Source organism: Streptomyces sp. SYSU D01066-1 (assembly GCF_054956795.1).
The window spans coordinates 1-57,671 of sequence record NZ_JBUDHV010000009.1; the positions used below are offsets into that span (position 1 = coordinate 1).

Consider the following 57,671-nt stretch of genomic DNA (forward strand, 5'->3'; position numbering starts at 1 on the left):
CGCCGAAGCGGCCCTCGCGGCGGCGGCCGGCCAGGTCCGCGCCGCCGCGCGCACCGCGGTGGCCCGGGCGGCCCGGACCGTCCGGGAGGAGGCCGCGCTGACGCGCGCGTGGGGCATCGGCCCCGGCGAACTGGAGCGGCTGCCGTTCGACCAGCGGGCCCGGCTCGCCGAACGGCTGCGCACCGGCCGGCTCGCCCGGTGGGCCGAACTGATCGGCCGCTTCCGGCAGATGGCCGGCGCCGAACGCGCCCGCAAGGTGGAGCACACCACCGGCGAACTGGTCGGCGTCACCCTCGGCGACGACCTCTCCCGCGTCATCCCCTCCGAACTGGCCCACCTCGGCCTGCCCGGCCCGCGCGCGGTCTTCGCCGCCCGCTACGCCGCCGGCGAACTGATGCTCTACGACAGCCAGGGCGAGCAGGACACCGGCCGGGGCGCCGTCATCGCGTGCGTCGACACCTCGCACTCCATGTACGCGCAAGGGCCCGGCGGCATCACCCGGGAAGCGTGGTCCAAGGCCTGTGCCCTGGCGCTGCTGGACCAGGCCCGCGCCGCGCGGCGCGACTTCGTCGGCATCCTGTTCTCCGCCGCCGACCAGCTCCGCGTCTTCCGCTTCCCGGCCGACCGGCCCGCCGAGGCCGCCGAGGTCGTCGAGTTCGCGGAGACCTTCCTCGGCGGCGGAACCGACTTCCAGCGGCCGCTGTCGGCCGCCGTCGACATCCTGGCGGCGGAGTTCGACGACGCGGCGCGCGGGCGCGGTGACATCGTGCTGATCACCGACGACGCGTGCGAGGTCACCGAGGCGTGGACCCGCGGCTGGAACGAGGCCAGACGCCGACTGGGCTTCCGCCTCTTCGGCGTGGCCATCGGCGTCCCGGACGCGACCGGGACCGGGTCGGTCCTGGAGGCCCTGTGCGACAACCTCCGCACCGTCGACGACCTCACGGACACGCACGCCGCCGCCGACCTCTTCCGGGTCATCTGACGCCGCGGTCCGGCCCGGGGGCCGCCCCTCAGATCACCTTCAGCCGCACCAGCGCCCCCAGCGTCAGCGCCCCCGGCAGCAACGGCAGCCAGACGGTGATGATCCGGTAGGCCAGCACCACCGCCGTCGCCACGGCCGCCGGTCCGCCCGCCGCCACCAGCGCCACCACCAGCGCGGCCTCGACCGACCCCAGACCGCCCGGCGTGGGCACCAGCGCGACCGCGACCGTCGCCGCCAGGTACGCCAGCGCCATGTGCGCGGCCGGCACCGGCAGCCCGAGGGCCCGTCCCGTCAGCGCCAGCGCGGTCGCCTGCAGCGCGGGGAAGGCCAGCGAACCGCCCCACAGCGCCAGCGCCCGCGCCGGGCGCGCGTGCACCGAACGGGCCTCGCCGAGCGCGGTGCGCAGAAAGCCGGTCACGGCCGTGCGCACCCGCCGCACCAGCGCCAGCACGCCCGCCGCCACCACCAGCACCGCCACCGTGCCGAGCAGCAGCGGGCCGGCGAACCCCTCGGGCAGCAGTGTCCCGAGCCGCAGCGCGCCGGGGAAGGCGAGCAGCAGCGCCCCGAGCAGGGCCACCCGGCCGACGCTCTCGGCCAGCAGGTACAGGGCGAGCGCGGCCGAGGAACGGGCCGGCGGCAGCCCGCACACCGTCATGAACCGCAGGTTGACCGCGCCGGCGCCCAGGCCGCTGGGCAGCAGGTGGTTGGCGGCGCCGGCCGCGAACTGGGTGGCCAGCAGCCGTCCACCGGGCAGCCGCTGCACCACCGCGCCCTGCCGGGTGCAGGCGGCGGCGACCCAGGTCAGACAGGTGGTGGCGACGGCGGCCAGCAGCCAGGGCCGACTGGCCGTGGCGAGGTGCCCGACGCCCTCGGCGAGCACCGACCGCTGCCGCACGGCGACCACGGCGACGAGGACGAGCGGGAGCAGGCACAGGACCTGGCGGATCCGGTGGGCCGGGACGCGGCGCAGACGCCGGGGGATCCGTCCCGGAGGAGCTTCGGGGAGGTGTACGGCTGTCACACCGGCGAAGCGTTCCCGCGCCGCGTCAACTCCCGGTGGCAGCAGCGGGGACGGCGGCTTACGGGCGGGCAGCCGCCCGCTGTCGGCCTCGGGACCGCCCGAGGGTCCGGCGTCCGCGGCATGACCGGGGAGACCACCGCCCCGACCCGGTCGCGCGGCGTCCCCGGCGCCGGGCGGGGCCGCCGCCCGCCTCGACGACACCTCGGAGGCGGCCGTCCACGAGACGCTCACCGAGACCCTGGCGGACCGGACCGCCGCCGCCGTCGCCCATCGCCCACCGCCCGTCCACGGCCCGCGCCGCCGGCCGGATCCTGGTGACCGGGGCAGGCCGTGTCGTGGAACGCGGTACTCGTGACGGTCTCCGCGCCGCCGGCCCGATGCCGGTGACCGGAGCCGGCCGTGTCGTGGAGCACGGCACCCACGACGCTCTGCCCACCACCGGCGGCCGGTACGCCGAGCTGTGCCGCGGCCGGTCCGGGAACCGGCGGGGCGAGGCTGTCCTCAGGGCCTCGTGAGGGTCCGGAACTCGGTGGGCGTCATCCCGGTGCGCTGCCGGAAGAACGCGCTGAAGGCGGTCGGATAGCCGAACCCGATCCGCTCCCCGATGGTGGCCGGCGCCAGCGTGGTGTGGATGAGCAGGCGTTTCGCCTCCAGCAGCACCCGGTCGTCGATGAAGCGCTTGGCGCCGACACCGAGCGCCGCCCGGGTGGCCCGGGTGAGCGTGCGCGGGCTGTAGCCCAGCCGGGCGGCGTAGTCCTCCACCCGGTGGGTCCGTCCGAAGTCCTCCTCGACCGCCCGCCGGAACCGGTGGAAGGGCTCGCCGCCGCCGGTGCGGGGCCGGCGGCGCGGGTCGGCGAGGTGGACCAGCCGCACGAGGATCACCGAGAGCAGGCCGCGCAGCGTCTCGACGTACGCCTCCAGCGCCAGGTCGCCGAGCCCGGCGTGCTCCTCGACCAGGGCGTCGAGCAGCCGCAGCAGCGCCGCCTGCCGCGCCGGGTCCGGGGTGATCAGCCGGTACGGGGCGTGCTCGCCGTCCCTGATCAGGGCGTCCGTCGCGGCGCTCGGGAAGCCGGAGGGGAACACCAGCGCGGTGGCGTCGGCCGTCCCGGGACCGTCCGGGAACTGGAGCACCTGCCCCGGCCACACCCACAGCCAGTCGCCCGCGCCCAGCGTGTACGAGGTGAAGTCCACCGCGCACGCCAGCCGCCCGCCCCGTACCGCGACGACCAGGTGGAAGGCCGGGCGCACGGGCGTGGTGAGCGGACGCTCCCGCTGGTCGGCACGGGCGGCGAGGCCCGGCAGGTCGAGCACCTCCAGCCCCGGTGGACGGCCCGGTGTCGGGCGGTAGGACACCGTCGGAACGCCGCCCGTCGGACGGCCGCCCGCGAACTGTCCGTTTTTCTTCATCGCGTGGCCGAGTGTATGCCGACCACCCGCCGGGGCCGGTTCTAGGTTGGCGGGAGCCGTCCGAGCCGCAGGAAGGACCGACCCCCCATGACCATCGAGTTCGCCACCCGCTACCGCCAGCGCTCCCACATCCCCCCGGAGCCGGGCAAGCCGTACTTCATCGAGAAGGGCATGGGCGACCGCGCCCACCTCTTCACCGACCTGATCACCGTCTACGCGGGCGGCGAGCAGACCGAGAACACCTTCAACTTCTTCACGGTCGAGGGACCCAGGAACGAGACGATCCCCGCGCACTCGCACGCGGACACCTACGAGGTCTTCTACATCACCGACGGCGCGGCCCGCCTGTTCGTGGAGGACCTGGAGGGCGAGCAGCACGAAAAGCTCCTGACCGAGGGCGACTTCGGCTTCGTCCCGAAGAACTGCGTGCACGCCTACCGCATCGAACGCCACCACACCCGCATCGTCGGCGTCGCCGCCGGACCGAACGGCACCTTCGAGCGGTTCTTCGAGAACCTCGGCACGCCCGCGGAGGAACTCGGCCTGCCGCAGCGCCCGTACGTGCCCGAGCCGCACAAGTTCGGCACCGTGCCGCAGAAGTACGACGTGAACTTCCTGCCCGACCACAAGTGGCGCACGGAAAAGTGAGGAGCGGTACATGAGCACCCCCGGATACCTCGATGTCCACGCCCACTTCGTCACCGACTCCTACGTCCGCCAGGCCCGCGCGGCCGGCCACGAACTGCCCGACGGCGTGCCCGCCTGGCCCACCTGGTCGGCGAAGGCCCACCTGGAGCTGATGGACCGCTGCTCCATCGAGACCTCGATGCTGTCGGTCTCCTCCCCGGGCGTCCACTTCGGCGACGACACCGCCGCCCGTCGGCTGGCCCGAGAGGTCAACGAGGACGGCGCGGAGACCGTACGCGCCCACCCCGGCCGCTTCGGTCTGTTCGCCTCCCTGCCGCTGCCGGACGTCGACGGCTCGCTGGAGGAGATCACGTACGCCTGCGACACCCTCGGCGCCGACGGCGTGGTCCTGGAGACCAACACCCACGGCACCTACCTCGGCAACCCGGACCTGGAGCCGGTCTGGGCCGAGCTGGACCGGCGCGGCGCGGTCGTCTTCCTGCACCCCACCTCGCCCGTGTGCTGGGAGCAGTCCGCCCTCGGCCGCCCCCGCCCGATGGTCGAGTTCATCTTCGACACCGCCCGCACCGTCACCGACCTGCTGATGGCCGGCACCCTCGACCGGTACCGGAACCTCACGGTGATCGTGCCGCACTGCGGCGGCGCCCTGCCGGTCCTCGCCGACCGGATCAACGGGTTCATGAAGATGTTCATGCCGGCCGGCACCGACGCCCCGGACGCCGTCGGACAGCTCCGCCGCCTCTACTACGACCTGGCCGGCCCCGCCCTGCCCCGCCAGCTCCCCGCGCTGCTGAACCTGGTCGGCCCCGACCGCCTCCTGTACGGCAGCGACCACTGCTGGACCCCGGCCGCCGGCGTGGAGGCGCACGTCGCGGGCCTGGACGCGGCCCCCGCCCCCGAGGGCCACGCCGACTGGCGCACGCTCACCACCGCCAACGCCCGCCGCGTCCTGCCGTCCCGCACGGCCCACTGAAGGACGGAGCCACACCGTGCCGTTCTCCCTCCACCTGCTGGCCCCGCCCGATCCGGCCGCCCTGCCGCTGCCGCACCCGGCCCGCCCCGCCGACGGCGTGACACTGCTGCGCGGCGCGGTGTACGCCCTCCCCGAAGGCAGCCGCCCGCTCACCGCCGACCTGTGGCTGCCCGAGGACGCCACCGGCCCGGTGCCGGTCGTCGTCTTCGTCCACGGCGGCGGCTGGCGGGCGGGGCTGCGCGACGACCTCGGCCCGCGCTTTCGCGACTGGACGCCGGGCCCCTTCGCCCGGCTCGCCCGGGCCGGGTTCGCCGTCGTCTGCCCCGACTACCGGCTCAGCGGCGAGGCCCCGCACCCCGCCCAGCAGGGCGACCTGGCCGCCGTACTGGCCTGGCTGCGCGCCCGCGCGGGCGACCTCGGCCTCGACCCCGCGCGCACCGTCCTGTGGGGCGAGTCGGCCGGCGGACACCTCGCCGCGCTGACCGCCCTGACCCAGCCGCCGGGCACCGTCGCCGGGTGCGTCACCTGGTACGCCCCCACCGACCTGCCCGGCCTCGCCGAGGACCGCCCCGAGGGCGCGTACGACGCCCACGACCCGTCCTCCTTCGAGGCGCTGCTGCTCGGCGGGCCCCCAGCCGACCGGTCCGGGGCGGCCCGCGACGCCAGTCCGGTCACCCACGTGGGGCCCGACGCGCCGCCCTTCCTCCTCCTGCACGGCACCGACGACTCCCTGGTCCCGGCCCGGCAGTCCGTCCGCCTCGCCGAGGCCCTGCGCGCCGCCGGACACCACCCCGACCTGCGCCTGGTCACCGGGGGCGACCACCTCTGGATGGGGCTGTCCGACGCGGACGCCGAGGAGTGCTACGCCCGCACCCTCGCCTTCGCCCGCCGCTGCGCGGGCGTCTGAGGGAGCCGCAGGGGCGGGTCAGGGGCGCGTCAGGGACGGGACTGGCGGGACTCCAGGTCGAGGAGGAGGGTGCGCAGGTCACCGGCGAGCCGGTGGCGCCCCCCGACGTCCAGGGCGCGCAGCAGGTCGGACTCGAAGGCGTAGTGGCCCTCCAGGTCCCGGTCCAGGTCCGCCACGCCCTCCGGGGTGAGGCTCACCAGGGAGGAGCGCCCGTCGTCCGGGGAGGCCGTACGGGCGATCCACCCCTCCTTCTCCAGCCGCTTCAGCCGGCCGCTCAGCCCGGCGCCGGAGACCAGCATGGCCTCCCGCAGCCGCGTCGGGGTCAGGGCGTACGGCGGACCGGCCCGCCGCAGGGCCCGCAGGACGTCGAAGTCACCGAGGTTGTTGACGACCATGCCCGGACGCCGGCGCAGCCGCCGGCTCTGCGCCTCCTCGATCAGCTGAGCGAGGCGCTGGACGCGGGCGAGCACCTCGCCCGGCGAGACGTCCAGGCGCGGGCAGGCCGCCGCCCACTCCTGGGTCGCGGTGTCGACGGCGTCGGCTGTCGTCATGTTTTGTTCGCTTCCTTTCCGACGGCTCTCCCGTCAGCCTACTCGCCGCCACAACTGGCCCTCGGCTCGATATTTGGTTCGCTCGCGAACTACCTATACGCTCGGTGACATGCGTAGTGAGAGCTCTTCCGGCCCGGCGCCGGCCGCGCCCGACACGGCCGCCCGCGACGTCCTGGCCCCCCGGCGCCGCTCGCCGGGCACCGTGCTGGCCAGCACCAGCCTGGGCACCCTGCTGGTGATCCTGCTGACCTCCGGCCTCAACATCGCCTCCCCCGAGATCCGCTCCGCCTTCGACGCGGGGGACACGGCCATCGGCTGGGTGCTCTCCGGCTACACCCTGGCCTTCGCCATGCTGTCGCTGACCGGCGGCGCGCTGACCGACCGGTTCGGCGCGCGGCGGATCTTCCTGGTGGGACTGGGGGTCTTCACCGTCTTCAGCCTCGTGGCCGCCGCCGCCCCCACCGTGGGCCTCGTGGTCGTCGGCACCTTCGGCGAAGGGGTGGGGGCGGCGCTCGTCCTGCCGTCCGCGCTGGCGCTGATCCAGTCCGTGTACCAGGACGTCCCCGGACGCCTGTCCTGGGCCATCGGCATCTGGGCCGGCGCCAACGCCCTGGGGGCCGCTCTGGGGCCGGTGCTGTGCGGGGCCCTGGTGTCGGTCTCGTCCTGGCGTGCCATGTTCCTGGCCGTCGCCGTCCTGGCCGTCGTCTTCGCCCTGGTGGGACGGCCCGTACTGCCGCCGCTGCGCGGCGGCGGGGCCCGGCTGGACCTGCCCGGCCTGCTGGTCATGGTGGTGCTGCTCGGCCTCGTGGCCTTCCTCGCGCACGACTGGCGGGCGCTGCCGCCCGCCGTACTGGCCGCCGGCGTCGTCCTCGCCTGCGCGGCGGTCTGGGTCTTCGGCCGGGTGGAGCGGCGCGCGCCCGCGCCGATGCTGCCGCTGAGCCAGTTGCGGGACGTGCCCTTCAGCGCCAACGCCGTCGTCACGGTGGTGGGCACCGCCGCCTTCTTCGGCACCCTCTACATCACCAGCATGGGCCTCCAGGACGAGCTGGGCATGGCGCCCTTCGTCGCCGGCGTGGCGCTCCTGCCACTGGCCGGCGGCAACATCGTCACCGCGCTCGCGGCCGGCCGGATCATCGGCCGCCTCGGCGTCCGGGGCGCGATGATCCTCGGATCGGGCCTGCTGATCGCCGCCCTGGCCGTCATCCCGCTGGTCTTCGACCACTACGGCGCGCTGGTCGCCCCGCTCGTCCTGATGGGCGCCGGCTGGGGCCTTCTGGTCCCCACCACCTCCGCGGCCGGACTGGCCCGCGCCCAGCGGGGCAAGGAGGGCGTCGCCTCCGGCGTCACCGCGGGCGGCCGGGAGCTGGGCGCCGCGCTCGCCGCCGCCGTGCTCCTGCCGCTCGGGGTACGGGCGGGCGTCTGGAGCGCGGCGGCGGTCGGCACCGTCTCACTGGCCGTGGTGCTCCTCGGCGTCCGCCTGCGCGACCGCACCGGCGCCTGAGCGGGTGGCCGACGGGGCCGACGGCGGCCGTCCCGCGGACGTGAGCCGCCGCCCCGCGGTGAAGGGCCAGGCCCGCCCGCCCCGCCCGGCCGTGGTCGGAGCCGGGCGGGGCGGCCGGCTCAGGCGGTGTGGATCTCCAGGGCGGTCCGCACGGCGGACTCCACGGCCCCCTCGATCCACGCCGGCTTGACGGACGTGTGGTCCCCGGCGAAGTGCAACGGACCCTCGGCCACGGGGATGGCGGGCAGCAGTTCCGTGTGCTGCCCGGGCAGGAGCACGGACGCCTCCCCGTAGGCGTACGGGTCGCGCAGCCAGCTCTGGGTGCGGCCCGCGCCGGTGTAGAAGACCTCGATGCGCTGGCCGTAGACCTGCTGGAGGCCGCACAGGGCATGCGGGTACCGCGCCTCGTCGTCCAGGGAGTCCCAGCGCAGCGCGTCGTCCGCCCAGCTGTAGGAGGCCAGGACCACGCCCCCCGCGCTGCCCGGGACCGGGTGGGAGGGGTGGAACATGAACCGGTTGGCGTTGTCCGACACCGAGCCGCCGCCCACGACGTCGACCGCCTCCGGCTGGTCGCGCGCGACCGCGCGGTTGGCGGCGTAGTGGGTGCGCTGACCCGCCGTGATGTGCCCGCCGGGCACGGAAGGGTGGGCGCCGAGCAGACTGCCGTCGGCGGCGGCCCGGCCGGTGCGGTAGGCGTCGTACAGACCCGGGTCGACGGCGTGCAGTTCCCGCTTCCAGTCGGCCTCGTCGAATTCCCACCAGCGGCGGCTGAACTCCAGCAGCACCTTGGTCGCGCAGTCGTAGTGCAGCTCGCAGACCGCCCGGCGCTTGCGGTACGACAGGGGCGGGGTGATCTGGACGTGGCGCAGCCCGGAGAACGGCACCGTGACCGCGGCGACGTCCGCGGTGAACTGCTCCCGTACGACGGGGCCGTCGCGGCCCTCCGAGACGGTGTCCACCCACACGTGCGGACCCTTGTCCCGGACGTGCTCGGTGTCCGTCGAGGGCCGGTCGGGGTGGTGGTACTGGATGCGCGTGACCCGGCGGTCGAACCGCACCTCCTCGCGCACGCGTTCCAGCAGGGCGTCCGGCAGTACGGCGGTGCCGCCCTCCAGCTCGTAGAAGGGCGTGTCGGGGCTGATGAGGGAGGAGCCGATGAAGCTGTGGATGAAGGACAGCGGGAGGCGTGAGGTGAGGTTCTCCAGGGTGCCGATCAGGTCGACGGTCCGTTCGTCGAGGCCGGCGTGCTCGGTGAGGAAGCGGAACATCGACCAGTCACCGAACCGCTCCACCACCCGGGCCCAGCCCTTCAGCCGCTCCGGAAGCGGCTTGTCGACCCGCTTGCCGTCGCTGCCGACGCGACTGAACTCGTCGCGCACCGGGTCCAGCACGGAGCGCAGGATGGCGGCGGCGGGGGTGTCCCAGTGGGCCCGGGGGACGCCGAACGACCGGTTCACGCGCCGGGGCGCGCGGGCGTAGTCCGCACGCCGCACACGGATACCGTTGACGTGGATCCAGGTGCGGTTGGCCGGACGCCCCTCGCCGTCGACGTCGACGTAGTGGAAGCGCCGCTTCTTCAGGCCGAACTGGTCGATCAGCTCCATCACCAGGGGATGGCTGCCCGGGATGCGCATCGCGCCGGCTTCGGCGTACTGGCGGGGATCGGTGAAGGGCTGTTCGGCGCGCTCGTGGCCACCGTTGCGGAAGGTCTTGACGCGTCCGCCCGCCCGGTTGCCGTTGGCCTCCAGCACCGTCACCCGGTGCCCCGCCCGCTTCAGCAGCCAGGCGGCCACGAGACCGGCCGGGCCGGCGCCGATGACCAGGACGTCCTTGGGCCGTGCCCGGCGCTGGGCCGGCAGGCCCTTCTGGAGGACGTTGTGGTAACGCGGTACGAGGGGACGGTCGTCGGAGTCCAGTACGAGCAGGGCGCGGGCGACGGCCAGGCTCCGGCCGGAGCCGGTGCCGCGGCCGGCGGCCGGGGCGGTCGGCGTGGGCAGCGCCGCGGCGGCACCGGGGGTCAGGGCCGTGGCCACCGTGGCCGTGCCGACCGCCGCCGCGAAACCCCTGCGGGAGAAACCGCCGTCTGAGCGCACCACCGCGTGATCTTCAGTCATGGCGGACTTTGTACCGACGGCCGGGACCGGGCGTCCGCCTTTCGCTCCGGCGTTGACTCGAAGGAGCTAATACGACGACCAGCCCTGACGGTACGGCGGACGCGCCGAGGGGAACGGCTCGGCGACCCGAAGGGATGAACGCTGCCCGAACCCCGGCTGCCGCGGTGACTGACCACCCACACTGCGACATGCGTACCTCTCACAGACGTCGGAGGGGGAAAAGGGGGGAAAGTGGCGCAGCGGCGTACTCCGTTCGGTGACCGGGCCCGGTACTGGTTCGACAGCACGCTGGCCCGCGGTGCCGCCGCTCTCGTCGGCTGGATGGCGCTGCTGTGCCTGGCCGTCGTCGTCCCGGCCAGTGCGGTGCTGGTGTGGACCGACCCCCACGCGCCGGCGTCCCTGGCGGACCGGCTGGCGAAGGTGTGGCAGCTCACCGGGGAGACGATGCGGCTGGGCGGTGCGACGGGCACACCGCCGCGGGTGCTGATGTCGGTGCTGCTCGCACTGGTCACTCTGCTGTACGTCTCGGCGCTCGTCGGTCTGATCACGACGGCGCTCACGGAGCGGCTCACCGCGTTGCGGCGGGGCCGTTCCACCGTGCTCGAACAGGGGCACGCCGTGATCCTGGGCTGGTCGGAACAGGTCTTCACGGTGGTGGACGAGCTGGTGGCCGCCAACGCCAACCAACGGCGCGCCGCGGTGGCGGTGCTGGCCGACCGGGACAAGACCCTCATGGAGGAGGCACTGGGCACGCGGGTGGGCCCGGTCGGCCGTACGCGGCTGATCTGCCGCAGCGGCCCCACCACCGACCCGTCCGTGCTCCTCCTGACCAGCCCGGCCACGGCCGGTGTCGTGCTGATCCTGCCCCACGACGGCCCCGACGCCGACGCCGAGGTGGTCAAAACCCTGCTGGCGCTCAGGACGGCACTGGCCGAAGGGGAGCACCGTCCGCCCGTCGTCGCCGCCGTCCGTGACGAGCGGTACCGGCTGGCCGCCCGTCTCGCCGCCGGACCGGGCGGTGTCGTCCTGGAGAGCGACACCGTCACCGCCCGGCTCATCGTCCAGGCCGCCCGCCGCCCCGGGCTCTCCCTCGTCCACCAGGAACTCCTCGACTTCGCCGGCGACGAGTTCTACCTGGTCGCCGAGCCCGCGCTGACCGGCCGCCCGTTCGGCGAGGCGCTGCTGTCCTACCGGACGTCGAGCGTCGTCGGGATGGTGCGCGGGGGCACCCCGCTGCTCAGCCCGCCGCCGGACACGCCCATCACCGCGGACGACCTGCTCCTCGTCATCTCCCGTGACGACGACACGGTCTGGCTGGACGACTGCGCGGAGTCGGTCGAGCGGGCGGCGATGGCGTCCGGCCCCCCGACGGCCGCGCGTGCGGAGCGGGTCCTCCTGCTGGGCTGGAACCGCCGGGCACCGCTGATAGTCGACCAACTGCGCCGCCGCGCCCGGCCCGGATCGGCCGTCGACGTGGTGGCGGACCGCGGTGAGGCGACGGTCCGGCAGGTGGGCGAGGCCGACGCGCGCAGCGGTACCGGTCTCAGCCTGACCCTGCACCACGGGGACGCCACCGATCCGGAGACGCTGCGACGCCTGGACCCCCACTCCTACGACAGCGTGATCGTGCTCGGCCGGGATCCCGTCCCCGATGAGCCGTCGGCCGACCCCGACACCCGCACGCTCGTCACCCTCCTGCTGCTGCGCCGGCTGGAGGAGACCACCGGGCGCGAACTGCCGGTCGTCACCGAACTGATCGACGACCGCAACCGGGCTCTGGCCCCCATCGGCCCCGGAGCCGACGTGATCATCAGCGGCAAGCTGATCGGCCTGCTCATGGCCCAGATCTCCCAGAACCGGCACCTGGCGGCGGTCTTCGAGGAACTGTTCTCCGCCGACGGCGCCGGGGTCCGCCTGCGGCCCGCCGCCGACTACGTACGGCCGGGGAGCGAGACGTCCTTCGCCACGGTCGTGGCCGCGGCACGGCATCGCGGCGAGTGCGCCATCGGTTACCGGAGCCACGCCGGCGCGCCGACGAGCCCCGGCTACGGCATGCGGATCAACCCGCCCAAGGACGAGCGGCGCCGCTGGACGGCCGGGGACGAAGTGGTCGTCATCGGCAGGGACTGACGTGGGGCGGGTGGGGCGGGGCGGGGACGCCTGGAACGCCGCGGGGAGGGCGGGCAACGCGGTGGAAGGCGTGCCGGGACCCGAGCACGTCCGCGAACCGGACCGGGAGCCCGGCGGCCCGGCCTCTGCGGAGTGGGAACCCGGCGGCCCGCCCCCTGCGGAGTGGGCCGCCGGACCGGATCAGGCCGCCGGAGCCGGCGCCAGCAGGTCCGCGGGGACGCCGCCCTTGTCGGGGGCGTAGAAGTTCTTGATCTCGGCTTCCCAGGCAGCCACCTGGATCCGGTCGGCGTCATCGGGCCCGAGGGCCTCGAAGAGGGCCTGGATGTTCGGCAGGTCGAAGCCGACCCCCCTCAGCATGCCGGTGAACACCGGTCGGGTGACGGTACCGCTGCCGTCCAGGTCACCGAGGCGTGCGAAAGAGGACGCGAACTCGTCGACCGCCCCGCCGAAGCGCTCCGGCGACAGGACGCAGGCCTGGTACTCGTCGTACGTGATCCGGCCGTCGCGATCGGCGTCGAGCTCGCCGGCCAGCGTGTTCCAGTAACGCGTGAAGCCGGCGTGCATGGCCCGCTTCCGCGCCTCGTCGGCTCCGGGCACGGCCGCGGCGACCCGGCTGCTCATCAGGGCGAAGTCCTCGGCTTCCAGGACACCGTTGCCGTCGGCGTCGAACAGGGTGAAGACGAGTTTGACACGGTTGACCGCTTCCTTGCGCATGGGCTCGTACCTTTCGTCGGACCAGGAGACGGGAGAGCCGACGGCCGACGGCCGTGCGTGCCGGCCACGCCGTACGGCGCGCGCGACGGCACAGCCCCTTACCGGTGAGCCGTCGCGCAGCCACTATGCGGGCCGTGGAATCCGGTGTCCCGGGGAGAGTGCGCTTGTCAGCAAATAGAGCGAACATGGCGCCGATCCGGCATGAACCGGCCCCTCCGGGTCCTGCGGTGGCGTGCTCCGCGCATCGGGCCTCCTTCGCGGGGCCGACGGGAACCGGTTCGAACCGGCGTGCACGGCGCGCTGGGCAGACGGCAGCGCCCCGATCGGTCTCCGCGCGCCCTACCGGTGGCACGGGCCGCCCCCAAAGATGAGGAGCCCGCAGGACATCCGAGCGACTCCGCGCCCCTGCCCGAACGTGACGGTGAAGCGGGCCGCGTGGTCACACCCGTCGTGCCACCGGCGGCACGGAGCCGGTGAGAGTGGCGCGCGACGCCCCGGTCGCGCCCCGCGCTGTTCGTGGTCCCGACTCGCCAACGGAGGAGACATGGCCGGCACAACGCGTCACGGCACCGGTGCGGACGGCGTGGGAGGAGGCGTGGGGGTGACCGCGCTCATGGTCGCCGCGGCACGGGCGATCGAGACCCACCGCCCCGACGCCCTGGCCCGGGACGTCTACGCGGAGCACTTCGTGCGCGCCGCACCCGCGTCCGCCGACTGGCCGGTCCGCCCGCGACAGGTCCCGGACGGGGAGGCGAACCCCCTGTGGGGACGGTTCGCCCGCTACTTCGGTCTGCGGACCAGGGTCTTCGACGACTTCCTCCTCCGGACGGCGCACACGGGCGGCGCCCGCCAAGTGGTGCTGCTCGGAGCAGGGCTGGACACGCGGGCCCTCCGCCTCGACTGGCCTCCGGGAAGCGTGATCTTCGAGATCGACAGGGCGGGGGTGCTGGCGTTCAAGCAGCGGGTGCTCGACGGACTGCCGGCCACCCCGAAGGCGGCGCGCGTACCCGTCCCGGCCGACCTCCGCACCGACTGGGCCGGAGCACTCGCCGACGCGGGCTTCGACACCACCGCGCCGAGCGCCTGGCTGGCCGAGGGGTTGCTGTTCTACCTGCCGGCCGCCGTCGAGACGCACCTCGTGGACACGGTGGGACGGCTGAGCACGGCGGGGAGCGCGCTGGCGTACGAGGCCAAGCTCGAGAAGGACCTGCTGGAATACCGCGACAGCCCGCTCTACACGGCGACGGCACAACAGATCGGCATCGACCTCCTCACCCTGTTCGAACACGGGCCGCGTCCCGATTCCGCAGGTGACCTGGCGGGCAAGGGCTGGACCACCTCGGTCCGCACCCCCTTCGACTTCACCCGCCACCACGGCCGCGGCCCGCTGCCCGAACGGAACGACGCCCTGGCGGGCAACCGGTGGGTGTTCGCGGACAAGCCCGGACCGTGATGCCGCAGCCGGGCGAGGGGACGGGGGGTGAGGGGGCTGTCGGGACGGATCACTCAATGGCGCTCATGCCGTGAAGACCGCTTCGGTCTCGTCCTTTTCGCTCTCGCCCTCGGCCACGGGGCGGCGCTTGTTGCGTCGGACGGAGGACCAGAAGGAGGCGCCGATGAGGACCACACCGATCAGACCGGTGATGAACTCGTTGATCTCGTACTGGATGGTCACCAGCAGGACGGCGGCGAGGGCGCCGATGGCGTAGTGGGCGCCGTGCTCCAGGTAGACGTAGTCGTCGAGGGTGCCCTCGCGGACCAGGTAGACGGTCAGGGAGCGCACGTACATGGCGCCGACGCCGAGCCCCAGGGCCATCAGGACGATGTCGTTGGTGATGGCGAAGGCGCCGATGACACCGTCGAAGGAGAAGGACGCGTCCAGGACCTCGAGATAGAGGAACATGAAGAACGCGGCCTTGCCCGCGAGCTTGAGAGCCGACTTGGGCTTGCCGGTGTGCGCGGCTCCCTCCTCGTGCTCCCGTTCCTCCTCCTCTTCGAGCTTGTCCTCGAAGAAGCCGGAGAGACCGCCGACGACCAGATAGGTGATCAGACCGGCGATACCGGAGAGCAGGACCGTCTCCGCCTTGTCGACGTGGGCGCCGCCGTGCTGGTGGGCGTGGGCGCCGAAGGTGATCGCGGAGACCAGCAGCACGATCAGGGCGATGCAGACCGACAGCATGTCGACCTTGCCGAGTTTGGCCAGCGCGCGCTCCAGCGGAGCGAGCCACTTGATCTCCCGGTCCTCGAAGACGAAGTCCAGGAAGATCATCAGGAGGAACATGCCGCCGAAGGCGGCGATCGACGGGTGGGCGTCGGTGACCAGCTGCTGGTAGCGGTCCTTGTCAGTGAGGGCGAGGTCGACGGCCTCGATGGGCCCGAGCGACGCACTGACCGCGACGATGACGACCGGGAAGACCAGCCGCATGCCGAAGACGGCGATCAGGATGCCGACGGTGAGGAAGATCTTCTGCCAGAAGGCATTCATCTTCTTCAGGATCCCGGCGTTGACCACCGCGTTGTCGAAGGACAGCGAGATCTCCAGGACGGACAGGATCGCCACCACTCCGAAGGCGGCCCACCCACCGTAGAAGACCGCGGCCACCAGGCCGAGCGCGGTGACCGCGAACGACCACCCGAAGGTCTTCAGAACCACGGTCAGCTCACCGTGCCTTCGGGGAGGAGGGCGACGCCGTCGTCGTCGGCGTGCAGGATGTCGCCGGGGCGGAAGGTGACTCCGCCGATGGTGACGGGCACGTCGACGGCTCCGGCGGCGTCCTTGGCGCTCTTGCGGGGGATGGTGCCCAGCGCCTTGATGCCGATCCGGAGACCGGCCAGGGCGGCGCTGTCGCGGACGGCGCCGTGCAGGACCAGGCCGGCCCAGCCGTTGTCCTGGGCGGCACCGGCGATGAGGTCGCCGACCAGGGCGGTGCGCAGGGAGCCGCCGCCGTCGACGACGAGGACGGCGCCGTCGCCGGGGGTGCGCAGCAGGTCGCGCAGGAGGCCGTTGTCCTCGTGGCAGGAGACGGTGCGGACCCGGCCGGCGAAACTCCGGTGGGCGCCGAACTGGCTGAACTGCACGTCACACACGCGCAGGTCCGTGCCGTACTGGTCGACCAGATCGGCGGTGGGGACGGGGGTGACTGTTTCCGGCATGGTGATGCTCCTCTTCGTTCGGGGCTGCCGCGCCCGTTCCTCATCCGGCCGTCAGGAGGATGGGGGCGCGAGCGCGGCAGCCTGCTCGGGGGTGAGGGGACGGGTGGCGTGTCCTCGCAGGAGGAGGTGCAGCTTGGCGGTCTCCTCCAGCTCCTCGATCGCGTCGGCGGCCTGCTCCATCGACGCGCCGGCGATGACCGGACCGTGGTTGGCCAGGAGGAGGGCGTGATGGGTGCGGGCCGTCCGTTCGGCGAGCGGTTCCAGGCTGTTGTCACCGGGGGCGTGGTAGGGGAGGAGGGGGAGGGTGCCGACGCGCATGGCGTAGTACGCGGTGAGCGGGGGCAGGACGTCGGCCGGGTCGACGTCGTCGAGGCAGGAGACGGCGGCGGCGTGGGTGGAGTGCAGGTGGACGACCGCCTGGGCGCCGGGGCGGGCCCGGTAGAAGGCGGCGTGCAGGAACGCCTCCTTCGTGGGACGGGGGCCGTCCAGGTGCTTGCCGTGCAGATCGGTGCGGGACAGCTCGGCTTCCTCGACGGTGCCGAGGCTGGACCCGGTGGGGGTGAGGAGCAGGGTGCCGTCGGCCAGGCGGACGGACAGGTTGCCGGTCGAGCCGTGTGTCAGACCGCGGGTGAAGAGCGAGCGGGCGGTACGGACGATGAGCGTCCGGGCGGCCGACTCGTCGGCGTAGGCGGTCACTTGGCCTCCGTGAGGGCACGGGTGAACAGGTCGGGGGCGCCGAAGTTGCCGGACTTCAGCATGAGGGCGAGGCCGCCGCTCTTGGTGGTGGCGTAGGTCCACGGCACACCCGGGTCGGCCTCCTCGCCGACGAGGACGGCGCGGACGCCGAGGGCGGTGGTGACGGCGCCCGACGTCTCCCCTCCGGCCACCAGAAGACGGCGTACACCGCGTTCGACCAGGTGGGTGGCGAGGGTGCCGAGCAGTTCCTCGACCTGCGCGGCTGCCTCGGCGACACCCAGTTGAGCCTGCACAGCAGCCAGTTCCTCCGGTGACGCGGAGGCGTAGACCAGGACCGGCAGATCGGGGTCCTGCCCGTCGTACCAGGCCAGGGCCTCGCCGGTGACATCGCGGCCGGAGGCGGCGGCGAGGACGTCGAGGTGGAGGGAGGGCAGACCGGCGGCGTAGAACTGGGCGATCTGCTCCAGGGTGCGGGCCGAGCAGCTGCCGGCGAGGACGGCCGCCCGCCCCTCGCGCGGCCAGGGTTCGGCGGTGGCCGTACCGACCGCCGGATAGGCGTGTCCGAGACCTTCGGCGAGGCCGGCGGCCCCGGCGACGACCGGCAGTTCGAGCGTGGCGGCACCCAGGACGGCGAGGTCCTCGTCGGTGAGGGCGTCGGCGATGATGTGCCGGACGCCGGACTGCTGGTGGGCCACGACGGCGTCACGGACGGCCTCGACCCCTCGGCGGACGGTTGTCCAGTCGATCAGGGCCACCCGGTGGCGGGTCTGCGCGGACAGCAGGCGCACCAGCGCGGAGTCCGTCATGGGGTTGAGGGGGTGGTGGCGCAGCGGTGAGTCGGACAGCAGCTGGTCGTGGACGAAGAGGTGGCCCTGGTAGACCGTGCGGCCGTTGGGCGGGGAGGCCGGGCAGTGCAGGGTGACGCCGGCGCCGGCGGCGTCCATCAGGGCGTCGGTGACCGGGCCGATGTTGCCCTGCGCGGTGGAGTCGAAGGTGGAGCAGTACTTGAAGTACACCTGGGCCGCGCCCTTGGACCACAGCCAGCGCTGCGCGGCGAGGGAGTCGGCGACGGCCTCGTCAGCGGGCGTGGAGCGGGACTTGAGGGCGACTACGGCGGCGTCGCAGTCCGCCGGGAGTGCGGTCGTGTCGTCCGGGGTGCCGAAGACCAGGGCGGTGCGCAGGCCGGCACGCCGGAAGGCCGCGGCGACGTCGGTGCCGCCGGTGAAGTCGTCGGCTGTGCAGCCGATGCGCAGGGTCATGGTCGGGGGTCTCTCCTCGGGCGTGCGGGCATCACATACGGGCCCGGGGCGGGCGGCGGAGTCACCCGCCCCGGAGTGGGCGGTCAGTGCTGGCCGGCGCCGATGGCCTTGATGACGGCGGCGGTGAACTCGGTGGTGGACGCGGAGCCGCCGAGGTCGCGGGTGGAGGTGCCGGCGGCGATCGCGTCGGCCACGCCCTTCTCGATGACCTTCGCGACGGTGGCGAGCTTGTCGTCGCCGTGCTTGGCGGCGAGCCACTCGAAGAGCATGGCGCCGGAGAGGATCATGGCCACGGGGTTGGCGACGTTCTGCCCGGCGATGTCGGGGGCGGAGCCGTGGGAAGCCTGGGCCATGGCGGTGGTGGCGGAGGAGTTGATGGACGGTGCGGTACCGAGGGAGCCGGAGATCTCGCCGGCCAGGTCGGAGAGGATGTCGCCGAACATGTTCTCGGTGACGATAACGTCGAAGTCCTGGGCGCGGCGCACCAGGTGGACGGTCATCGCGTCGATGTGGAAGTCGTCCACCGCCACGTCCGGGTAGTCCTCGGCGACTTCCTGGCACACCGTGCGGAACAGGCCGGTGGTGAGCTTGAGGACGTTGGCCTTGTGGACGATGGTGAGCTTCTTGCGGCGGGAGCGGGCCAGGTCGAAGGCGACCCGGGCGACGCGCTCGGTGGCCTCGCGGGTGATGATGCCCAGCATGATCGCGGTGTCCGCGGTGGGCATGAACTCACCGGTGCCGGCGAAGGTGTTGCGGTCGGCGTAGAAGCCCTCGGTGTTCTCGCGGACGATGACCAGGTCGGCGTTGTCGCAGACGGCCTTGGCGCCCGGGAAGGACTTGGCGGGGCGGATGTTGGCGAACAGCTGGAAGTGCTTGCGCAGGGTGCCCGAGGGGTTGAGCGCGGACTTGTGCGGCTCGGGGTAGGAGACCGAGTCGTGCGGGCCGAGGTACCAGCCGTCGAGGCCGGCCAGGGCGTCCTTGGTCTCCTCGGGGACCGGGGTGCCGTGCGTCTCGATCGCGGCGGCGCCCAGCGGCAGGGTCACCCACTCCACGGAGACGCCGGCGGCCTCGGCGGCGGCGGTGGCGATCTCCACGGAGGAGGGGACGATCTCGGGGCCGATGCCGTCGCCGTCGAGGACGCCGAGGCGGTAGGTCTTGCTGCTCATGGTGCGGGTTCCTCTCAGAACAGGGGAGTGGGGGAGGGTCAGGACAGGACGGCCGCGGCGTCGGTGAGCGCGGTCCAGGAGCGGGCGGCGGCCTTGGCGCTGTCGCCGTCCTGGGTGTGTTCCAGGGTCAGCCAGCCGGTGAAGCCGCCGTCCCGCAACGCGGTGAACAGGGTGGGGAGCCGGGGGTCGCCGACCGCCAGCGGCCCCCGGGTGGAGGCGGCGGCCAGTTGCAGGCAGCCGGTGACGGCGGCGTGGTCGGTGACCGCCCGGACCGCGTCGACGCCCTCGGCGTCGAGGTGGTGGGTGTCGAGGACCAGTCCGGCGGGGACGTCGAGCGAGTCGATGACGGCGCGGGCCTCGGCCGGGGTGTGCCACAGCGAGGTGTTGGCCCTCGACTGCGGCTCCAGCAGCAGCCGGCTGCCGCGCGCGGCGGCCTCCTCGGCCAGTTGCTCCACGGCTCGCTCGGCCCACACCCGCTGCATGTCGGCCAGGCCGGGCAGGAAGGTGCCCCGGGTCTGGCCGAGCGAGACCGGCACGTCCAGTTCCCCGGCCAGCCGGGCCGCGCCCAGCAGCCGGAACAGCGCGTGCCGGCGGACGTCGGGGGACGGGTCGGTCAGGGTGAGCCGGTCCTGCGCGGCGACCGGTCCGGTGCCGATACCGTAGACCTTCAGTCCGGCGGCCTCGACGGTGCGGGCCAGTGCCTCGGCGTCGGCGGCGCCGGCCTCGCGGACCTGCACTTCCACTCCGTCGTAGCCGAGTTCGGCGAGTTCCCGGACGGCCTCGGCGAGCGGCGCCGAGTGGCCGAGCGGCATGCGGGCGGCGCAGTCGTCGGCGGAGACGGTGTAGGCCAGCGGCCAGGGCGGGGCGGCGCTCATGACGCGACCGCCGGTGCCCCGGCCGGGGTGAGCAGGCCGCGCAGTTCCCGGGCGGCCGCCCCGGCGCCGTCCAGCACCGGCACACCCAGCAGGGCGGACAGCGCGTCGCGGGCCGGGGTGAGGGAGTACTGCGCCAGGAGCACCACGTCGGCGTCGGCGCCCCCGGCCGTGCGCAGGGCGTCCGCGAGGTGGCGGGCGGCCGTCTCCGGGTCGGCCCCGGCGGCCTCCTCGCTCAGCGCGGTCACGATCTCGACCGGCCGGTCCGGGCGTACGGCCGGAATGAGCGCCTCCAGTTGGGCGACGGCCGCCGGGACGGCGGGCGGGGTGGAGGCGACGACGGCCAGCCGCCGGTACGGGCCGGCCAGGGCGGCCTGGAACAGCGGCTCGTCCGACTTCAGCACCGGCACGTTCCACAGCGCGCGGGCGGTGTCGACCACCTCGCCGTAGGAGGAGCAGGTCAGCAGCAGGCCCTGGGCGCCGCCGTCCATGACGTGCGCGATCAGCCGGAGCATCCGGCGGCGCAGCGTGCCGGTGAGGCCGCCGGCCGCGCGGGCGTCGTCCAGCAGGCGGTCGTCCAGGACGTTCCAGACCGTGGCCTGCGGAAACTCCTGGGCGAACGCCTCCTGGGCGATGCGGTGGGCGGCCGGCACGGCGTGGATCATGGCGACCAGGGGAGGGGATTCGATCACCGGGTTCTTCCTCTTCCGGTAGGCGGGGACCGGTAGGGGTCCCGACCGGGGCCGCTACGGCCGACGGGGGGCGGACTCCCTGACGGCTCAGGAGGCGGGCCCGAGATGGGGGACGGCAGCGTGGTGTCGCGGTGCCGTGCCGCCACTGTAGGCCGAACCGGTCAACCGGTCAACCGGTTGATTCGACGAGGAGTCGCGAGGTGCCGGAGACGGTCCGGCGGCTCTCCGTGACCGCTACTCCTCGCGCTGTTCGAGCGCCTTCATCAGACGTCGGGACGCGCCGTCCATGTGCCGGGCCATCGCCGCGCGGGCGGCCTCCGCGTCGCCGTCCGCGACCGCCTCGAAGATCGGTACGTGGTCGGCGTAGGCCGTCTCGCGGGAGCGGACCGCGCCGGTGCGTTCCACCCAGCCGCGCTGGATCATCGCCCGCATGCCCTTGAGCATGTCCCGCAGCACCGCGTTGCCTGCCAGTTCGCCGAGGGCCGCGTGGAAGGCGGTGTCCGCCTCCGGGAACTCCTCGTCCGGGCACTCCCGCATCGCCGTCAGCCGGGTCCGCAGCAGTTCGACGCCGGTCTCGTCGCGGGCCTGGGCGGCCAGACCCGCGACGACGACCTCCAGCTCGGCGCGGGCCTGCACCATGTCGCGGGCGCCCCGCTCGCCGAGCACCAGCCCCAGCTCGAAGAGCCGGTAGAGCACGTCCGAGTCGGTGCCCCGGAAGTACGTGCCGCTGGACTGCCGGATCTCCAGCAGGCCGAGGAAGCCGAGCGACTTGATCGCCTCGCGCACGGTGGGCCGGTTCACTCCGAGCATCTCGGTGAGCTGCCGCTCCGAGGGGATGCGGTCGCCGGGCTGGACCTCGCCGGACATCAGGTAGTCGATCAGGCGGCGGGAGACCTCGGCGGCCAGTGGCTCGCGCGGCTCGACCGTGATTCTGGCGAGTTCGGCCATCGATTTCCTCACTTCGGTATTGACGCGATGGCCGGATTCTAGTTACCTACCGGCAATCCGGTAAACCGGTTGTCCGGAAGTCGACGGTCGAGCCGCCGCCCTTCCGCCCTGACCGGCAGCCCCGGTGTTCCCAGCCATGCCAGGCGCACTCCTGACGTCCTCCCCGGGCACCGCCCGCCGCGACCGTGCGCCCGCCGAGCCGCCGTACAGGAGCCGCACGTACTATGACCGACCCGACGCACGAGCCGAGTACGGCCCCGTGTGCGCTGCCGGTCGCCGTCCGAACCGACACGCACTGACCCCACGCGCCACGCGCCGTTCCGCGCCGCCGTCCGACCGGCGGCCCTCAGCCCTGCCCCAAGGAGCAACGATGCTCGCCGTCCTCGGCTTCGCCACTCTGGGCAGCTTCATGCTGCTCGTGATGCGGAAGCACCTCTCCGCGTTCACCGCCATCATGCTCACCCCGATCGTCGCCGCCGTGATCGCGGGCAAGGGCACCGCGCTCGGCGACATGATCATGAACGGCCTCGACACGGTCGCGCCCACCGCGGCCCTGCTGCTGTTCGCCGTCCTCTACTTCGGCCTGATGATGGAGGTCAAGCTCTTCGAGCCGATCGTCCAGGCCATCGTCCGGGCCTCCAAGGGCGACCCGGTCAAGATCGTCGTCGGCACCGCCGTGCTGTCGCTGTGCGTGGCGCTCGACGGCGACGGCACCACCAGCTACATGATCGTGTGTTCCGCGTTCCTGCCCATCTACCGGCGCCTGGGCATGAACCCGCTGATCCTCGCCACGCTCGCGGCGATGTCGCTGGGCACCATCTCCGGCTCCACCCCGTGGGGCGGCGCCGCCACCCGTGGCATCAGCGTCCTGCACCTCAACGCCAGTGAGTACTTCGTCCACATGATCGGTCCGATGGCCCTGACCAGCCTGGCCATCGTCGCCGTCGCCTACTGGCTCGGCCTGCGCGAGCGCGGCAAGATCGACCCGGAGAAGCTGGCCGCCTACAAGCTGGAGATCGCCTCGGGCGAGGCGTTCGAGCCGGTCAAGGCGGACTGGCGGATGTGGTTCAACGCCGCGCTCACCCTGCTGCTGATGGTGCTGCTCATCCTGGAGGTCGCCGACCTCCTCGTCCTGTTCATGGTGGCCTTCGTCATCGCCCTGCTGGTCAACGTCCGCGCCATCGGCGACCAGCAGGACCTCATCAAGCGCCAGGCCGCCAACGCCGTGCCCGTGATGATCCTGGTCCTGGCGGCCGGCGTCTTCACCGGCATCATGACCGACTCCGGCATGATCAAGGCGATGGCCGACGCCGCCCTGTCCATCGTCCCCGACGGCTGGGGCAACGTCATCCCGCTCTTCACCGCCCTGCTGGCCCTGCCGCTCGGCTTCTTCATGTCGAACGACGGCTACTGGTTCGGCGTCGTGCCGGTCCTCGCGGAGTCCGCCGCCCACTACGGCATCGACGCCAACGAGATCGCCCGGGCCGGCGCCATCGGGCAGATCCTGCACATGATGGGCCCCACCAGCGCACCCCTGTGGGTCCTCATCGGTCTGGTCAAGACCGAACTCGGCGACTTCCAGAGGCACGCCCTGCGCTGGGGTGTCCTGGTCTCCCTGGCGTACATCGTCTTCGCCCTCCTCACCGGAGCGATCAGCATCACCTGAGCCGGGTGCGGGATCTTCTGCGGCGGTGGGCCACGGGGCGGTGCTCCGTGGCCCACCGGCTGCGTCGTCCAGCCCCGTCACACGACCGTGATGGCACCGGTCAGCACCGCGAACGCGATGTACGCCAGGGAGACGGGTACGCCCCAGCGCAGCGCCGTCTTCTGGAAGTCACCGAGGTCCGCCTTGACCAGGCCCAGCAGCACCCACAGCGGGGCCGAGGTGGGACCCATGCTGTGCAGGATCTGCCCGATGGCGCCGGCCCGGGCGATCTCGTTGGCATTGATGCCGTAGTGACTCGCGGATTCGGCCAGCACCGGGACGACGCCGAACCAGTACGCGTCGTTGGACATGAAGAAGCCGAGCGGCAGGGCGAGCACCGCGGCGAACAGGGGCACGGGACTGCCCCAGCCGTCGGGGACGATGGACAGGGCGGCGTCGGCCATCGCCTCCAGCGAGCGCGACTCCCGCGGCGCGGTGTCCACGGGGATCACCGCGATGCCGCGCGCCGCGTCGCCGAGGGTGCGCAGGCCGTCCGGCAGCCGGCCGTTGCCGGTGCCGTACGGGCTGGGCTCCACCGGCACGGTCCCAGGTGCCGGTGGAGTCCGCGCAGGTCGGCGGGGAGCGCGTCGGGCGGCGGGCAGCCGCGGTCGGCCGCGCAGGGGTGGCGGTCGGCCGGGCCGAAGGGGCGGACGTGGATGTCGCAGGCGCCCTGCGGGGGCGCGGGGCCGGGGTGGTGCCGGGCACCGGGGACCTCGTGGTGCGGGAATCGGGTGCGGACGCGGGCATGCTGGCTCCTCACGCGAGCTGGGGGAGGTGGGGGAAGGGCCGGATGTGCCGCGCTCGGACGCTACTCCCCACCCTCTTTTGGTACAACAACCTTCCAAAAAACCAGGCGATGTGCTTAACGTATCCCCAGCGGTGACGTGCCGGGGCGCGGCGCGATCACCGTCCGATCCGGCGATCACTCGCCACGGACGGTCCGGGACGACCGTCCCGGCCTCTGTGACCAGACTCCGCCACTTCCCTCTGAGCCGCCTAAGAGGACGCCCATGTCCGACCCCGCAAGTCCCGCCGCCCCCTCCGGCACCGCGGCGGAACACCGGCCTCCCAGCCGGTGGCGCCGATGCGCGGACTTCGACGTCGGCGTCGTGCCGCTGCCGCTGTTCGTCGCGCTGGCCACGCTGGTCGCCGGTCTCTTCGCCCCCCGCCACACCACCGGCGAACTGGCCGTGGTCAGCGGGATCATGGCGGTCTTCGCCTTCGCCCTGGCCGGGGTCGGCAAGCGGCTGCCCGTCCTGCGGTCCGTCGGGGGCGCCGCGGTGTTCGTCACCCTCGTGCCGTCCTGCCTGGCTTACCAGGGGTCCGTGCCGAGGGCCGCGCTCGACTCGATCGGCGGGTCCTTCGACGACACCAAGGTGCTGAGCCTGTTCATCGCCTTCGGCATCGTCATCGTCGGCTCCATCATGAGCGTGGACCGGACGGTGCTGGTCCGCGGCTTCGCCCGGATCTGCGTGCCGCTCCTCGCGGGGAGCGTGATCGCGCTCGTGGTGGGGACCGCCGTCGGCACGGTCACCGGACTCGGCTTCAGGCACACCGTCTTTTTCGGCGTCGTGCCGATCATGGCCGGCGGTGCGGGCGAGGGCACCGTCCCGCTGACCATCGGCTACGCGGATGTCCTCGGCGCCGCGCAGGGCGAGCTGCTCGCCCGGGTGCCGCCCGCCATCCTCGTGGGCAGCCTCGCCGCGATCCTCCTCGCCGACCTGCCCGGCCTTGTCCGCCGCAGGCGCCCGGACCTGACCGGCAACGGCCGCCTGGACGCCGGGGACGGTCCCGGCCTGCTGGAAGGAGCCGAAGGCCGCACACGGCGGACGAGCCGCGGTGACCGCGCGGCAGGTCGCGGCGGCCGGCGTCACCCTGTACCTGGCCGGCGTGCTCGCACACGGCCTCTTCGCACGGTCGGCCCCGGTGGTCATGCCGGCGCTCGCCGTCGCCCTCGAACTCGCCCACGGCGTCACCCCGCGCCTTCGGCAGGGCTCGCGGTTCGTGTACGACTTCTGCCCGGCCGCCATGGCCTTCCCGGCGCTGTTCACCTTCGGTGCCACCCAGACCCCCTGGCGGAGCCTGGTCGAAGGCTTCTTGCCGGCACCCCTGCTCACCTGCGCCCTGACGGTGTGCGCGATGGTCGGTACGGGGTTCCTCGTCGCCCCCGGGTCGGACTCCACCCCACCGGGACCGCCCTGGTCACGGCGACGCACAGCGGCACGGGCGGTGCGGGCGACAACGCCGTCCTCACCGCGGCCGACCGCATGCGGCTCGTGCCGTTCGCCCAGATCGCCACCCGCACCGGCGGCGGTCTCACCGTCACCCTGGCCCGTGTGACCGCTCACACCGTCGGCCTGTGACCTCACTTCTGAAAGGCACCCTGTGAGCCTCCTCGTCCTGCCCGGCGACGGCATCGGCCCCGAGATCACCGCGGCCACCCTCGACGTGCTCGGCGCCGCCGACGAGCAACTCGGACTGAACCTCACGTACGAGACCCACGACATCGGCTTCGCGTCCCTCGCCGCGTCCGGATCGACCCTGCCGGACGCCGTACTGGACCGCGTCCCGCAGGCCGACGGCGTGCTCCTCGGCCCGGTCTCGCACCTCGACTACCCGCCCCGTGCGGAGGGTGGCGTCAACCCCTCGGCCGAACTGCGCACCCGCTTCAAGCTGTACGCCGACATCCGCCCCTGCCGCTCCCACCCCGACCTGAGCATCCTGCGCGACCCGATGGACCTGGTCATCGTCCGGGAGAACACCGAGGGCTTCTACTCGGACCGCAACATGTTCGCGGGCGCCGGCGAGTTCATGCCCGACGAGGACTCCGCGTTCTCGATCCGCAAGGTCACCGCGACGGCCAGCGAGCGGGTCGCCCGGACCGCGTTCGAGCTGGCCCGCACCCGTCGCAAGAAGGTCACCGCCGTCCACAAGGCCAACGTGGTCAAGCTGTCGGACGGACTGTTCCTGCGCGAGGTGCGCAAGGTGGCGGCCGAGTTCCCCGACGTCGAGCTCGAAGAGCTGATCGTGGACGCCACCGCAGCGCTGCTCGTCCGCAGCCCGCGCCGGTTCGACGTCATCGTCACCACCAACATGTTCGGCGACATCCTCTCCGACGAGGCGTCCGAACTCTCCGGGAGCCTGGGCCTGGGCGGCTCCGTCAACGCCTCCGACACCCTGTGCGTGGCCCAGGCCCAGCACGGCTCCGCCCCCGACATCGCCGGTCAGGGCGTCGCCAATCCCACCTCCCTGATCCTGTCCGCCGCGATGCTGCTGGACTGGCGCGGCCGACGTGACGGCGACGACAGCCTCCAGCGGGCCGCCGCCCTGATCACAGGCGCGGTCGGCACCGTGCTGGACAACCCCGCCACCCGTACCCGTGACATCGGCGGTGCCCTCGGCACCGCCGACTTCGCCGCCGAGATCCGCCGCACCATCGAACACACCGGAGAAACCGCCTGATGATCGTCTCCACCGACCCGGCCACCGGCACCGAACTCGCCCGCTACACAGCCCAGTCCGCCGAGGAGGTCGACGGCATCCTCGACGCGGTGGTCGACGCCCAAGCCGCCTGGCGCCGACGAGACATCACCGACCGCACCCCCTTGCTGCGGGAGATGGCCCGCGTCCTGCGCGACGGCAAGGACCACTACGCGACGCTCATCACCGCCGAGATGGGCAAGCCGATCACCGAGGCCCGCGCCGAGATCGAGAAGTGCGCGATGACCTGCGAGTACTACGCCGAGCACGCCCCCGAGCAGCTCGCCGACCGACCGACCGCCTCCAACGCCGCCGAGAGCGCCGTCGTCTACGACCCGCTCGGCGTCGTCCTCGCCGTCATGCCGTGGAACTACCCCTTCTGGCAGTTCTTCCGCTTCGCCGCCCCCGCCCTCGCCGCCGGCAACGGCACCCTGCTCAAGCATGCCAACAACGTCCCGCAGTGCGCCCTCGCCGTCGAGGAGGTCGTCCGCAAGGCGGGCGCCCCCGAGGGACTGTGCCGCACCCTGCTCATCGAGGTCGACCAGGTCGCCGGGATCATCGCCGACCCGCGCGTCGCGGCGGTCACCCTCACCGGCTCCACCGAGGTCGGCGCGATCGTCGCCGCCCAGGCCGCGGCCGTGCTGAAGAAGCAGGTCCTCGAACTCGGCGGCTCGGACCCCTTCGTCGTCCTCGCCGACGCCGACGTCGAGGCCGCCGCCGTCACCGCGGTCAAGGCCCGGTACGTCAACGTCGGCCAGTCCTGCGTCAACGCCAAGCGGTTCATCGTCGAGGAGGCCGTGGCCGACGCGTTCGTCGCCGCCTTCACGGCCGCCGCCGCGGAGCTGAAGGTCGGTGACCCGACCGACCCCGAGACCGCGATCGGCCCCATGGCCCGCGCCAACCTTCGCGACACTCTGCACGACCAGGTCCGCCGCACCGTCGACGCAGGCGCCCACCTGCTCCTCGGCGGCGAGATCCCCGACGGGCCGGGCTGCTACTACCCGCCCACCGTCCTCGACCACGTCCGCCCCGGGATGGCCGCCTTCGACGAGGAGACCTTCGGCCCGGTCGCCGCCATCACCCGCGTCGCCGACGCCGACGAGGCGATCGCCCTGGCCAACCGGACCGAGTACGGTCTCGGCGCCGCCCTGTGGACGAGCGACCTCGACCGTGCCCGCCGTCTGACCCGCTTCCTGGACGCCGGCGCCGTCTTCGTCAACGGCATGGTCGCCTCCGACCCGCGTCTGCCCTTCGGTGGCATCAAGAAGTCCGGCTACGGCCGCGAACTCGGCGCCGAGGGCATCCGCGAGTTCGTCAACACCAAGACCGTCTGGATCGGCCCGGCCGCCTGACCACCCCCACCTGGAGAACCACCGTGCACCACCACGACACCGACGAGCCCTGTTTCGCCCCCTTCGAGCCCGCGGTCCTGCGCCCGGCCGAGCTGACCGCCTTCAGCCGCGGCGGCGGCGCCCGCACCATCCCCCTGGTCACCAAGGCGACCGGCGCCGAGGTCTTCCTCACCGGCCAGACCCTCTTCGACGGCGGCGCCGGCATCGCCCTGCACACCCACAACTGCCCGGAGAGCGTCACCATCCTCGAAGGCGACGCCATCGTGGAGATCGACGGCACCGAGTACCCCGTCACCCGCTTCGACACCACCTACGTCCCCGCAGGCATGCCCCACCGGTTCCGCAACGCCTCCGCCACCGAGCCGATGCGCATCCTGTGGATCTACGCCACCGTCGACGCCACCCGCACCATCGTCGAGACCGGCGTCACCGCACGGGTGGACGCCGAGCACGCCAAGGCCGCCGTTCGGAACAACGGCTGAGACCAGGAGAGAAGCACCCCGTGATCACCGAGATCGCCCAGATCGAGATACATCCCGGACAGGAACGGGAATTCGAAGAGGCCGTCGCCAAGGCCCTTCCCCACTTCCTCGCGGCCGACGGCTGCGACGGGGTCGACCTGCACCGCAGCGTCGAACACCCCTCGCGCTACCGGCTGATGGTCCGCTGGGAGACCGTCGAACACCACACCGTCACCTTCCGCGCCTCCGAAGGATTCGCCAAGTGGCGGACCCTGGCCGGACCGCACTTCGCGGCTCCGCCGCAGGTCGAACACGTACACTCCGTCCTTGCACCATGACGTCGGCGGCCGGGACCGACTCGGTCCCGGCCCACGCGGAGGCATCAGAGGATGACAGCGCCTACGGCCCACGGCCCCACCCCGCTCACCCGGCGGACGGCCGCCCGCATCGTGGAGCACATCGCGTCGAGCGACATGCCCGCCGGCGCACGCCTGGTCGAACGGGCCCTGGCCGAACAGCTGAAGGTCTCGCGCTCACCGGTCCGCCAGGCCCTGCGGCTGCTGGCGGACGAAGGCGTGGTGGCCGCCGCCGAACGGGGCGGCTACACCGTCGCCCTCACGGGTCCGGCCCTGACCGAGGCGTCCCCGCTCCCGCCGCCCGAGGACGCCACCGAGGACGTCTACCTGCGCATCGCGGCCGACCGGCTCGACGGCCGGCTCCCCGACCGCATCACCGAGAACGCCCTCGCCCGCCGCTACGACCTCCCGCCCGGACAACTCGCCCACGTCCTGCGCCGCGTCGCGGTGGAGGGCTGGATCGAACGGCTCCCCGGCTACGGCTGGGAGTTCCAGCCCATGCTCACCTCGATGGACGCCTACCAGGACAGCTACCGCTTCCGCCTCACCATCGAACCCGCGGCCATCCTCGAACCCGGCTTCGTCCTGAACCGCGACGCCCTCGAAACCGTCCGAGCCCAGCAGCAGCGCCTGGTCGACGGAGAGATCCACACCATCGGCAACGCTCAGCTGTACGACCTCAACAGCCGCTTCCACGAGGCCGTCATGGCGTGCAGCAACAACACCTTCTTCATCGACTCCCTGCGTCGCGTCGACCGCCTGCGCCGCCTCATCGAATACCGGCGCTCCTTGCAACGCGACCGCGCTGCCCTGCGCTGCGCCGAGCACGTGCGCATCGCCGAACTCCTCCTGACCGGTGAACGCACCGAGGCGTCGGCCCACCTGCGCGAACACCTGTCGTCCGTGAGCCAGGAGAAGACGCGCCGCAGGGCGGGTACCGCCGTATGACGGTGCGCCCCGTGGTTAGTGGACGTTCACCTTCCTGCGGCTGACTACGACGAACTCCTCCAGGGGGAGAAGTGGTCCGTGTACGGGCCCCTCTCGATACCGCGCACATTCTGTGACCTCGCCAGTTGGGCGAATGGACGGGTGTGCATGGCCGTGTTCGGGGTCCTGGGTGAGTGTCACGTACATGCACGCACACCGCCCCTGCGCCCCTGCCATCGAGCGCCCGCGCCGCTGGTTCACGAACCGTTCTCTGCTGTTCGACGGCGTCGCCGCCGTAGCGACCATGACCGGCTGTTCCGCCGGAGCCTGCGGCACGAGCGGCTCCGCGTCCGGCGGCGCCGGGGGCGCGGACCCCGGGGCCACCGAGGTGAAGTACGCCGGTTTCAAGGGCGCCACCACCGACGGCCCGGTCGCCGACGATCTGTTCTCGATCCACTCGACCGGTGTTCCGACGGATGCGGTGGTGAAGGCGCGCAGGCGTTCCTGGACGGGCTCAGCGCCGTCGGTGTTCGACGTGGACGACGACGAGTGGCTGGCACGTCCCGCTCGGCAAGGCCCTGTCGGCCGACGGGCTGGCCCAGACCGAAGGGCACTACCGCGTCACCTTCATGGGCACCCCGTCCACGACCGAACCCTGGGGCTTTTGGTTCGAGGGCCACCACGTGGCCATCAACTGCGTCGCCCTCGGCGACCAGCGCCTCGCCACCGAGGAGTTCACCTCCGCCCAGCGCCAGAAACTGCTGGACCTGGTCGGCGTCTACGTCGGCTGCATGGACGACGGACACGCCGCGGTCGAGATGAAGGAGGTGGAGGAGCACCTCGACGACACGTACTTCTTCTGGATCGGCGAGACCAAGGACTCCTCCGCCTCCCGCTACCGGGTGCACAGCCCGGTCGTGCTCATCGAGTACGACGCCCGGTCCCCGCCGGTCTACGGAGAGAACACCCAGATGAGCGGCGGGCGGTGGCGCCCCCAACGGCCGACCGTCCGGTATGCCGAGCGGGTAGCCCACCGGTATGCCGAGCGGCGGCCCGGCCGGTGGCGGCATGGGCATGGGTGGCACCCCCGCCCAGCAGCACATCCGCACCGGGTGCGGGCGGCCCGGTCCCGGTAGGCGTCGTGTGAGGCCGATGCCGGCCAGGACCGGCCGCGTGCTGCGCTCCGGATCAGACCTGTGCGGGAAACAGCAGGCAGTCGTCCGGGCGGATGATCAGGTTGATCTCGCCGTCCGTGTGCCGGACGGGGCTCTCGGCATGGACGCGCAGGTCGCCGACGCTGAGTTCGTACTCGAATCGCGCTCCGGTGTAAGAACACTGTTCGATCCTCGCCCGGAGCACATTGACGGCACCCTCGTGCGGGGCGTCCGCGCGGTTCGTGAGCGTGATGCGTTCGGAGCGCAGGCCCACGGTGGCGGACGACCCCGCGGAGCAGACGCCGGCCACCCTCAAGCGCTGGCCGGTCTTACCCAGTTCGACCTGTACGGTCTCGCCCTCGGTGGAGTCGACGCGCCCCTCCAGGAGGTTGCAGCGGCCGATGAAGCCGGCGACCTCGGGGGTGGCGGGAGTCTCGTAGATCTCGGTCGGTGTGCCCACCTGCTGGAGGCGGCCGTGCATGAACACGGCGATGCGGTCGGACAGGGACATCGCCTCGACCTGGTCGTGGGTGACGTACACGGTGGTGATGCCGACCTCGCGCTGGAGGTCTTTGAGCCAGACGCGCGCTTGGTCGCGCATCTTCGCGTCCAGGTTGGAGAGCGGCTCGTCCAGGAGCAGGACGCCGGGGGAGTAGACGATGCCTCGGGCGAGGGCGACGCGCTGCTGCTGTCCGCCGGAGAGCTGGTGGGGGTAGCGGTCGCGCAGGTGAACCATGTCGACCTTGATGAGGGCGTCGTCGATGAGACGCCGTCGCTCGTCCTTGGCGACCTTGCGGAGTTTCAGCGGCAGTGCGAGGTTGTCGGCGATCGTCATGTGCGGCCAGAGCGCGTACGACTGGAAGACCAGGCCGAGATTGCGGCCTTCGGGGGGCACCGTGTTGCGCGGGGTGCCGTCGAAGAAGACCTGGTCGCCCACGCGGATGGTGCCCGAGTCGGGGGTCTCCAGACCCGCGACGCACGACAAGGTGGTGGACTTGCCGCAGCCCGACGGGCCGAGCAGGGTGAAGAACTCCCCGTCGGCGACGGTGAAGTTGATGTCCTCCAGGACGGCGGTTCCGTGGAAGGACTTCTTGATGTTCTCGACGACCAGCTCAGGCATGCTTCTTCCCCTTCAGGAGGAGACCGGCGAGGCCGGCGACGACGGCGGTGACGGCGATCTGGAGGGTGGCGAGGGCGGCGACGGAGCCGGTCTCGCCCTGGGTCCACAGGTCGATGGCAGTGGTGCCGATGACCTGTGACTCGGCTCCGGCGAGGAACATGGCGGGGGCGTACTCGCGGATCATCTGAGTCCAGATGAGCAGGAACGAGGCGAGCATCGCGGGCACGAGGAGCCGGAGCATGATCCGGGACACCGTGCGCCACCAGTCGGCGCCGGCGACGCGTGCGGCGTTGTCGAGTTCGGCTCCGAGCTGCATGGTCGCCGGGGAGATCGCGCCGTACGCCGACGGGAGCGCCCGGATGCCGAAGGCGATGATCAGCGCGAGGAGCGTGCCGCGCACCGCGTCGCCGCCGGGCATCCAGGTGAAGGCCCAGAACAGGCCGATGCCGACGATCAGGCCCGGGACCGCGTGCGGTGACTGTGCCGTCGTCTCCAGGAGACGGGCGAAGCGGAAGTCGGAGCGGCGTGCCACCAGGACCACCACCGTGCCGAACAGGGTCACGGCCACCGCCCCCACGAAGGCGACGGTGACGCTGTTGACGATCGACTCGGTGTAGGGCGCGTAGTCGAAGATCAGACGGAAGTTGTCCAGGGTGAGCAGGTCGAACGGGTTCACCAGCGGGGTGAGCAGCGAGGTGAACGCGCGCAGGACGAGCGCGACCATCGGCAGCAGCGCGCCGAAGACGACGTACAGACCGACGAAGGCGAAGCCCAGCCACTTCCAGGCACCGATGTCGAGCAGGCCGGAGCGGGTGGCCTTGCCGCGCACCGACACGAACCGCTGGGCGTGTTTGAGCAGCCGCGTCTGGAACACGACCAGGGCGATGGTGGTGAGCAGCATGAAGGTGGACGCCGCGCCCAGCAGGCCGTAGTCCGGGTTGATCGAGTCGATGCCCTGCTCGTAGAGGAAGTTGGAGAAGAGGGTGATGCCGGCGGGCTCGCCCAGGATGAGCGGGATGGACAGTGTCTCGATCGCCGTGCCGAAGATCAGCAGGCCCGCGTAGAGCACCGGTGGACGCAGCATCGGCACCACGACCGAGCGCAGGATGCGCAGAGGTCCCGCGCCGACGCTGCGGGCCGCGTTCTCCAGCGAGGTGTCGGAGGCGGCCAGGGCGTTGGCGCAGAACAGGTAGGCGATGGGGACCTGCGCGACGGCCTCGACGAACGCCATGCCGGGCAGCGAGTACAGGTTCCACGGCACCCAGCCGAAGCCCTCGCGCACCGCGCTGGTCAGGAAGCCGGCCGGGCCGTAGACGACGATCCAGCCGAAGGCCAGGACCAGCGGGGAGATGTAGATGGGCCAGCGCAGCACCTGGCCGAACACGCGGGCGGCGGGGAAGCGGGTGCGCTCCAGCAGGATCGCCATCGGCACCGCGATGGCGAGCGCGAACACGGTCGTCAGGACGGCGAAGAGGAGGGTGTCGAGGATGATCGAACCGAAGCCCGCCTGGGTGAACAGGTGGGTGTAGTTCGAGAGGGTGAAGGCACCGCCCGCCGCGTACAGGGGCTGGTTGCGGACCGACTGGTAGAGGATCGGTACGACGGGGGCGAGGACGAGCACGGCGGTGACGAGGAACGTCAGCCAGTGGATGGTGACTTCACGTCCGGCGCCGAACAGGCGCCGGTACTGGGGCGTGCCCAGCTCGCCCGCGCGCGGGGTGCGGGACGGGGCGGGTGGCGCCGGGGGTGTCTGGATGGCCATGACGACTCCGTACGAACAAGGTGGGGGCAGGGGCGTTCGGCGGGCGGGGCGGCTCAGCCGGCCGCCTTCTCCCAGCGCGCGACGTACGCCTCCTGCACGCGCTTTGGCACCTGCACGGGCCGGTACAGATGGACGCGCTCCGCACCGAGCTTGCGTCGCATGTCCTGCAGGCTGTCCACGGTGTCCTGGCGCACGTCCGGCCGGTACGGCACCAGGCCGCCCTCGGCGACTGCCGCCTGCCCTTCGGCGGAGAGCAGGAAGTCCAGGAAGAGGCGGGCCGCGTTCGGGTGCGGGGCGGTCTTCACGATGGACACTCCACGTGGCATGACGACGGTGCCCTCCGCGTAGTGGCTCCACCCCAGCAGGCCCCCGCTGTGCTCGGCGGCCGGTATCGCGACGCCACCGCTGAGGTTGATGGAGAAGTCGTACTCGCCGGAGACGACCTTCTCCACGAGCGTGCCGGAGGAGTGGTCGGCGTGGGCGAACGGCAGCAGCCGTCGGAACGTGTCCCAGCCGCCCGCGACGTTCGAGGTGTATCCCTGGTTGCTGGCGTAGCCGTAGGCGTTGGTCGGGTCGTAGACGCCGATCTTCCCGCGGAAGCGGGACGGCTGCGCCTCCACGATCTCCGCCAGCGACCGAAGACCGTCGGGGAACTGGTCCGCGGCGAGGGTCTTGCGGTTGTAGATGAGGGCGACCGGGTCCGTCGACATGGTCCATACGCCGGGCAGCAGCTCGGCCCAGTCCGGCAGGTGGTCCTTCTCCGGCGAGCGGTAGTCGGCGGCGGCGTCCCGGGTCGCGTAGTCGCCCCACAGGGGCCCCGCGTTGTTGGCCAGCACGTCGGCGGGGGAGGTGCCGGCGGCGGATTCGCTGTAGTAGCGCTCGTAGACGGCGGAGCCGCCGAGGTTGGTGGCGCGGATGTCCGACAGCCACGGGTAGCGCCGGACGAACGCGTCGAAGACCGGCTGCCAGTTGGTCTGCGAGGTGTTCGAGTAGATGAGGAGTTTCCGCTCCCGCCGCGAGGCGTCGACGATCGTGTCGTAGGAGGCGGGGTAGTACGCGGGGGCTTGTGGGGTGGCGGCGTTCGCCTCGTCGGCCGTGCAGGCGGAGAGTGCGCCGCCCAGGGCGATGAGGCTTCCGACGGCCGCGGCGCCCCGCAGGAGGTGACGGCGGGAGGGGCCGGCGCTGGACAGTGGTCCCGGTGCGGGCGTGCGGGGGATGGTGGACATGGCGGCTCTTCTCGTAGGAGGCGCGACGGCGCTGTCAGCTGCTTCGAGAGACCGGCGGGGTCGGGTGACGCCGGTGGGCGTGGGGGGTGGCGAGAGACGGACGCGGTGCCGTCCGGTTACGACGCCGCGATGGCGCGGCGCACTACGTACGGCAGGATCCCGCCGTGCCGGAGGTAGGCGAGTTCCTGGCGCGAGTGGAGGCGCAGCCGGAGGCGGACCGTGGTGCGGGACGCGTCGGTCCGGGTGAGGGACAGGATGACGGGGTTCGTGCCGACGCGCAGGTCGGCGAGGCCGTCGAAGGCGAGTTCCTCCTCTCCGGTGAAGGGGTGGGCCGATGCCGTGTCGCCGTCCTCGAACTCCAGGGGCAGCACGCCCATGCCGATCAGGTTGTTGCGGTGGATGCGCTCGTACGACTCGGCTATCACCGCCCGCACTCCCAGCAGTGCCTGTGCCTTGGCGGCCCAGTCCCGGCTGGAGCCGGCACCGTAGTTGCGGCCCGCGACGACGACCAGATCGTGGCCCGCGGCACGGTAGGTCGCCGCGGCTTCGTGGACGGGCAGGACGGCGGAGCGGTCGGCGGTGTGGGCGTGACCGCCCGTGAGGTCGCATCCGGCCGGGAGAAGCCGGTTGCGCACGGCGGCGTTGGTGAAGGCCCCGCGCAGCATGACCTCGTGATTGCTGCGGCGGGTCGAGTACTGGTTGAGGTCGCGGCGGGCGACACCGCGGTCCGTCAGCCAGCGCCCGGCGGCGCTGCGCGCCCCGATCGCACCGGCCGGCGAGATGTGGTCCGTGGTGACGTCGTCGCCCAGCACCATCAGCACCTTGGCCCGCTCGACGCGCAGCCGGTCGGGCGGCGAGGCGGACAGGCCCGTGAGGTGAGGGGGGCGGCGGATGTAGGTGGAGTCCGGATTCCAGGGGAAGCGGACGCCGTCGGGCGCCTCGATCTCGTGCCACGCGCGGGTGCCCTCGCGCAGCCGGGTGGCGTTGGCCCGGAACATCTCGGGCCGTACGGAGGCGGCGACGCGCGCGGCGACCTCCTCGTCGGTGGGCCACAGGTCCTTCAGGAACACAGGGGTGCCGTCCGGGCCGGTACCGAGCGGGTCGCGCTCGAAGTCGTGCAGGATCGAGCCGGCCAGCGCGTACGCCACGACCAGCGGTGGCGAGGCGAGGTAGGACTGGGCGACGCGCGGGTTGACGCGGCCGGCGAAGTTGCGGTTGCCGGACAGGACGGCCACCGGATCGATGTGGGCGTCGGCGGTGAGCCGCTCCAGCTCGGGGTGGAGCGGGCCCGAGTTGCCGATGCAGGTCATGCAGCCGAAGCCGACGACGTGGAAGCCGGTCTCCGCCAAGGGGGCCAGGAGCCCGGCCTCGCGCAGGTAGTCCTCGACGACCCGTGAGCCGGGGGACAGGGACGTCTTCACCCAGGGCTTCGCCGTGAGCCCGGCCCGCCGTGCCCGTTCGGCGAGGAGCGCCGCCTGCACGACCAGCGTCGGATTGGCGGTGTTGGTGCAGCTGGTGATGGCCGCGATGGCGACCGGCCCCTCGGGGAGCCGCTCCCCGAACTCCGTCGTGTGCGCAGTCCGACCGGTGGTGGTGGACCGGAAGGACCCGGGCACCCGGGACAGCGGAAGCCGCTGATGGGGCAGATCCGGGCCGGCCACGCTCGGCTCCACCGTCGCCAGATCGAGGTCGATGACCTCGTCGTAGCGCGGCTCGGGCCGGTCGGCGGTGCGCTTGAGACCCTGCGCGGTCAGGTAGGCGTCGACCAGTTGTACGTGTGCCTCGTCGCGGCCGGTCAGCCGCAGGTAGGCGGCGGTCTCGTCGTCGTACGGGAAGTAGACGCAGGTCGCCCCGTACTCGGGTGCCATGTTGGAGACCGCGGCGCGCTCCGCCCACCCGAGCGTGGCCGCACCGGGGCCGCAGAACTCCACGAACCGGTCCACCACGCCCTTGGCGCGCAGCAGTTCGGTGAGGGTGAGCGCCAGATCGGTGGCGCCGACGCCGGGCCGCAGCCGCCCGGTCAGGCGCACGCCCACCACGCGCGGGTACGGGATGGTGACCGCCTCGCCCAGCATGGCGGCCTGCCCCTCCAGTCCGCCCACGCCCCAGCCGACGACTCCCAAGGCGTTGATCATCGGGGTGTGGCTGTCGGTGGCGACGAGCACGTCCGGGTGCAGCCAGGGCAGGCCGCCCTCGTCCGGGTCCTCGTCGAGCCAGACCACGCGGGCCAGGACCTCCATGTTGACCTGGTGGATGATGCCGGTGCCGGGCGGCACGACCCGGAATCCGCGCAGGCTGCGCTCGGCCCACTTCACGAACGCGTAGCGCTCGCTGTTACGGCGGAAGTCGATGAGCAGGTTGCGTTCGACGGCGTCGGGGTGCCCGTACTCCTCGACGATGACCGAGTGGTCGACGGTCAGGTCGACGGGGACGGCCGGTTGCAGCCGCCCCGGGTCACCGCCGAGTTCGGCGACGCTGTCGCGCAGGGCGGCGAAGTCGGCGAGGGCGGGCAGGCACGTGGTGTCGTGCAGCATGATCCGGTTCGGGTGCACCGGGAGTTCGCAGTCACCGTGGCCCGAGCGGGCACGGGCCAGTACGTCGCCGAGCGCGGCGGGGGAACGGCGGGCGACGTTCTCCAGCAGCACCCGGACCGCGTACGGCAGTTCGGCGAGCCGCTCGGCGGGCAGCAGCCCGGCCAGCGGCTGGTACCGGTACGAGTGCCCTGCGACGGTCAGGACGGCGGTGACGGTGGGGTCCGTGCTGGGGTCTGTGCTCATGGTCCCTGCTGTCGTTCCGGGAAGAGGAGCCCAGGGGCGCATGGCGCCGGGCGCGGCCCATATTGTCTCAAGCTGCTGATTGATACAACCGTTGGAGCGCCGGATTCTCGAAAACCCCCGACGGCGGGGAAGGGCACCCGGGACGTGAGGCGCTCAGCCCCGCGTCTTGATGACGCGGACCTTGTCCAGGTGGCGGCGCAGGAAGGCGGCCGCCTCCTCGAGCTTCCCGTCCTCCACCAGGTCGAGCATGTGCAGGTGCTCGCGGGCCTGGCCGGCCAGGCGGGAGCGGTCGACCTGGTGGCGGTACTCGATGAGGCGGCGCAGCCGGTGCTGGCGGCGGGCGGCGTCCAGGAGGAACTGGTTGCCCGAGAAGCTCACGAGCATCTCGTGGAACGAGGCGTTGACGTGGAACAACTCGGCCCGGGGCAGTAGCAGGATGTCTCCGCGCAGCAGGGCCTCCTGCTGCTTGCGGTGCAGGGCCGCGGCCTCGGGGTCGATCGTGAAGCCGGGCTCCAGCAGGGCGTTCGGCTCGATGATCATGCGGAAGCGGTAGCTCTGGTCGTGCGCCTCGACGGTCGAGAGCACCTGCTGGAACTCCCAGCCGCGTCCACCGGCCTTGCGGCGCACCAGGTCCTCGGACTCCATGCGGGCCAGCACCCGGTCGGCCTGGCGTGCCGACAGGCCGTAGCCGCGGCTGATGTCGGCAGCGGTGAACGGGCCGGTGAACCGTCCCCCGATGTAGTCCTCGGCGATCCGGAAGTACGCGTCCTCCTCGATGTCCGCGCCCGCCGCGAGATCCGTCCCGGTCAGGGTGGCGGCGTCACGGTCCAGGAAGAAACCCCGATTCGGTTCCCGCCTCAGGATGCCGACCTCGGCGAGGAAGAGCATCGCCTTCCGGGCCGGGGTGCGGGAGACGTCCAGCTCGTCCGCCGCCCACTGCTCGGTGATGTGCGCGCCCTCCTCGAGGCCGCTGCGGCGCAGGAGAGCGGCCAGGCGGGTGGCGGTGGAGGTGGTCAGGTTGGGCCGCGACATCGGTCTGCGCTCTTCGGAAGGGGACGTGGGACGCACCATCTTATGGGCCGGGGTGCGACGGACGCGGTCGCTGGACTCTCCCTCGTCAAGGGATTGTATCTATCGTCATGGTGGTGCAAAGTGTGGCCGGGGTGCTGATGCGCGCCTCTGTGAAGCCAGGAGCAATGAGAGGCAGCGCCTACAACGATGCAGTTGATTCCCGTTCCCACCGCCGACCTGGCCGACCAGTACGGCCACCGACTGCGTGTCTGCGGTGTGCAGTTCACCACCTATGGGGGACTGCGCTCCTTCGCCGGCCCGGTGCGGACCGTCTCCTGTCGCGAGGACAACGCCTTGCTGCACGAATTGCTCCGTTCACCCGGTGACGGGGCCGTCGTGGTGGTCGACGGCGGCGGCTCCCTCGACACCACGCTCTTCGGTGATCGAATGGCCACCAGGGCCCGGGACAACGGATGGGCGGGGGTCGTCGTGTACGGTGCCGTCCGCGACAGCGTCGCACTGGGCGGCATACGGCTCGGTGTGCAGGCGTTGGGCACCAATCCGCGCAGAGCGGACAAGGCGGGGCGGGGAGCGGTGGACGTGCCCGTCTCCTTCGGCGGGGTCACGTTCGCCGTCGGTGATGTCCTGCACGCCGATGAGGACGGGGTGGTGCTGCTCCCGGCCGGTCAGGGCCCTCAGGCGCCTGTTTCAGGGTGAGCGGCCGCAGCGGGCCGGGCTTGTCGTCGGGCGGCTCGGGGACGTCGCTGAGTGAATCGTCGTCCGTCGACGCGCTCTTGCGGATAACGGTTCCGCGCCGCGCCGTCGAGCGCGCGCCGATGGCGTCCCGCCGAGTGGTGGAGCCGATCAAGCTGACGGAATCTCCAGGTCGCGGCCCGAATCGCCCCCGCCGGAGGCCCCGTTGAGGCTCGCTGGGCCAGGACCAGCGGTTGACGCACGACGGCCGGCCGCGGCACGTACCGGACGGCTCCGAAGCGGAAGCGGCGGACCGTGATCGGCTACACCACGACCGGGGACACGACCCCGGAGACCGCACCCGCCGGCCGGCAACGCCTCACGGCTCCTGGCGAACCCGTTGAGCGTGGCGCTGTGGGTGATCGCGCAGGTGGCGGGCCCGGGGAAGGCTTCGTGGATGTCGTCGCGCACTCCCTGGCGGTCCCAGGCGGTCCATGACCACCGCACCGGGTCGGCGTGCCCTTCCGGAGTATGTGTCTCACCGGCCTGTCCGGAGGTTTCGGGGGGACGGTTGCGGCCGGAGGGAGGGGAGGGTCAGGTGCCACCAGTCGGTCAGGCGGTCGTCGAGGACGGTTGTGCCCTCGAGTGCCTCGGTGAGGGTGCACAGGCCGAAGAACGCGGGCACCAGGGCGCGAGCCGCGCGTGCGGGGCGCACGCGCTCGTCGACGTGCCCTGCCAGGCGGGCCTGCGCGAGCAGTCGCGTGGTGGCGGCGGTCCAGAGCGCGAAGGGGTCGGGGACGGGAGCTTTGATGACGGTGCGCTCGGCCCACAGACGGGCCCCGGCACGCGTCACGGGGTCCCGGGTGAGGGCGTGGGCGATGTCGTAGCTGAGTGCGACGAGCCGTTCGAGCGGGGGGACGGTCTCGTCCCCGTAGCGCGCTGCGAGCTGGGACCAGGTGGCGAACCGGTCCTCGACGACGGCGACGGCGATTCCTTCCTTGCCGGTGTAGTGGAAGTAGACCGCACCGCTGGTCCGGCCCGACCTCGCGCTTATGTCGTTGACGCTGGTGGCCGCGTATCCCTGTTCGGCGAACAGTTGGGCCGCCGCTTCCAGCAGTGATCTGCGGGTTGCCTTCGCCCGTTCCTGCAACGTTCCGTCCGCCCTCGTCTGTTTTGATGTCGGGCCACGAATTTAGTGCGCCAGCGCACGCCCGGAGCCCAAACGGTCCCTTTCGGGCGGCAATTACGTAGTTCTTTCGAACGTGAACGCGTGCGAGTGGTAAAGGAAGCCCGACGCTCCGGGCCTCGCAGGGCGAGCCCGCGTGCCAACCAGCTTGTAGACGCGTGGTGTTGACGTTTCCAACGGCCGCGTGACGCGGGTTGCCGCATGGTCATGCGTCCGTTTCCGGCGCCCGTCGAGTCACTGAAAAGAGTTATTGCCCGATTTGCCTGGACGGAAATAACGTAGCGGAAACTATTTTTCCGTTTCCTGTGGAGACGGGAACGCCACACACATGCGAGAGCATGGGAGGCCCAGTGACCACCTCGGACCACGATCTGCTCGACTGGTCGCCCGAAGCCGTCGTCTTCGACTGCGACGGCACCCTCATGGACAGCGAACGCCACTGGCAGGAGGCTCGCAGCCGGGCCTTCCGGGAGCACGGCCTTCGGCCACCGCCCGGGTTCGCGGAGCAGGCCCTCGGCCTGCACTACGAGGACTGCGGCCGGCTCATGGCCCAGTCCGTGCACAAACCCGAACTGACCGAGGACCTGACAGCCGCGCTTCTCGACCACTTCCTGGCACTGGTCGCCGACGAACCGGTGACGATGCCGGGTGCGGTCCGGCTCGTACGGCTGCTCTCCGGCCGCCTGCCGCTGGCGGTGGCCAGCAACTGCCCCAGGGTGGTGGTCGAAGGCAGCCTGGAACGGGCCGGGTTGCTCGCGCACTTCCAGCACCTCGTCGTCCCCGACACCGGGGGCCGCGTGCGCCCCAAACCGCATCCCGACGTGTACGCCGTGGCCGCCCGGCTCTGCGGTGTCCCCCCGCACCGGGCCCTGGCGGTGGAGGACTCCCTGACCGGTGTGGAGGCAGCCCGCCGGGCAAGCCTGCGGGTCCTGGGCGTCGGTCCCCGGCCGCAGGGCGACGGCGCCACCCGGGCCGACGCGTGGTTACCGTCACTGGCCGCTCCCGAACTGCTGGCCTGGGCCCACGCGCTCGGCAGCCCGCGGGGGCCACAAGTGCCTTGACGGCCCGCCGCGGTCCGGCGACGCCAAGTGCCCACGCTCCCCGTCGAGCGGAGACGGCGACACGCTGGTGGTGCGGGAGTACGCCGCTGCCCGACAGAGCGCGCGGGAAGGGGCGCTTCCTGAACGAGGAAGGCGCGGGAGTCACCCATGACACCCGCCGCGCCGCCGGCCTGCTCGACCGGCCCTCAGGGACGGGAACACGCGAACGGGCCGCCGCCGAGCACGGGTTCACCCCTCGAGTCCTGGCGCATCCTGACCACGGTCCGCATGAACGCCCGCCACGCCACCACCCTCCTGCGGGCCCTCCTCGTCATCGCGAACACCGGGGCCAAAGGTGACCGGCGATCACCCCCCCCCGCAGTGATCATGATGTCGGCCGGCAGGAGTCCGTCACTCCCGGACCGCACCAGCCCCACCCCCAGCCCCGCGAGCTGCGGAAGCAGGACGAGACGATCCCACTGGTCGTTCGCGCGGTGCTCACCGTACCTGTCCAGTACCTGAGCGGCGAGCGTCGTCCAGGACGTCACGCAGTGCCCAGTAGGCGGGCTTCGCCTCGTACGTCGCGTCCCAGGGAAGAGCGTTTCCCGGACTCGGGGGATAGCGTCGCAGGTCGGCCGTGGAGCCGTACTTGTCGGTGAAACCCCAGGTCGAGAAGGAGGTGCAGTTGGGTTCTTCGGCGCAGACCGCGAGTTTCCCCGCCAACTGGCGGGCCTGGATGTCCTCCTCGTCCTCGGCGACGAGGACGTCCGCCTCCGAGACCCGGGCCTTCAGGCCGAGCCCGGCCAAAGCCCGGACCTTGCGCCGGAAGACCTCGGGGTCGGTACGGTCGCCGGCGGCGTACTCGTGGTCCTGGAAACCGACGCCATCGATCGGAACGCCCCGCTCCTTCAACCGGACCAGCAGCGCGTAGAGGGCATCCCAGCGTGGACCGTCCTCCTCCACCCCGTACTCGTTGAGGTACAGCACCGCGTGCGGGTCGGCCTCGCGGGCAGCGTGGAAAGCGATGTCGATGTACTGCTCACCCATCGCTTCGAACCACAATTGTGGCCGCACGCCCCGGTTGCCGTTGGAGTAGTCCTCATCCTCGTCGGACATGGGCTCGTTCACCACGTCCCACTCCGCCACCTTCCCCCGGAAGTGGCCCGCTACCGCGCGTATGTGCTCCACCATGACGCGTCTGCGTCGCTCGTGCGTCATCCCGGCACGCATCCATGCGGGCAGGGCTTCGAACCAGACGAGGGTGTGGCCGTGCACCTTCATCTTGTTGGCCTCGGCGAAGTCCACCAAAGTATCGCCTTCCGCGAAGGCGAACACGCCCCGTCGAGGCTGGACGAACTGCGGCTTGAAGTCGTTCTCCGGCGTAAGCATGGAGAACTCCTCACCCGCCGTCCGGCGGTAGGCGCTGTCCGTCAGCAAGGGGCCCGCGGCCAGGGCGGTTCCCACACGGATCGGGCGTGGGAGAACCGCCGCCAGATCACGCATCGCATCGCTGGACCGGGGCACTCGCAGGCCGGGCGCGTCCACGACGGACATCCGGCCCCGTCCCAGTGACCGCGCGTGGAGATCGCTGAGGGTCCAGCCCTTCCCACGGGCTCCCGCATCCGCGCCGAACCAGATGCGGCCACTGGCGAAGACGTCCCGCGCGGGAACGGTTCCCACGACCCTGCCGTCGGCCTCCAGCACAAGCCTGTTCGCGCGGACTTCGACGGCGAGGCGGACCTCGAGCCCCAGGCCGCTCCCGAAGGTCCGGGTCATCGCGGGTCTGTCGGAGTCCCCGTCCCAGCGGTCGATCCGGAGCCTCCCGCCGACCACGCCGATGCGCACGCCGCGCCGTTCGTGGCGCCATTCGTCGTAGATGACCGGCGTCTCACCGTACAGATGCAGGTAGGCGCCCGTGTCATCCGTGCGCCGCAGGCCGGCTTCGATCCGGACATCCCCTCGGAACACCATGCGGGGACCGCGCAGGTTCACCGGTGGGTTCGGCTGTCCGCCGGTACCGTCCTGGCGTGTGATGCGCCGGTCGAGGGGTGTGACCCGTACCCCTGTGCGCGTGGGCTTGGCGCCGGCGAAGTGAGCCCAGCCCCTGCCGTTCAGGAGGTCCTCCACAGGTCCCCCCGCGGGCGCGGAGGTGCCGGCACGGTCCCCCGAGACACCGGCGACCAAGGCGCACACAACCGCGATGACAGCGCTCTTTCGAAACCGCATGAACAGCAGCACCCCGTATCCTCAGCCCGTCTTCCGACGGCATCACCGCCCTCAGCCACACCGTCGCCGAGCACCGTCCTCCCCAGCCGCGGCAAGAACGGTGCGCAACTGATCGCGCCGCCCCGCTGTGACTGATCGCCAGTGTCTCAGGTGCGAGTGAGGGACCGTCGGCCGAGGACGGTTCGGGAACGGCGGCCGGAGAGCGGTCGGTACGGTCGGCGGTGGGCCGGTACGGTCGGCAACGGGATCGTTTCGTCCTGCTTCCGCAGCTCGCGGGGGTGGGGCTGGTGCGGTCCGGGAGTGATGGATTCCTGCCGGCCGGCATCATGATCACTGCGGGGGTGATCGCCGGTCACCTCCAGACCCGGTGTTCGCGAGGACGAGGAGGGCCCGCAGGAGGGTGGTGGCGTGGCGGGCGTTCATGCGGACCGTGGTCAGGACGCGCCAGGACTCGAGGGGGGCTCGTCGCCTCACTCACAGCAGGCCTCAGCGCGCGCGGATGGCGGACCACGCAGGTCCGGACAGATCCGCTCAGCGGCCGGTTCCTCGTCACCGATCCGGCCCCCGGCGAGGAGTGTGAGGCCGACGTCCTCGAGGAGGCGTTCTGGGCTCCGCCCGCCCAGACCCCCTACGGCCCCGTTTTTCCCTCGACCGACGACATGATCGGCACCAAGGTCCCTGCCCTCGCCGACCGCGGCACCGTCCGCGACCTCGTCGACGTCCGGGCCGCCTCCCGCCACCGCTCCACCGCCGACCTCGAATCCCTGGGCCGCCGTCGCGCCCATGACGAGTTCAGCCTCGAAGACCTCCGGGACCGGCTCATCGGCGCGGACTGGTACGAGGATGAGGACTACACCGCGTACGGGCTCACCTCCCGGCAGATCAAGGAACTCAAGGCGTGGGCGCTGGAGTGGGCGGAGGATCTGGGTGCGCGGATCCATGACGAGAACGCCTGAGAGGCGGTCATCGCGTCCATCCCCTCTACCGCCGTTGCAACCAGAGGATGCGGTGTGGCCAGCAGGTTCCAACCCGGGTTCGTCCACGGTGGGTGACTGCCCTGCACGACGGATGTGCAGGGCGGCCGCGCGATACCCCGCAGTGGACTCACGGCGAGACCGGGCTGCGGTAACGGTCGAACACCGCATCCCGCTCCCACTCCCAGGTCCAGTCAGGGCTTCAACGGTGGAACTCGGTAACGGCCACCTCGAAGAATTGGTCGGAAGGCTTCCGGCTGGATCCGCTGCCGTCCTTCGGGCGGGTGAGCAAGACCATGCTCTGCATCGCCCGCGCCTACACCGTCACCGCGAGTCGAGGCCCACACTGCTGGCCGTCATGTGGTTTGGTCGTCCGCCCAGAGGCCGTCTGGACGGAACTGTCGTCTCAGCGGTGCGTCAGCGAGACGAGCACGCGCAGGGCTCCTCCTTCTGCCCCGGCAACAGCCGCAGGGCGAAGACAGAGCCGTCGGCGTGGACGGAGACCGGACCGCCCCAGTCCTCGTCGATGGTGAGGCGGGGGCGGACGTGGCGGCTCGCGTGGACGAGGGCGCGGTACTGCTCGATGTCGCCCCTGGCGAGGAGTCGGAAGACCTCCTCGTCCACACCGGAGAACGCCTCGACGCGGGGGCCGTTGAGGCGGAAGACGTGGTCGGTGCCGACGTACTCGTTGCCGAAGAGGGTGTGGGCGGCGTCCTGGACGCTCATGCTGGCCGCGTGTTCGAGACCGGTGTAGCGTTTGCGGCCCTGCCGGTCGGTCAGGTGGCGGGCGGTGGCGTGGCCGGAGCCGGTGAAGGCCATGAGGCCCGCCGCGGTGGTGTGGGCCAGGGACTCCTGGAACCAGGCGTAGTCCTTCGGCTGCACGTGGCAGCCCCGTACGGGCTCCGGTGCCACCAGGCCCTCGGCTGGCGGATGGATGTCCGGCATCACGTTCGCCTGGAGGGGCGGGGCGTTCCGGTTCGCTTCCCGGCCCTCTGCCGGGGACAGCCGACCGCCACTGCCCGGCGCCTGGAGGGCGTGGACGGTCATCGTGCCGCCGTCCGTCGGGAGTTGTGTGCTGAACAGCAGGCCGGGAGTCTCGTTCCACGCGCCTATGTGGACCGCTTCGGCGTGGGCCGAGGCGGAGGCCAGCTGCTCGGCGGAAGTGGCGGAGTCGCTGTGGTTGTCCTTGCAGGCGAGGGGGATGACAAGGGACGGCTCGCCCGGCCGCCAGACCTCGGCGAAGTACCGGGGACGATACCGGTACTTCACCTTCTCGCCCTTGTCCCTGCTGGTGAGGGCCCAGCCCGCGCGTAACGCCGTGTCTGCGGGGACGATCGTCACCGAATGGTCGGGGAAACGGCTGCGCAGCATGTGCTCGGCGAGCGTGAACGCGAAGCCGATGCCGAGCTCGCTGGACTGCAGCGACTTGTAGTGGTCCGCGATGCGGTGGCCTTCGTCGGTGAGGCCGAGGAAGGAGTCACGACCGCCGGCCAGGGCCTGGGTGTACTTGAGTGCGCCCCAGTGCTCCGCCAGCCCCCGGCCCGCCCCTCGCCACGACAGAGCGGTGGCCCGGGCGAGGGTGTGGAGCACGTCCCAGAGGGTCACTTCGAAGTGCCGGGGCAGCTCCGTCGGCAGGATCGGGGCGAGGGCGGGCTTCCGGCGGAGCGGCTCGTCCTCGTTCTCCTTCCGCTTCTCGTCGTCCGCTGCGATGGCGGCCTTCACCTTTCCGACGAGCGCGTCATCGGAGTACACGGAGACGTTCGAGGGCTGAGTCAGGTCCTGGAGCACTTCCTCGGTCGGCTTCAACAGCTCTCCTTCACGGTGTGCGCGGGCGGTTCGCCATCGGGCTAGACCGTACGGAAGGGAGGAGCGGCGCACGCGAGTGCGCAGGGGCGTGTGACTTTGGCTTCGTACCGGGCGGGCTGGCGTGGGCGCCTTGGACCCGCCTCGCTCGCGAGTTCCGCGCTGCCGAGGGGCCTCGGGTGGGTGGCAGGCAGCGAGCTGGCTTCCGAGGCGGCCGAGCGTCGACCGGCTGATGGCCGAGGGAGCCGTGTTCCGTGAACCAGAGCGATGCCGTGCTCGACAGGGCGGTGGTGTGCGTGCTTACGTCGTCCGTGTGTGCAGAGTGGTCTCCTGCTTACCTGATAGATCACCAGGTACGTCAGCATCCGGTCAGCATGAGTCCCCGCGCGTTCCGGGACGGCCGCCCCAACAGGCGTCGGTGCGAAGGGAAACCCCAGGCGGGAAGCCGTCCAGCCAGGCCGGAGCAATGTTCCTCACAAACATCGTTCGAGCGTGCCGGTGTACAGTCGAGACTGCCCTTGACCTGCACAAAGCAGGCAGGGAGCCGTCTTCGAGGAGTCCAAAGTGCTGCGTACTCTGTTCAAGTCCAAGATCCACCGAGCCACCGTCACCCAGGCCGACCTGCACTACGTGGGATCGGTCACCATCGACGCCGATCTGCTGGACGCCGCCGACCTGCTGCCGGGTGAGCTGGTGCACATCGTCGACGTCACCAATGGTGCCCGGCTGGAGACCTACGTCATCGAGGGCGAGCGCGGCTCTGGTGTGGTCGGGATCAACGGGGCCGCCGCTCATCTCGTCCATCCCGGCGATCTCGTGATCATCATCAGTTACGCCCAGGTCACCGATGCCGAGGCGCGGGCGCTGAAGCCGAGGGTCGTGCACGTGGACCGCGACAACCGCGTCGTCGCCCTGGGCGCGGACCCGTCCGAGCCGGTCCCGGGATCGGACCAGGAGCGCAGCCCGCAGGCCGCGTCGGCCTGACGCGGCGAGCGCGGCGAGGACCGGGAACGGGCGGAGCGTGGCCGCGAGCGGCGCCGGGATCCGTGACGACCGGGCGGGAGGCCGCCTGGAGGCGGCGGCCGGTGACGAGGCCGTCGGCCGGATCGGGTGCTTCGTGCCCGGCGCTCCCGGCCACGCCCCGGTCCCGGCGCGCGCCTCCGTCGAGCCGGCCCACGGGGAAGGGTGTCGTGGGCTCGCTCGCCCTCGCGCTGTCCGCCCTCGCACCGTGCGAGGGCGGACAGCGCCGCGCCGCCGTGGCCGTACGCCGTCACGTGGGCCGAGCGGCGCCCCGGCCAGGTCCCGGCGGCCGGTCCGGAGCGGCTGCGCGGCGTGGGACTGGCTGAAGGCGCGTCCCGGACGGCTCCGGATAGCCCGGTGACGTTCCGCGCGGCGAGCCCACCTGGGCCTTCTCGTTCATACGGGGGAGTGAGTGGCGGGGCGGGCCTCGGGTAGGCGGGGGAGTAGTCCAGAGCCGACGCAGACAGAGAGACAGACCGACCGACAGGCCGGAGGACACCCGTCATGACGAACCCGTATCCGGATCCCGTCCCGCCGGGGCCGACGCCGGGCCCGGACCCCGAACCGCCGCAGCCGTACCCGGACCCGGTCCCGCCCCCCGAGCCGCCGCCCGGCCCAGTCCCCGGTCCGGGACCGGGACCTGTGCCGACACCCCCGCCTCCGGATCCCGGTCCGCGGCCCGCCCCGCCGCCCCCGCACCCCGGTCCGCCGGAGCCCTGGCCGTCGCCGATCCCACCGGGACCGGAACCCGTGCCGAACCCGGAGCCGGGACCGCCGCTCAGCTGACGTCCGCGGACGGTCCACGGCCCCGGTGACGAGACCTAGCCGGCCACCTCGGACCGGTCCCCGCCCCACAGCGTGTGGAAAGCGCCGTCCCGGTCGGTACGCCGGTAGGTGTGCGCGCCGAAGAAGTCCCGCTGGCCCTGGGTGAGGGCGGCGGGCAGGCGTTCCGCACGCAGGGCGTCGTAGTAGGCCAGGGCGGCGGCGAAGCCGGGCGTCGGCACTCCCTGCCGGACCGCGGCGGCCAGCACCTCGCGCCAGTCGTCCTGCGCCTGGGCGATCTCCCGCGCGAACGTCTCGTCCGACAGCAGGCTCGGCAGGTCCGGCCGGGCGTCGTACGCGGCGCGGATGCGGTCCAGGAAGGCCGCGCGGATGATGCACCCGCCCCGCCACAGCGCCGAGACCGCGCCCAGGTCGATGTCCCAGCCGTACTCCTCGCTGCCCGCGGCGATCTCGTGGAAGCCCTGCGTGTACGACACGATCTTCGACGCGTACAGAGCCTGCTCCACCCGGTCGGCGAAGGCCGCCGCCTCCGGCTCCGGCAGCGGCGACGGCTTCGGGCCCGCCAGTCCGCGGGACGCCTCCCGCAGCGCCGCGTGCCCGGACAGCGAGCGGGCGAAGACCGCCTCCGCGATGCCCGAGACGGGCACGCCGAGGTCCAGGGCGATCTGGACCGTCCAGCGGCCGGTGCCCTTCTGCTCCGCCCGGTCGACCACCACGTCCACGAACGGCTCGCCCGTCGCCGCGTCCACGTGTGAGAGCACCTCGGTGGTGATCTCGATCAGGTACGAGTCGAGCCGCCCGGTGTTCCAGGTGCGGAAGATCTCGGCGATCCGCGCGGGGGAGTAGCCGGCGACGTCGCGCAGCAGCTGGTACGCCTCGCCGATCAGCTGCATGTCGGCGTACTCGATGCCGTTGTGCACCATCTTCACGAAGTGCCCGGCGCCGTCCGGACCGACATGCGTCACGCAGGGGGCGCCGTCCGCCGCCTTCGCCGAGATCCTTTCCAGCATCGGGCCCAGGGAGTCATAGGACGCGGAGGGACCGCCGGGCATGATGCTGGGGCCGTTGAGCGCGCCCTCCTCCCCGCCCGAGACGCCCATGCCGACGAAGTGGATACCCTGCTCGCGCAGTTCGCGTTCGCGGCGCCGGGTGTCCGCGAAGTGCGCGTTGCCGCCGTCGATGATCATGTCGTCCGGCTCCAGGAGCGGGGCGAACTCCTGGATCACCGCGTCGGTCGGATCACCGGCCTTCACCATGATCACCAGGCGTCGCGGCCGCTCCAGCGCCGCCACGAACTCCTTGGCGGTCTCGGTGGCGATGAAGTCGCCCTCGCTCCCGAACTCCTCCACCAGCGCGTGCGTCCTCGACGCCGTCCGGTTGTGCAGGGCGACGGTGTAACCGTTGCGGGCGAAGTTACGGGCGAGGTTGCGGCCCATGACCGCGAGACCCGTGACGCCGATCTGCGCTGCAGTACTCATGTGCGTTGGCTCCTAGTGACCCAGTGTCGGTGGCGCCGGTCGTGCCTGTCAGTCCACGGCCGCCGTCCGGCCATCCTGACGTGCCGGTATGCCGGCCGCACCTTTGCGACCGGCGCACACACCGGTACGCACGCGAGGGGTCCGGCGGCTCACCGGACACGCGCCTCATCCGGCCAACAACCGCCGGTTCCACGCCATTGCGCCTCGCGGAACGGGCGGGGGCCGTATCGTCGTGGCCGGTTCTCAGTGCTTGCCTTCGCTGCTCCTGACTCCGTGTCGAGGGGGATCTCCATGGCCGTACGCGGTCGGCACCGCCGGTATCAGCCGAACAGGATCAACCGTGCCTCACTGACCGTCACCGCGGGTGGGGCCGGGATAGCGCTCCCGCTCATCGGCACCGGTACCGTGCACGCGGCCGACCTGGACACCTGGGAGAAGGTGGCCGCCTGCGAGTCCACCGGCAATTGGGACATCAACACCGGCAACGGCTTCTACGGCGGACTGCAGTTCACCCAGTCCACGTGGGAGGCGTTCGGCGGCACGCGGTACGCGCCGCGTGCGGATCTGGCCACCCGGGACCAGCAGATCGCCGTGGCGGAGAAGGTGCTGGACGGGCAGGGACCCGGTGCCTGGCCGGTCTGCTCGGCCCGGGCCGGGCTGACCCGCGGCGGCGACGCCCCTGACATCCACCCGGCCGGCGGCACCGAGAAGAACGCCAAGAGCGAGCGGCAGAAACAGAAGAGCGACAAGAAGAGCAACGGCGGAAGCAGCGAGAAAAGCGGCAAGAAGAACGCCGCGGTGGACGTGCGGCCGCAGAGCACCCCGCAGTCCCGTGCCGGGCGGTCCCGGATGTACACCGTGATCTCCGGTGACACGCTGTCCGGCATCGCGGACGCCCAGCGGGTGCGGGGCGGCTGGCAGAAGCTGTACGAGGCCAACCGCGCTGAGGTCGGAGAAGACCCCGACGTGATACTGCCGGGCCAGCGGCTGACACTCACCGGTAAGGAATCCGGGAGCAAGGCCGACCGCGAAGCCGAGAGCAGGACCGAACGCAAGGCCGAGCGCAAGGCCGAGCGCAAGACCGCGTCGGCGAAGCCGAAGAAGAAGTCCCCGGAGCGCGGCGCGAACAGGGCGACCACCGGCCACTCCCTGGTGGCCCCCGTCGACGCCGCCACCGGCACGCCCTACCACCAGACGGGTTCCTCCTGGTCGCAGGGTTACCACACCGGCGTCGACTTCCCCGTGCCCACCGGTACGTCGGTCAAGTCGGTCGCCGCGGGCCGGGTGGTCAGCGCCGGCTGGGAGGGCTCCTTCGGCTACCAGGTGGTCGTCCGGCACGACGACGGCCGGTACAGCCAGTACGCGCACCTGTCCGCCATCTCGGTGAAGGACGGGCAGAGCGTGGGCGCCGGCCAGCGCATCGGCCGTTCCGGGTCCACCGGCAACAGCACGGGTCCGCACCTCCACTTCGAGGTGCGGACCGGGCCCGGCTTCGGCACGGACGTCGACCCGGTGGCCTATCTGCGGGCCGGCGGGGTCAGCATCTGACTCCGGGCCGGCCCGGGTACGGCCGGCAGGGGGCGGGGGAGGCCGGTGAAGACACCGGAGCCGCAGGAGTGGGCCCCGCAGGAGTGGGCCAGGGCCGGAACGGCGGCCGCCGTTCCGGCCGGCTCGCGTATCCCGCCGTCCGGGTACGTCCCCTCCGCCGGCGCGGTCTCCGCGGCCGGGGACGGCGCCGGGGCGGGCAGGACGATCTGCTCCCGGTCCTGCGCCTGCTCCCGGTCCTGCGCCTGCTCCCGGTCCTGCGCCTGCTCCCGGTCCCGTGCCTGCTCCCGGTCCCGTGCCCGCTCCCGTCCCCGCTCCGCCGACGGTGCCGTCCCCGTCCCGCCGGTCACGTCCGTCCCACCGGTCACGTCGGTACGCTCGCGCACCGCGTCCCCGGACACCGGCGTGCCCCGCGCCGGCACCTCACCGGTGCGGGGCACCGCCCCGCCGTCTGCCGGTGCCCGCCCCCGCGTACGCGCGATCCGCTCCGTCGTCAGCAGGATCAGGCCGCCCGCGGCCACCACCCCGCAGCCCAGGGCGAGCACGGTGCCGGCCGCGCCGTACCGGAAGGTCTCGCCGAACATGGTGATGCCGACCGCCGCGGCCGCCACCGGGTTCACCACCGTCAGTGTGGCCAGCGGGGCGGCCAGGCCCGCGCCCCGGTAGGACGCCTGGGACAGCAGCATGCCCGCCGTGGCCAGCACGCCGATCACGGCCAGGGACGGCAGATCGGCGAGGGACACGCCGCCGGTCCAGTCGACCGCGACCGTCTTGGTGAACACCGACGACATGCCGAAGGCGACGCCGGACGCGGTCGCCAGCAGCGTGCCGCGCACCGTCGGGTGCCGGTGGGCGGCCCGGGCGGCGGCCATCAGCGCCACCACCGACCCGGCGGTCACCAGGGCCACCACCGTCCGCTGCGTGGTGTCCAGCGACCGCGAGTCCGCCGAGCCGACCAGCGACAGCAGACCCGCCAGCCCCACCGCCGCCATCACCGCGCCCCGCCAGGCCGCCGCACCGGCCGGTCGCCGCACCAACAGCGCCGCCATGGGCAGGGCGAAGACGATGGTCAGCGCGCCCAGCGGCTGCACCAGGCTGAGCGGGCCGTAGGCGAGGGCCACCACGTGCAGCAGTCCGCCCAGGCCGTTCAGCGCGACCGCCGCCCACCAGGCGGGCCGGCGCAGCGGCGCGTACCGCCGGCCAGGGGAGGACAGCGCGACCTGTTCCTGGACGATGGCCCCGCCCGCGTAGGCGACGGCGGACACGAGCGACAGCACCACGGACAACGCGAGGGCGCTCATCGGTGGCTCCTCGGCGTGCGGCGACGGCCCGGCCCGGTCGTCCCGGCCCGGCGTGGCGAACAGTCGGCTTCCATACCCGACACCTTGCCGCGCGCGCCCCCCTCCCGTCGTCAGCCCTGAGCACTCTTTGGGTCGTACTGCCGATGGAGTACGGCCGCCTCCCGGTCCTCCCCAGGGTGGGTCCCGGGGGGATTCCGGCTCCGCACCGCACCGTGGGAACGGATCCCGCACCGGCCCGCACCGGCCCGCGCCGTACGGGCCGATCACGGCACGGCACCGCACCGGCCCGCGCCGTACGGGCCGATCACGGCACCGCACCGCACCGGCCCGGCGAGGCGGTACGAGCGCTCCCGGCGCCCGCCCGGCCGCACAAGCGGTCCCCGCACCGGTCCAGCCGTGCGTCCCGCGCTCTTCCCCCCGCGCCCCCGCTGGGTGACCATGGGGGGGACCAGCCGCCGAGACGGGAGGTTCCGGGTGCGTGTGGGACTGCTGACCCGGGAGTACCCGCCGGACGTGTACGGCGGCGCCGGCGTCCACGTCGAGTTCCTCGCGCGGGAACTGTCCGCGCTGGTCGACCTGGACGTGCACTGCTGGGGCGAGGCGTCGGGCGCCGACGGCGCCGGGGTGCGGCGCCACCGCCCCTGGTCCGCCCTGGACGGGGCCAACGACGCGCTGCGCACTCTCTCCGTGGATCTCGCGATGACCGACGCCCTGGCCGGCCGCGAACTGGTCCACTCCCACACCTGGTACGCCAACCTCGGCGGCCACCTCGCCAAGCTGCTGCACGGCGTCCCGCACGTGGTGACCGCCCACTCCCTGGAGCCGCTGCGCCCCTGGAAGGCCGAGCAGCTCGGCGGCGGCTACGCGCTGTCGAGCTGGGCGGAACGCACCGCCGTGGAGGCGGCCGACGCGGTGATCGCCGTCTCCGGCGCGATGCGCGAGGACATCCTCACCTGCTACCCGGCGCTCCCCGCCGACCGGGTGCACGTCGTGCACAACGGCATCGACACCCGGCTGTACCGGCCCGACCCGGCCACCGACGTCCTGGACCGCGTCGGCCTGGACCGCTCCCGCCCGTACGTGCTCTTCGTCGGCCGCATCACCCGCCAGAAGGGCGTGCCCCATCTGCTGCGCGCGGTACGGGACATCGACCCGGCCGCGCAGGTCGTGCTGTGCGCCGGCGCCCCCGACACCCCCGAGATCGACCGGGAGTTCCGCGACCTGTACGACGAGCTGAGCCGGACGCGGGACGGCGTGCACTGGATCCCGCGGATGCTGCCCCGGCCCGAGGTGGTGCAACTGCTCACCCACGCCGCCGTGTTCGTCTGCCCCTCGGTGTACGAGCCGCTCGGCATCGTCAACCTGGAGGCGATGGCCTGCGGCACCGCGGTCGTGGCCTCGCGCACCGGCGGCATCCCCGAGGTCGTGGCGGACGGCGAAACGGGGGTACTCGTCGACGTGGACGACGACTTCGAGGCGGGACTCGCGCGGGCCCTGGACGCGGTCATCGGCGACCCGGAGAGCGCCCGCCGGATGGGCGGGGCGGGACGGGAGCGGGCGGTGGCCGAGTTCGGCTGGGACGCGGTGGCCCGCCGCACGGTCCGGCTCTACGGGAACGTCCTGAAACAGGCGTGAACAGGTGTGACGGAGCAACTGGCGTAGAGGGTGGGAGGGGTGCGGCCATGCGTCGTGGAGGTCCTTCGGTGCTCGGTGTCGTCCTCGCGGGCGGGGAGGGCAAGCGGCTGATGCCCCTGACCGCGGACCGGGCCAAACCCGCGGTGACGTTCGGCGGCACGTACCGCCTCGTCGACTTCGTCCTCTCCAACCTGGTCAACGGCGACATCCTGCGCGTCTGCGTGCTGACGCAGTACAAGTCGCACTCCCTGGACCGGCACGTCACCACCACCTGGCGGATGTCCAGCCTGCTCGGCAACTACGTCACCCCGGTCCCCGCCCAGCAGCGCCTGGGACCGCGCTGGTACCTGGGCAGCGCCGACGCGATCCTCCAGTCGCTGAACCTGGTGTACGACGAACAGCCCGACTACGTCGCGGTGTTCGGCGCCGACCACGTGTACCGCATGGACCCGCGCCAGATGCTCGCCCAGCACATCGAATCCGGCGCGGGCGTCACCGTGGCGGGCGTCCGGGTGCCGCGCACCGAGTCGGCGTCCTTCGGGGTGATCACCCCCGGCTCGGACGGCCGGACGGTCGAGAGCTTCCTGGAGAAGCCCGCCGACCCGCCCGGTCTGGTGGACGACCCCGCGTGCGTCTTCGCCTCGATGGGCAACTACGTCTTCACCACCAAGGCCCTGATCGACGCCCTGCACCGGGACGCCGAGGACGACGACTCCGCGCACGACATGGGCGGTTCGATCCTGCCGCAGCTCACCGACCGGGGCGAAGCCGGGCTGTACGACTTCGGTGACAACCACGTGCCCGGGGAGACCAGCCGCGACCAGGGCTACTGGCGGGACGTGGGGACCCTCGACGCCTACTACGACGCCCACATGGACCTGATCGCCGAGCGTCCCGCCTTCAACCTCTACAACCGGCAGTGGCCGATCTACACCTCCTCCGGGCAGCTCTCGCCGGCCCGGTTCAACGCCGGCGGCATCGCCAGCGAGTCCATCGTCAGCGCGGGGTGCCTGATCCGGGGCCAGGTCACGCGGTCGGTGCTGTCACCGGGGGTCGTGGTCGACCCGGGCGCGGTGGTGCAGGGCTCGGTGCTGCACGACAACGTGCACGTCGGGCGGGGCGCGGTGGTGCGCGGGGCGGTGCTGGACAAGAACGTCCAGGTGCCGCCGGGCGCCACGATCGGCGTGAACCCCGAGCGGGACGCGGAGCTGTACACCGTCTCCCGGGGCGGGGTGATCGCCCTCGGCAAGGGCCGACGGGTGCTGTAGCGCGCCCGGCTCCCGACCCCGGCCGGGCGGTCCCGTGCGCCGCCCGGCCGGTGCGCCGCCCGTCGGTCCGGAGCGGTCGGGCCGACGGGCGGGCTCATAGACGGGTGCCACCGGACGGCGTTGTCATGTCCCTGGACGACAATCGGAATCCGTGTTGTCATGCATCTGCCGTTACAACGATGTAACCAGGCATCGGTGTGACGACCGGCCCCGTCCTCCTCGAAGGAGAGGATTCGTGCGCATCAGACGACTCAGAGACCGCCTGGCCCTGTTGCTGGCCGCGGCGCTCGGCAGCGGCACCCTCGCCGCCGTGCCCGCCGCCGGCGCGGCTGCCGCCCCCGACGGCACGGCCGTGGAGGCCCACGGCCTCAAGGGCGAGTACTACACCCACTCCGCCCCCGGCGCCTTCGACTTCCACGAGCTGAAGGCCACCGGTTTCGACCCGCAGGTCGACTTCGGCAACCTGGAGTCACGCCTCAGGTCCGCCACCGGACAGTCGGACGACGTCAGCGTCCGCTGGACCGGCCGGCTGGTCCCCGAGGAGACCGGCCCGCACACCTTCTCGGTCATCGGCGACAACGGCTTCCGCCTCTGGATCGGCGGACAGCTCGCCATCGACCACTGGGTCGACGACTGGGACCGCGAACAGACCGCCCAGCCGATCGACCTGACGGCGGGCCGGTCCTACGACATCAAGCTGGAGTACTTCGAGCACTACGGCGGCTCCAACCTCCACCTGCGCTGGACCGAGCCCGGCGGCGTCAAGGAAGCGGTCCCGCAGTCGGCGTTCCGCCTGCCCGAGGGCTACGACTACGACGGTGCCACCTCGGCCGCCGTCCTGGCCACCGGCCGTACCCTGAAGCTCGGCTTCGCCCACCCCGTCGCCACGCCCCCGGCCGGTTTCACCGACCACCTCCAGGCGGTCATCGGCGGCGCCACCTGGCCGCTGGGCGGGGCGAAGGCCGACCCCGACGACCCCTACGCCCTCCTCGTCGCCCTCGACGAACCCGTCGTCGGCAACAAGACCGGCACCGCCCCCGGCACCGCCGACATCCGCTACGACGGCGAGGGCGGCCTGACGACGGCCGAAGGCAACGTTGTCAGCGCCTTCTGGACGAGCGGCTCCAACCGCTCCACCTACGAGCTGCGCACCGACTGGGCCGACGAGGTCGGCCCGGACAACGCCCTCCCCGAGTACCCGCGCCCGCAGCTGACCCGCGACGACTGGCGCAGCCTCAACGGCAGCTGGCAGTTCGCCGCCGCCGAGGCCGGTGAGCAGCCGCCGGTCGGCAGGAAGCTGAAGGAGCGCATCCTGGTCCCGTACCCGGTGGAGTCCCAGCTCTCCGGCATCGAGCGGCACGAGGACCGCATGTGGTACCGCCGCACCTTCACCGTCCCCAAGGACTGGAAGGTCGGCTCCCGGCAGCGGCTCCAGCTCAACTTCGGCGCCGTGGACTGGCGCTCCGAGGTCTACGTCAACGGCGTCAAGGTCGCCGACCACCAGGGCGGCTACGACAAGTTCAGCGCCGACATCACCGACGCGCTCGAGCCCGGCCGCGTCCAGGAGCTGATCGTCGGCGTCTACGACCCGACCGACGCCGCCGACGGCGAGAACCCGCCGCTGGGCAAGCAGCGCCTGGACCCGAGCGGC

General features: G+C 72.3%; 47 protein-coding genes and 2 pseudogenes (1 of these 49 running past the window's edge). 25 read left to right on the forward strand and 24 right to left on the reverse strand.

Annotation, left to right across the window (positions count from 1 at the left end):
* A partial coding sequence (locus tag ACY1JF_RS11280; RefSeq protein WP_462704894.1) for a VWA domain-containing protein occupies nt 1-985 on the forward strand: 985 nt, incomplete at its 5' end.
* Between the two features lie 28 nt (nt 986-1,013).
* Here the strand turns inward: ACY1JF_RS11280 and ACY1JF_RS11285 are convergent.
* The gene (locus ACY1JF_RS11285; protein WP_462704895.1) at nt 1,014-2,006 is read right to left on the reverse strand and encodes a lysylphosphatidylglycerol synthase transmembrane domain-containing protein; all 993 of its coding nucleotides are present in this window, start codon (nt 2,004-2,006) and stop codon (nt 1,014-1,016) included.
* A 501-nt stretch (nt 2,007-2,507) separates the two neighbouring features.
* Nucleotides 2,508-3,413 carry a helix-turn-helix transcriptional regulator gene (locus ACY1JF_RS11290; RefSeq protein ID WP_462704896.1) on the reverse strand — a complete coding sequence of 302 codons (906 nt, stop codon included), beginning with the start codon at nt 3,411-3,413 and terminating at the stop codon, nt 2,508-2,510.
* Nucleotides 3,414-3,500: 87 nt separating this feature from the next.
* Between ACY1JF_RS11290 and ACY1JF_RS11295 the strand changes: the two genes are divergently transcribed.
* Genes ACY1JF_RS11295 through ACY1JF_RS11305 form a run of 3 tightly spaced genes read left to right on the forward strand, consistent with a single transcriptional unit; the run spans nt 3,501 to nt 5,941 of the window.
* A complete protein-coding gene (locus tag ACY1JF_RS11295) occupies nt 3,501-4,061 on the forward strand; it encodes a quercetin 2,3-dioxygenase (protein ID WP_462704897.1) in 561 nt (186 codons plus the stop codon).
* Between the two features lie 10 nt (nt 4,062-4,071).
* Complete coding sequence (locus tag ACY1JF_RS11300; RefSeq protein WP_462704898.1) at nt 4,072-5,034, forward strand: amidohydrolase family protein; 963 nt, start codon at nt 4,072-4,074, stop codon at nt 5,032-5,034.
* Nucleotides 5,035-5,050: 16 nt separating this feature from the next.
* A complete protein-coding gene (locus ACY1JF_RS11305) occupies nt 5,051-5,941 on the forward strand; it encodes an alpha/beta fold hydrolase (protein ID WP_462704899.1) in 891 nt (296 codons plus the stop codon).
* A 29-nt stretch (nt 5,942-5,970) separates the two neighbouring features.
* Here ACY1JF_RS11305 and ACY1JF_RS11310 read toward each other — a convergent pair whose 3' ends face one another.
* Nucleotides 5,971-6,492, reverse strand: coding sequence for a MarR family winged helix-turn-helix transcriptional regulator (locus ACY1JF_RS11310; RefSeq protein ID WP_462704900.1), 522 nt, complete (start codon nt 6,490-6,492; stop codon nt 5,971-5,973).
* Nucleotides 6,493-6,601: 109 nt separating this feature from the next.
* Between ACY1JF_RS11310 and ACY1JF_RS11315 the strand changes: the two genes are divergently transcribed.
* The gene (locus tag ACY1JF_RS11315; RefSeq protein ID WP_462704901.1) at nt 6,602-7,993 is read left to right on the forward strand and encodes an MFS transporter; all 1,392 of its coding nucleotides are present in this window, start codon (nt 6,602-6,604) and stop codon (nt 7,991-7,993) included.
* Between the two features lie 119 nt (nt 7,994-8,112).
* Here ACY1JF_RS11315 and ACY1JF_RS11320 read toward each other — a convergent pair whose 3' ends face one another.
* Nucleotides 8,113-10,107, reverse strand: a complete 1,995-nt coding sequence (locus ACY1JF_RS11320) for a flavin monoamine oxidase family protein (RefSeq protein WP_462704902.1) — start codon at nt 10,105-10,107, stop codon at nt 8,113-8,115.
* A 231-nt stretch (nt 10,108-10,338) separates the two neighbouring features.
* Here ACY1JF_RS11320 and ACY1JF_RS11325 point away from each other — a divergent pair, with 231 nt between their 5' ends.
* Complete coding sequence (locus ACY1JF_RS11325) at nt 10,339-12,237, forward strand: CASTOR/POLLUX-related putative ion channel (protein ID WP_462704903.1); 1,899 nt, start codon at nt 10,339-10,341, stop codon at nt 12,235-12,237.
* A 180-nt stretch (nt 12,238-12,417) separates the two neighbouring features.
* Here ACY1JF_RS11325 and ACY1JF_RS11330 read toward each other — a convergent pair whose 3' ends face one another.
* The gene (locus ACY1JF_RS11330; protein WP_462704904.1) at nt 12,418-12,951 is read right to left on the reverse strand and encodes an EF-hand domain-containing protein; all 534 of its coding nucleotides are present in this window, start codon (nt 12,949-12,951) and stop codon (nt 12,418-12,420) included.
* Nucleotides 12,952-13,495: 544 nt separating this feature from the next.
* Here ACY1JF_RS11330 and ACY1JF_RS11335 point away from each other — a divergent pair.
* Nucleotides 13,496-14,404, forward strand: a complete 909-nt coding sequence (locus tag ACY1JF_RS11335; protein ID WP_462704905.1) for an SAM-dependent methyltransferase — start codon at nt 13,496-13,498, stop codon at nt 14,402-14,404.
* 63 nt (nt 14,405-14,467) lie between these two features.
* Here ACY1JF_RS11335 and ACY1JF_RS11340 read toward each other — a convergent pair whose 3' ends face one another.
* From ACY1JF_RS11340 to ACY1JF_RS11375, 8 genes are all read right to left on the reverse strand, one after another.
* Entirely contained in the window at nt 14,468-15,604 is a 1,137-nt protein-coding gene (locus ACY1JF_RS11340) for a DUF475 domain-containing protein (protein ID WP_462704906.1), read from the reverse strand.
* 2 nt (nt 15,605-15,606) lie between these two features.
* Nucleotides 15,607-16,104 carry a ribonuclease E activity regulator RraA gene (rraA, locus tag ACY1JF_RS11345; RefSeq protein ID WP_462704907.1) on the reverse strand — a complete coding sequence of 166 codons (498 nt, stop codon included), beginning with the start codon at nt 16,102-16,104 and terminating at the stop codon, nt 15,607-15,609.
* A gap of 51 nt (nt 16,105-16,155) precedes the next feature.
* A complete protein-coding gene (gene otnC / locus ACY1JF_RS11350; protein WP_462704908.1) occupies nt 16,156-16,800 on the reverse strand; it encodes a 3-oxo-tetronate 4-phosphate decarboxylase in 645 nt (214 codons plus the stop codon).
* A complete protein-coding gene (gene otnK / locus ACY1JF_RS11355; protein WP_462704909.1) occupies nt 16,797-18,059 on the reverse strand; it encodes a 3-oxo-tetronate kinase in 1,263 nt (420 codons plus the stop codon). The genes otnC and otnK overlap by 4 nt, the downstream gene beginning before the upstream one ends.
* 83 nt (nt 18,060-18,142) lie before the next feature.
* Complete coding sequence (locus ACY1JF_RS11360; RefSeq protein WP_462704910.1) at nt 18,143-19,225, reverse strand: isocitrate/isopropylmalate dehydrogenase family protein; 1,083 nt, start codon at nt 19,223-19,225, stop codon at nt 18,143-18,145.
* Between the two features lie 38 nt (nt 19,226-19,263).
* Nucleotides 19,264-20,100 (reverse strand): sugar phosphate isomerase/epimerase family protein, encoded by an 837-nt coding sequence (locus ACY1JF_RS11365; protein ID WP_462704911.1) that lies wholly within the window; start codon nt 20,098-20,100, stop codon nt 19,264-19,266.
* Nucleotides 20,097-20,789, reverse strand: a complete 693-nt coding sequence (locus ACY1JF_RS11370; RefSeq protein ID WP_462704912.1) for an aspartate/glutamate racemase family protein — start codon at nt 20,787-20,789, stop codon at nt 20,097-20,099. The genes ACY1JF_RS11365 and ACY1JF_RS11370 overlap by 4 nt, the downstream gene beginning before the upstream one ends.
* 234 nt (nt 20,790-21,023) lie before the next feature.
* Nucleotides 21,024-21,737 carry a FadR/GntR family transcriptional regulator gene (locus tag ACY1JF_RS11375; protein WP_462704913.1) on the reverse strand — a complete coding sequence of 238 codons (714 nt, stop codon included), beginning with the start codon at nt 21,735-21,737 and terminating at the stop codon, nt 21,024-21,026.
* Between the two features lie 370 nt (nt 21,738-22,107).
* Here ACY1JF_RS11375 and ACY1JF_RS11380 point away from each other — a divergent pair, with 370 nt between their 5' ends.
* A complete protein-coding gene (locus ACY1JF_RS11380) occupies nt 22,108-23,403 on the forward strand; it encodes a CitMHS family transporter (protein ID WP_462704914.1) in 1,296 nt (431 codons plus the stop codon).
* A 77-nt stretch (nt 23,404-23,480) separates the two neighbouring features.
* On the opposite strand, the gene ACY1JF_RS11385 is transcribed toward ACY1JF_RS11380, so the two are convergent.
* The gene (locus ACY1JF_RS11385) at nt 23,481-23,978 is read right to left on the reverse strand and encodes a hypothetical protein (protein ID WP_462704915.1); all 498 of its coding nucleotides are present in this window, start codon (nt 23,976-23,978) and stop codon (nt 23,481-23,483) included.
* 474 nt (nt 23,979-24,452) lie between these two features.
* Here ACY1JF_RS11385 and ACY1JF_RS11390 point away from each other — a divergent pair.
* The 9 genes and pseudogenes from ACY1JF_RS11390 to ACY1JF_RS11430 all read left to right on the forward strand — a co-directional run.
* Nucleotides 24,453-25,214: pseudogene (locus tag ACY1JF_RS11390) on the forward strand (2-hydroxycarboxylate transporter family protein); the annotation flags it as partial.
* A gap of 118 nt (nt 25,215-25,332) precedes the next feature.
* A pseudogene (locus tag ACY1JF_RS11395) lies at nt 25,333-25,548 on the forward strand (malate permease); the annotation flags it as partial.
* A gap of 26 nt (nt 25,549-25,574) precedes the next feature.
* Nucleotides 25,575-25,805 (forward strand): 2-hydroxycarboxylate transporter family protein, encoded by a 231-nt coding sequence (locus ACY1JF_RS11400; protein WP_462705093.1) that lies wholly within the window; start codon nt 25,575-25,577, stop codon nt 25,803-25,805.
* 22 nt (nt 25,806-25,827) lie between these two features.
* The gene (locus tag ACY1JF_RS11405) at nt 25,828-26,904 is read left to right on the forward strand and encodes an isocitrate/isopropylmalate dehydrogenase family protein (RefSeq protein WP_462704916.1); all 1,077 of its coding nucleotides are present in this window, start codon (nt 25,828-25,830) and stop codon (nt 26,902-26,904) included.
* Nucleotides 26,904-28,274: an NAD-dependent succinate-semialdehyde dehydrogenase gene (locus ACY1JF_RS11410; RefSeq protein ID WP_462704917.1), complete on the forward strand. Its 1,371-nt coding sequence runs from the start codon at nt 26,904-26,906 to the stop codon at nt 28,272-28,274. The genes ACY1JF_RS11405 and ACY1JF_RS11410 overlap by 1 nt, the downstream gene beginning before the upstream one ends.
* Nucleotides 28,275-28,297: 23 nt before the next feature.
* Nucleotides 28,298-28,756: a cupin domain-containing protein gene (locus ACY1JF_RS11415; protein WP_462704918.1), complete on the forward strand. Its 459-nt coding sequence runs from the start codon at nt 28,298-28,300 to the stop codon at nt 28,754-28,756.
* A 20-nt stretch (nt 28,757-28,776) separates the two neighbouring features.
* Complete coding sequence (locus tag ACY1JF_RS11420) at nt 28,777-29,073, forward strand: antibiotic biosynthesis monooxygenase family protein (protein WP_462704919.1); 297 nt, start codon at nt 28,777-28,779, stop codon at nt 29,071-29,073.
* Between the two features lie 51 nt (nt 29,074-29,124).
* The gene (locus ACY1JF_RS11425; RefSeq protein ID WP_462704920.1) at nt 29,125-30,039 is read left to right on the forward strand and encodes a GntR family transcriptional regulator; all 915 of its coding nucleotides are present in this window, start codon (nt 29,125-29,127) and stop codon (nt 30,037-30,039) included.
* A gap of 608 nt (nt 30,040-30,647) precedes the next feature.
* On the forward strand, nt 30,648-31,154 hold the full coding sequence (locus ACY1JF_RS11430; RefSeq protein ID WP_462704921.1) for a DUF3500 domain-containing protein: 507 nt from the start codon (nt 30,648-30,650) through the stop codon (nt 31,152-31,154).
* Between the two features lie 52 nt (nt 31,155-31,206).
* Here the strand turns inward: ACY1JF_RS11430 and ACY1JF_RS11435 are convergent, their stop codons facing one another.
* From ACY1JF_RS11435 to ACY1JF_RS11455, 5 genes are all read right to left on the reverse strand, one after another.
* Nucleotides 31,207-32,292 carry an ABC transporter ATP-binding protein gene (locus ACY1JF_RS11435; protein WP_462704922.1) on the reverse strand — a complete coding sequence of 362 codons (1,086 nt, stop codon included), beginning with the start codon at nt 32,290-32,292 and terminating at the stop codon, nt 31,207-31,209.
* Nucleotides 32,285-34,054 carry an ABC transporter permease gene (locus ACY1JF_RS11440; protein WP_462704923.1) on the reverse strand — a complete coding sequence of 590 codons (1,770 nt, stop codon included), beginning with the start codon at nt 34,052-34,054 and terminating at the stop codon, nt 32,285-32,287. The genes ACY1JF_RS11435 and ACY1JF_RS11440 overlap by 8 nt, the downstream gene beginning before the upstream one ends.
* A 53-nt stretch (nt 34,055-34,107) precedes the next feature.
* Nucleotides 34,108-35,280, reverse strand: a complete 1,173-nt coding sequence (locus ACY1JF_RS11445) for an ABC transporter substrate-binding protein (protein ID WP_462704924.1) — start codon at nt 35,278-35,280, stop codon at nt 34,108-34,110.
* Nucleotides 35,281-35,396: 116 nt separating this feature from the next.
* Nucleotides 35,397-38,057, reverse strand: coding sequence for an aconitate hydratase AcnA (acnA, locus tag ACY1JF_RS11450; RefSeq protein WP_462704925.1), 2,661 nt, complete (start codon nt 38,055-38,057; stop codon nt 35,397-35,399).
* A gap of 153 nt (nt 38,058-38,210) precedes the next feature.
* Entirely contained in the window at nt 38,211-39,089 is an 879-nt protein-coding gene (locus ACY1JF_RS11455; protein ID WP_462704926.1) for a GntR family transcriptional regulator, read from the reverse strand.
* Between the two features lie 186 nt (nt 39,090-39,275).
* Here ACY1JF_RS11455 and rraA (ACY1JF_RS11460) point away from each other — a divergent pair, with 186 nt between their 5' ends.
* Nucleotides 39,276-39,785: a ribonuclease E activity regulator RraA gene (gene rraA / locus ACY1JF_RS11460; RefSeq protein ID WP_462704927.1), complete on the forward strand. Its 510-nt coding sequence runs from the start codon at nt 39,276-39,278 to the stop codon at nt 39,783-39,785.
* A 514-nt stretch (nt 39,786-40,299) separates the two neighbouring features.
* Here rraA (ACY1JF_RS11460) and ACY1JF_RS11465 read toward each other — a convergent pair.
* Nucleotides 40,300-40,911: a ScbR family autoregulator-binding transcription factor gene (locus ACY1JF_RS11465; RefSeq protein WP_462704928.1), complete on the reverse strand. Its 612-nt coding sequence runs from the start codon at nt 40,909-40,911 to the stop codon at nt 40,300-40,302.
* A gap of 386 nt (nt 40,912-41,297) precedes the next feature.
* On the opposite strand from ACY1JF_RS11465, the gene ACY1JF_RS11470 reads away from it, so the two are divergent.
* Entirely contained in the window at nt 41,298-42,008 is a 711-nt protein-coding gene (locus ACY1JF_RS11470; RefSeq protein WP_462704929.1) for an HAD family hydrolase, read from the forward strand.
* 477 nt (nt 42,009-42,485) lie between these two features.
* Here ACY1JF_RS11470 and ACY1JF_RS11475 read toward each other — a convergent pair whose 3' ends face one another.
* Complete coding sequence (locus tag ACY1JF_RS11475; RefSeq protein WP_462704930.1) at nt 42,486-44,225, reverse strand: endo-1,4-beta-xylanase; 1,740 nt, start codon at nt 44,223-44,225, stop codon at nt 42,486-42,488.
* Nucleotides 44,226-44,539: 314 nt separating this feature from the next.
* On the opposite strand from ACY1JF_RS11475, the gene ACY1JF_RS11480 reads away from it, so the two are divergent.
* On the forward strand, nt 44,540-45,169 hold the full coding sequence (locus tag ACY1JF_RS11480) for a nucleotidyl transferase AbiEii/AbiGii toxin family protein (RefSeq protein ID WP_462705094.1): 630 nt from the start codon (nt 44,540-44,542) through the stop codon (nt 45,167-45,169).
* 435 nt (nt 45,170-45,604) lie between these two features.
* Here ACY1JF_RS11480 and ACY1JF_RS11485 read toward each other — a convergent pair whose 3' ends face one another.
* The gene (locus tag ACY1JF_RS11485) at nt 45,605-46,993 is read right to left on the reverse strand and encodes a hypothetical protein (RefSeq protein WP_462704931.1); all 1,389 of its coding nucleotides are present in this window, start codon (nt 46,991-46,993) and stop codon (nt 45,605-45,607) included.
* Between the two features lie 561 nt (nt 46,994-47,554).
* On the opposite strand from ACY1JF_RS11485, the gene panD reads away from it, so the two are divergent.
* On the forward strand, nt 47,555-47,974 hold the full coding sequence (gene panD / locus ACY1JF_RS11490) for an aspartate 1-decarboxylase (protein WP_462704932.1): 420 nt from the start codon (nt 47,555-47,557) through the stop codon (nt 47,972-47,974).
* Nucleotides 47,975-48,831: 857 nt separating this feature from the next.
* On the opposite strand, the gene gndA is transcribed toward panD, so the two are convergent.
* Complete coding sequence (gene gndA, locus ACY1JF_RS11495) at nt 48,832-50,271, reverse strand: NADP-dependent phosphogluconate dehydrogenase (RefSeq protein WP_462704933.1); 1,440 nt, start codon at nt 50,269-50,271, stop codon at nt 48,832-48,834.
* Nucleotides 50,272-50,562: 291 nt separating this feature from the next.
* Here gndA and ACY1JF_RS11500 point away from each other — a divergent pair, with 291 nt between their 5' ends.
* The gene (locus ACY1JF_RS11500; RefSeq protein WP_462704934.1) at nt 50,563-51,819 is read left to right on the forward strand and encodes a transglycosylase family protein; all 1,257 of its coding nucleotides are present in this window, start codon (nt 50,563-50,565) and stop codon (nt 51,817-51,819) included.
* Here ACY1JF_RS11500 and ACY1JF_RS11505 read toward each other — a convergent pair.
* Nucleotides 51,789-53,117, reverse strand: a complete 1,329-nt coding sequence (locus tag ACY1JF_RS11505; protein WP_462704935.1) for a DMT family transporter — start codon at nt 53,115-53,117, stop codon at nt 51,789-51,791. The genes ACY1JF_RS11500 and ACY1JF_RS11505 overlap by 31 nt on opposite strands.
* Before the next feature lie 474 nt (nt 53,118-53,591).
* On the opposite strand from ACY1JF_RS11505, the gene glgA reads away from it, so the two are divergent.
* The 3 genes from glgA to ACY1JF_RS11520 form a co-directional block, all read left to right on the forward strand.
* Nucleotides 53,592-54,752 (forward strand): glycogen synthase, encoded by a 1,161-nt coding sequence (glgA, locus tag ACY1JF_RS11510; RefSeq protein WP_462704936.1) that lies wholly within the window; start codon nt 53,592-53,594, stop codon nt 54,750-54,752.
* A gap of 47 nt (nt 54,753-54,799) precedes the next feature.
* Entirely contained in the window at nt 54,800-56,020 is a 1,221-nt protein-coding gene (glgC, locus tag ACY1JF_RS11515) for a glucose-1-phosphate adenylyltransferase (RefSeq protein ID WP_462704937.1), read from the forward strand.
* A 235-nt stretch (nt 56,021-56,255) separates the two neighbouring features.
* A protein-coding gene (locus ACY1JF_RS11520; RefSeq protein ID WP_462704938.1) for a PA14 domain-containing protein crosses the window boundary here: on the forward strand, nt 56,256-57,671 show its 5' portion. The gene runs 1,200 nt beyond the window's last position; only the first 1,416 of its 2,616 coding nucleotides appear in the window; its start codon is at nt 56,256-56,258; the stop codon falls past the right edge of the window.

Coding starts and splice junctions, on each gene's coding strand:
- ACY1JF_RS11365 (WP_462704911.1), bottom strand. CDS start 20,100: ATGAGCGCCGCCCCGCCCTGGCCGCTGGCCTACACCGTCTCCGCCGAC.
- gndA (WP_462704933.1), bottom strand. CDS start 50,271: ATGAGTACTGCAGCGCAGATCGGCGTCACGGGTCTCGCGGTCATGGGC.
- ACY1JF_RS11380 (WP_462704914.1), top strand. CDS start 22,108: ATGCTCGCCGTCCTCGGCTTCGCCACTCTGGGCAGCTTCATGCTGCTC.
- ACY1JF_RS11455 (WP_462704926.1), bottom strand. CDS start 39,089: ATGTCGCGGCCCAACCTGACCACCTCCACCGCCACCCGCCTGGCCGCT.
- ACY1JF_RS11505 (WP_462704935.1), bottom strand. CDS start 53,117: ATGAGCGCCCTCGCGTTGTCCGTGGTGCTGTCGCTCGTGTCCGCCGTC.
- ACY1JF_RS11375 (WP_462704913.1), bottom strand. CDS start 21,737: ATGGCCGAACTCGCCAGAATCACGGTCGAGCCGCGCGAGCCACTGGCC.
- ACY1JF_RS11310 (WP_462704900.1), bottom strand. CDS start 6,492: ATGACGACAGCCGACGCCGTCGACACCGCGACCCAGGAGTGGGCGGCG.
- rraA (WP_462704907.1), bottom strand. CDS start 16,104: ATGCCGGAAACAGTCACCCCCGTCCCCACCGCCGATCTGGTCGACCAG.
- ACY1JF_RS11295 (WP_462704897.1), top strand. CDS start 3,501: ATGACCATCGAGTTCGCCACCCGCTACCGCCAGCGCTCCCACATCCCC.
- rraA (WP_462704927.1), top strand. CDS start 39,276: ATGCAGTTGATTCCCGTTCCCACCGCCGACCTGGCCGACCAGTACGGC.
- ACY1JF_RS11290 (WP_462704896.1), bottom strand. CDS start 3,413: ATGAAGAAAAACGGACAGTTCGCGGGCGGCCGTCCGACGGGCGGCGTT.
- ACY1JF_RS11330 (WP_462704904.1), bottom strand. CDS start 12,951: ATGCGCAAGGAAGCGGTCAACCGTGTCAAACTCGTCTTCACCCTGTTC.
- ACY1JF_RS11335 (WP_462704905.1), top strand. CDS start 13,496: ATGGCCGGCACAACGCGTCACGGCACCGGTGCGGACGGCGTGGGAGGA.
- ACY1JF_RS11315 (WP_462704901.1), top strand. CDS start 6,602: ATGCGTAGTGAGAGCTCTTCCGGCCCGGCGCCGGCCGCGCCCGACACG.
- ACY1JF_RS11440 (WP_462704923.1), bottom strand. CDS start 34,054: ATGGCCATCCAGACACCCCCGGCGCCACCCGCCCCGTCCCGCACCCCG.
- ACY1JF_RS11435 (WP_462704922.1), bottom strand. CDS start 32,292: ATGCCTGAGCTGGTCGTCGAGAACATCAAGAAGTCCTTCCACGGAACC.
- otnK (WP_462704909.1), bottom strand. CDS start 18,059: ATGACCCTGCGCATCGGCTGCACAGCCGACGACTTCACCGGCGGCACC.
- ACY1JF_RS11360 (WP_462704910.1), bottom strand. CDS start 19,225: ATGAGCAGCAAGACCTACCGCCTCGGCGTCCTCGACGGCGACGGCATC.
- ACY1JF_RS11410 (WP_462704917.1), top strand. CDS start 26,904: ATGATCGTCTCCACCGACCCGGCCACCGGCACCGAACTCGCCCGCTAC.
- ACY1JF_RS11320 (WP_462704902.1), bottom strand. CDS start 10,107: ATGACTGAAGATCACGCGGTGGTGCGCTCAGACGGCGGTTTCTCCCGC.
- ACY1JF_RS11500 (WP_462704934.1), top strand. CDS start 50,563: ATGGCCGTACGCGGTCGGCACCGCCGGTATCAGCCGAACAGGATCAAC.
- ACY1JF_RS11480 (WP_462705094.1), top strand. CDS start 44,540: ATGATCACTGCGGGGGTGATCGCCGGTCACCTCCAGACCCGGTGTTCG.
- glgC (WP_462704937.1), top strand. CDS start 54,800: ATGCGTCGTGGAGGTCCTTCGGTGCTCGGTGTCGTCCTCGCGGGCGGG.
- ACY1JF_RS11430 (WP_462704921.1), top strand. CDS start 30,648: ATGGGCACCCCGTCCACGACCGAACCCTGGGGCTTTTGGTTCGAGGGC.
- ACY1JF_RS11425 (WP_462704920.1), top strand. CDS start 29,125: ATGACAGCGCCTACGGCCCACGGCCCCACCCCGCTCACCCGGCGGACG.
- ACY1JF_RS11300 (WP_462704898.1), top strand. CDS start 4,072: ATGAGCACCCCCGGATACCTCGATGTCCACGCCCACTTCGTCACCGAC.
- acnA (WP_462704925.1), bottom strand. CDS start 38,057: ATGAGCACAGACCCCAGCACGGACCCCACCGTCACCGCCGTCCTGACC.
- ACY1JF_RS11445 (WP_462704924.1), bottom strand. CDS start 35,280: ATGTCCACCATCCCCCGCACGCCCGCACCGGGACCACTGTCCAGCGCC.